Source organism: Streptomyces sp. WAC03905, from assembly GCF_057371075.1.
In genome coordinates this window covers 3,712,609-3,767,961 of sequence record NZ_JBXYDZ010000003.1, presented here as the reverse complement: position 1 = coordinate 3,767,961, position 55,353 = coordinate 3,712,609, and the positions used below count along the sequence as shown (strand labels likewise).

Here is a 55,353-nt window from a genome sequence, read left to right as displayed (position 1 = left end):
CTGGGTACTCTGATCAAGACTTGATCAGTTCGCATTAAAGAACACACAAAAATGGGGGGGCCGGTGCGCAATCGCCGACTCGTAACGACCGCTGCCCTCGTGGCGGCGGGTCTCGGGCTCGTCCCGAGCACGGCCTCGGCCGCCGACGGGCCGACCGCGCCCGTCGTGCGGGGCCCGGCCGGGCCTGCCGGGGCAGAGGGGAAGAAGGCCGAGCGGGCTGCCGTCCAGACCTGGCACAGCCCTGCGGACCGAACCGTCCGCACCGTCCGGGGTGCTGCCGGGGGGAAGGCGGCGGCTCCGCAGGCGGCGCCCGGCGAGGGCAACCCGGACCTCGCCGTCGGCCTCGGCGGCACCAGCCACACCGCGCTCGGGCTCGACCTGAACCCCAGGATCACCAGTGCGGACGTCACCCTGGAGGTCGTCGTCGACTGGGGCGACGGCAAGACCGAGAAGCAGACCGTCAGGGGTTCGGCCGAGCCGGTCTTCTCCCACACCTATGCCGAGGTCGGCGAGTACCAGGTGGCGGTGACGGTGACCGACGCCGTCAACGGCGTCACGGCGGAGAACGGGTTCATGTACCTGACCCCGGGCTCCGACTTCACCCCGCACGCCCCGACCCGGCTGCTGGACACGCGTGACGGAACGGGCGTGAAGGCGGGCAAGGTCCCCGCCCGCGGCAGCACCCGGGTGAAGATCGCGGAGAACGCGAAGATCCCCGCCGACGTCCGGGCGGTCGTGCTCAACGTCACGGTCACCAACACCACCACCGACGGCCACGTCACGGTGTTCCCGGGCAAGGGTTCCACGCAGCCCATCACGTCGAACCTCAACTACACGGCCGGCCAGTCCGTCCCGAACCTGGTCATCGTGCCCGTCGGTACCGACGGCTACGTGGAGCTGTTCAACGGCGGCTGGGGCACGGTCGACCTGATCGCCGACGTCACGGGCTACTTCACCCGGTCCTCGTCCAGCGGCTACACCCCGATGGCTCCGGTCCGCTTCGTCGACACCCGCGCGGGCCTCGGCGCGGCCAAGGGCCAGGTCTCCTCGCGCGGCACGTTCTCCACGCAGGTCAGCGGCCTGAAGGGGGTGCCCGCGAACGCCACGGCGGTCGCGCTGAACGTGACGGTGACCGACCCGAAGCAGGCCGGTCACCTCTCGGTCTACCCGGGTGGCGACCAGCCCCCGACGGCGTCCAGCCTGAACTTCGCCGCCGGGGAGACGGTGGCCAACGCGGTCATCGTGCCGGTCGGCCCCGACGGTCGGATCAGCTTCTTCAACGGTGCCTGGGCCGGCACGGACGTCGTGGTCGACGTCGTCGGCCACTACGCCAAGGACGGCAAGGCGGCCTACCGACCCTACGGCCCGTACCGCGTGCTCGACACGCGGGATCCGAACAGCTGGTGGCCCGGCGGGCGCCTGCCGGCCCGCGGATACATCGCGAAGTGGGGCAGCCCCGAGGCCCGGGGCGGCGAGGCCTACGTGCTGAACACCACGGTGACCAACACGACCGAGGCCGGTTTCCTCTCCGTCGCGCCCAGCCCGTTCCCGTGGTTGCACAACGACCGTCCGGACGCACCCGTGCCGCCCCGTCCGGACGTCTCCACGCTGAACTGGACGGCCGGCAGGACCGTCCCCAACCTCGTTCAGGCGAGCGGCGGCGAGCACGGCATCCTCCACTTCTGGAACCAGGGCTGGAAGGACGCCGACCTGATCGTCGACGTCTTCGGGACCTACGAGGCGTACTGATCCGCCGCCCCGCGGGACACGACGGGGCCCCGTCCGATCTCACGATCGGACGGGGCCCCGCCTCCGCTCCGTCCTGCCCCGCCCCGCGTCCCGGACCCGGTCCCGTCGGACACGGTGATCAGTTCGGGACAGAAATGCGCCAACTCCACCCGATCGCCCGGGTATTGGCGATGGCCGGGCCGGAGATCTATGTACTCTGAAATCCAGACCTGAGCACGTTCAAAAATGGGGGGACCGGTGCGCAGTCGCCGTCTCGTAGTATCCGTCGCCGTCATCGCGGCCACCGTCGGTTTCGTCCCGGGCGTCGCCCGGGCCGCGGAGCCGGCCGTGCCGGGGGTGAGCGCGCCCGCCGTGGACCTGGCCAAGGCCGCGGCACCGAACCTGAGCACCTTCAAGAGCCCCGCGGAACGTTCCGTCCGCAAGGCCCTGCCCGGCGCCAAGGGCGGGGTCTCCGCCCAGCAGGCGGCCGGCAACCCGGACCTGGCCCTCGTCCTGAACGCCGCGGCCACCACGGCCCACGCGTTCGACCTGGAGACCACCGTCGTCAGCGCGGACTCCACGCTGAAGGTCACCGTCGACTGGGGCGACGGCAGCACCGACGGCATGGACGCGTACGGATCGACCGTCCTGAAGAACAGCCACACCTACGCGGAACTCGGCGAGTACACCGTCAAGGTCACCGTCACGGACCCGGCGAACCGGGCCGAGGTCGTCAACGAGTTCCAGCTCATGACCGCCGGCTCGGACTTCGTCCCGTACGCCCCGACCCGTCTGCTCGACACCCGCAACGGCACGGGCGCGGCCCAGGGCAAGGTCGCCCCGTACGGCTCGACCCGGGTGAAGGTCGGCGGCAACGGCGGGATACCGGAGGGGATCACCGCCGTCGCCCTCAACGTGACCGTCACCAACACCACCAGTGCCGGCCACGTCACGGCCTTCGCCGAGGGCACCGAGCGGCCGACCACCTCGAACGTGAACTTCGAGGCGGGCCAGACCGTCCCGAACCTGGTCATCGTGCCGGTCGGCAAGAACGGCTACGTCGAGCTGGCCAACCGGGGCGAGCAGTCGGTCGACCTGATCGCGGACGTCACCGGCTACTTCACCCGGACCGAGGCCGGCGGCTACACCCCCGTCACCCCGGTCCGCTTCGTCGACACCCGCGAGGGCCTCGGCACCAGCCGCGGCCAGGTGCCCGGCCAGAAGACCTTCGGCACCCGGATCAGCGGCCTGCGCGGCGTCCCGGAGGGCATCACGGCCGTGGCGCTCAACGTGACGGTGACCAACCCGAAGGAGGCCGGCCACCTGTCCGTCTTCCCGGGCGGCAGCAGCGCCCCGATCGCGTCCAACCTGAACTTCACCGCGGGCCAGACGGTCGCCAACGCCGTGATCGTGCCCGTCGGCCCCGACGGCACCATCAACGTCCGCAACGGTGCCTGGGCCGGCACGGACGTGATCGTCGACGTCGTCGGCTTCTACAGCCGCGACAGCAAGGCCGCCTACATGCCGATCACGTCGGTCCGGCTCCTCGACACCCGCGATCCCCGCTGGCCGCACGGTCCGATGCAGGGCCGCGGCTACATCTGGCACCCGCTGTCCGTGGGCGAGCCCGGCATCGCCGGCTTCGTGCTGAACACCACGGTCACCAACACCGCCGGCGCGGGGTTCCTGTCGGTCGCCCCGGACCCGAACACGCGGGACCAGTACCGGGACGGCAAGCAGGTCTTCCCGGAGCGTCCGACCGCCTCGACCCTGAACTGGACGGCCGGCAGGACCGTCCCGAACCTGGTCCAGGCCGGTGCCGGGAACAACGGCATCGTCGACTACTGGAACCAGGGCTGGGACAACACCGACCTCGTCGTCGACATCTTCGGCTACTACGAGAGCAACTGACCCACCGCCGAGCGCCCCGGGGGACGGCCTGCCCGGGGCGCTCAGTGCTGTTCGGGGGGTATCGGTCTGCCGCCCGGGGCCAGGTGCTCCACCAGTTCGGCGAGGTCCTCGCAGACCTGCTCGATCCGCAGCCGTACGTTGTTCTGCTCGGTGACGAGCGCGGACAGCAGCAGGCCGGTCAGGGCGGCCGCTCCGTTGAGGGCCTGGAGGTTGACCATGAGCTCCAGCAGGCCGTAGTCGACGAAGGGCCCGACGTGGTCGTTCGCCGCCGAGATCGCGAGGACCGAGATCAGCAGGGCGCACGGCGCGCTCCCGGCGAACTGGAAGCGCACGGCCGCCCAGATCAGCAGCGGGAAGACGAGGAACAGCACCGACAGGTGGCTGCGGGTGGCCACCAGGGTGACGACCACGGACGTGACCGCCAGGGCCGACACCTCGACCAGCCGGTAGTCGTCCCGGGGCAGCCGGGCCCGGCGCAGGACGAGCAGCAGCGGGGTCAGGACGAGCACCCCCATGGCGTCCCCGACCCACCAGGCCGACCACACCGGCCAGAACCCGTTCCACGGCAGATCGCCGGTGAGGACGAGGGTGCAGGTGCCGGCCGTCGCGCTGATCAGCATCGGCAGCAGACCGCCCAGGAAGACCAGCGCCAGCGCGTCCCGCAGCCGGTCCATCTCCAGGCGGAAGTCCACCCGGCGCAGCATCAGGTACGCGCACACCGGCGCGAGGGTGTTACCCGCGAGGATGCCGAGGTCGCTGAGGTCGAAATCGCTGATGCGTTCGATGGCGAGATAGGTGCCCAGGGAGATCCCGGGCCAGACGCGCGGGCCCAGCCAGAGCAGGGCGGTCAGGGCGACACCGGTGGGCAGCCACAGCGGCGTGACCTGGGCCCCGTCGACGGTCACGCTCTGGCGCAGACCGATCCGCCCCCCGAGGTAGTAGGCGACGCCGACGGCGAGGATCAGCACGAGTACTTCGGCCGGCCGCCGCCATCGTCGCCATCCCTCGGTGCGCACTACAGCATCAGACAACAGTCCGCGGGCCGGGTACGGCGTGACACGCGCTAGCGCCGGCTGCTAGCGGGTGTCATGTCGATCGGGCCCCGGGCTCGCGGGGGCGGTGCCCGGGCCGGGTGCGGCCGCGTCGTGGCTGAGGACCAGCACCGCCGCGTCGTCGGCGTGGCCCGTCGAGTCGGCCACCTTCATCACCTCGGCGGCGAGCTCGGCGGGGTCGGTGCCCGCCGCCTCCCGGACGACCTTGAGGACCCGCTCCAGCCCCACCTCCAGCGGAAACCTCGGGCCCTCGACCACGCCGTCGGTCAGCAGGACGATCGATCCCGCCTCGGTCAGCCGCCGCCGGGTCACCGCGTAGGCCGAGCCGGGGACCAGGTTCAGCGGGAGCCCGCCGTTGTCCTCGGCTATGCCGTACTGGCCGTCCACGGTCGCCCACACCGCGGGGACGTGCCCGGCCCGGGCGCTCTCCAGCTCCCAGGTGTCCGGGTCGAAGCGGAGCAGGCTGCAGGTCGCGAAGAGGTCGCGGTTCATCGAGAGCAGCACCTCATTGGCGCGGCTCAGCACCTCGCCGGGATCGACGACCACGGCCGCCACGGCCCGTAGGCAGATCCGGACCTGCCCCATGAAGGCGGCCGCGTCGACGTCGTGCCCCTGCACGTCGCCGATGCAGAAGGCGAGCGCCCCCTCCGGCAGCCGGAACCCGTCGTACCAGTCGCCGCCGATGTCCAGGCCGTGCCGGGCGGGCGAGTACCGGGCCGCGGTCCGCAGGCCGGGCAGGCAGGGCAGTGTGGTGGGCAGCATTTCGCGCTGCAGGGCCTCGGCCAGTTCCACGCGGGCCTGCTGGAGTTCCACGCCCTGCCGTGCCTGCGCGGTCAGCCGACCGAGCATGCTCAGCAGGTCGGCGCTGGCCACCCGAGGGGGACGGCGCCGGCTCATGGAAGGCTCCGACGATGGTGCATCCATCCCTGCTTCCGCCGCCCGAAAGGACGTGCCCATCATATTTCCGCCCACCCGGACCCCGCCCGCCGAGAGACGGTCCGCCGTACGCGGAAGGGGCGGCGCACCGTACGGTGCGCCGCCCCTTCCGTGGCACTGCGGGTGCCGCCTAGAGGAACGAGTTGATCTCGATCGTCTCGGTGCGGCCGGGGCCGACGCCGATCGCGGAGATCGGGGCGCCCGACATCTCCTCCAGGGCCTTGACGTAGGCCTGGGCGTTCGCCGGCAGGTCCTCGAAGGTCTTGGCCTTGGTGATGTCCTCGGACCAGCCGGGGAGGTATTCGTAGATCGGCTTCGCGTGGTGGAAGTCGGTCTGCGAGTAGGGGAGCTCCTCGACGCGCTTGCCGTCGATCTCGTACGCGACGCAGACCGGGATCTGCTCCCAACCGGTCAGCACGTCCAGCTTGGTGAGGAAGAAGTCGGTGAGGCCGTTCACGCGGGTGGCGTACCGTGCGATCGGTGCGTCGAACCAGCCGCAGCGGCGGTCACGGCCGGTGGTCACACCGCGCTCGCCGCCGATGCGGCGCAGGTCCTCGCCGTCCTGGTCGAACAGCTCGGTCGGGAACGGGCCCGCGCCGACGCGGGTCGTGTAGGCCTTGAGGATGCCGATGACGCGGCTGATCTTCGTCGGGCCGACGCCGGTACCGGTGCAGGCGCCGCCCGCGGTCGGGTTCGACGAGGTGACGAAGGGATAGGTGCCGTGGTCGACGTCGAGCAGGGTGCCCTGGCCGCCCTCGAACAGCACGACCTTGTTCTCGTCGAGCGCGTTGTTGAGGATCAGGGTGGTGTCGGCGACGTACGGCTTGATCTGCTCCGCGTACTGGAGCATCTCCTCGACGATCTGGCCGGCCTCGATCGCGCGACGGTTGTAGAGCTTCGCCAGCAGCTGGTTCTTGCCCTCCAGCGCCGCCTCGACCTTCTGGGTCAGGATCGACTCGTCGTAGAGGTCCTGGACGCGGATGCCGACGCGGTTGATCTTGTCCGCGTACGTCGGCCCGATGCCGCGGCCGGTGGTGCCGATCTTGCGCTTGCCGAGGAAGCGCTCGCCGACCTTGTCGAGGGTGACGTTGTACGGCGTGATCAGGTGCGCGTTGCCGCTGATGAGCAGCTTGGAGGTGTCGATGCCGCGCTCGTTGAGGCCGCGCAGCTCGGAGAGCAGGACGGCCGGGTCCACGACGACGCCGTTACCGATGACCGGGGTGCATCCGGGGGAGAGGATGCCGGAAGGGAGAAGGTGCAGCGCGTACTTCTGGTCGCCGACGACGACCGTGTGGCCGGCGTTGTTGCCGCCCTGGTAGCGCACTACATAGTCAACGGATCCACCGAGCAGGTCGGTGGCCTTTCCCTTGCCCTCGTCACCCCACTGAGCTCCGAGCAGCACAAGAGCGGGCACAGGCGTACACCTCTTCCGGATGGGGCATGTCCAAGGTCAGGGGGCGTACGACGATGTACGCGGGCTGAGCCGTCGGACGGGTTGCCCCGGAATAGACGAAGGCCCTGGCGCAATAGCGCAAGGGCCTCTTGCACAAAGATGCTACCCGAGGAAGGACCGAGGTGTCGGCTCCAGAGCCCGCCATGAGCGAAGCGGGCGCGCCGGTAGGCGGTCTGCTGGTGCTCGTCGACCCGGTCGCCCGCCGTCTTGACGGCGAGTCCGTGCGGATCGCGAAAGATGTGTTGTCAGCGGGCGCGGCGGCGAAGATCTGCCTCCCGGATTCGCAGGAGGAATTCGCGCGGGCGCTCGCCCGCCGGGGTCATCGGCAGCCGGTGATCGTGGGTGACGACCGGGCCCTGGCGCGGGCCGTGGGGCTGCTGCACCGGGAGCGGGGGCTGGGCGAGGGCGCGCTGGCGCTGGTGCCGGTGGGACCCGTGGGGTCGCTGGCGCTGGCGAGGTCCCTGGGCGTGCCCGAGTCGGCCGTCGCGGCGGCCCGGGCGGTGCTGGACGGCTCGGTGCGGCTGTGCGACCTGCTGGTCGACGACAGCGACGGAGTGGTGCTCGGCGCGCTGCGGATCCCGCCGCTGCGGGGGCCGGAGCGGGGCGTCCCGGGGCCGGCGGGGCCGTCGGTGTGGAGCGCGTACCGCTCGCTGGTGCGGACGCTGGTACGTCCGGTCGCGGCGGGCGGCGGGCACCACCGGCTGCGGGTGGAGGCCGACGGGGTGCTGCTGGCCGATGTGGACCAGCCCGTGGCGGACGTGTCGGTGCGCACGTGGGGCGACGGCGAACCGGCGGAGGTCGCGGTGCGCACGGGCGGCGGCTTCGGCGGTTCGACGGTGACGGCCCGGGCGAAGACGGTGACGGTGTCCGGCGCGGACTTCCGCTACCGCGCCGACGGAGCGATGGCCGGCCCGGTCCGCCGGCGTACGTGGACGCTGCGCCCCGGGGCATGGACGCTCACCCTGCCCCGGTGACGCGGCCGGCCCCGGCTGCGGCGTTGGCCGGGGTGCCGGCGGGGGCGGAGGTGCCGGCAGGGCCGGAGGTGCCGGCGGGGGCGGTGCGGGAGGCGCTGGGTGACTGGCGGCGGGACGCGCTGCTGCTCTGCCTGCTGCCGGTGTTCTGCTGGCCCGCGGTGGTCGCGGCGGTGCTCACGCGCCCGGTGGCGCTGCCGGTGCTGCTCGCCCCGGTGGTGCTCGGGGTGCGCGAGCTGTGCGCCGGGCGCCGGGTGCGGCGGGTCCTGCGGGACCCGGCGGTGCGCTGGGTCCCGTACGAGGCCGAGGTCGTACGGGTGGGGTGGCGGGCGCCGGTGCTGGTCCTCGGGGAGGGCGCGGGGGTCCTGACCCTGGGGGTGCTGGGCCGTCGGGTCCTGCCGCCGCGCCCGTGGCCCCGCAGGGCGCCGGCCACGTCCGTGCGGGGGGTGCGGCTCGCGGGTGACCCGGCGCGGGGCGGGGTCCTGTGGGTCCCGGACTCGGGCCGGCTGGGTCTGGCCCGGCCGGCGCGGTACGGCCGGCGCGGCCCGTTCCGCGGCGTCGGCCGTCGGGCACGGCGCTTGCCGACCGGCCGAGGCCGACGCCGGTGAGGCGGCCGAGGTCGAGCGCCGGTGAGGCGGCCGAGGCCGGGCGGCCGTGGGCTAGCCGATGCCGGGCGGCGGTGGGTCAGCCGAGGCCGAGCGTCGCCCGGTGGGCGCGCCAGCGGTCCATCAGGCCCAGCATCTCGCCCTGCATGAACTCGAAGAACGCCGCCGTCTCCGCGACCCGCGCTCCGGCGGGCGAATCCTCGCCGAGGCCGGCCGCGCCCTCGCGCAGGGTCTTCTCCCACTGGGTGAGGACCTGGTCGCGCCGGGTGAAGGTCTCGTACCAGAGCTCGTTGTGCAGGACGTACCGGTCCCGTCGCGAGCCCGGTTCGCGTTCGCGGCTGACCATGTTGACCTGCGTCAGGTAGGACACGGCGCCGGAGACCGCCGCCGGACTGATCCGGAGCGCCTCGCCCAGCTCCGCCGAGGTCATCGCGCCCCCGTCGCTGGCGAGCAGCTGCGCGAAGACCCGCGCGGCCATCCGCTGCATCCCGGCCTCGGTCAGCTGGGCCGCGAACCGCTCCACGAACCGGGAGACCGCTCCCTCGTCCCGTGCATCCCGTTCGTCCCGCTCGTCCCGCTCGTCCCGCCCGGTGGCCGCGTCAGCGGTCCCGTCCCCGTCCGTCGTCACCATGTCGTTCGCCACCCTCCTGACTTTACGCGATTCTTGACATTCGTAAGCTTCACAAATTTGTGAAAGCAGCGTACGTTCAGAAACATGACGAAGGCAATCAGCGTCGTCGGCCTCCGCAAGGCCTTCGGCCGCACCCGCGCACTGGACGGGCTCGACCTCTCGGTCACCACCGGCGAGGTCCACTGCTTCCTCGGCCCCAACGGCGCCGGCAAGTCCACGACCATCCGGATCCTGCTCGGCCTGCTGCGCGCCGACTCCGGCGCCGCCCAGCTCCTCGGCGGCGATCCGTGGGCCGACGCGGTCCCGCTCCACCGACGCGTCGCCTACGTGCCCGGCGACGTCACCCTGTGGCGCAACCTCTCCGGCGGTGAGGTCATCGACCTGTACGGGCGGCTGCGCGGCGGCCTCGACCGGGCGCGCCGCGCCGAGCTCGTCGAGCGGTTCGAGCTGGACCCCACCAAGAAGGGGCGTACGTACTCCAAGGGCAACCGGCAGAAGGTCGCTCTCGTCGCCGCCTTCGCCTCCGACGCCGAACTGCTCATCCTCGACGAGCCCACCTCCGGCCTCGACCCGCTGATGGAGGGGGTCTTCCAGAGCTGCGTAGCCGAGGCCCGCGCCGCCGGCCGCACCGTCCTGCTCAGCTCGCACCTCCTCAGCGAGGTCGAGTCCCTATGCGACCGCGTCAGCATCGTCCGCCAGGGCCGCACGGTGGAGACCGGCACCCTCGCCGAACTCCGCCACCTCACCCGTACGTCGATCAGCGCCGAGCTCGCCGGCCCGCCGAACGGCGTGGCGCACCTGCCGGGCGTGCACGACGTCGAGGTGCGCGGGCTGAAGGTCCGTCTCCAGGCCGACACCGACAAGCTGGACGCCGTCCTGCGCTCCCTCACCGCATCGGGCGTGCGCTCGCTGACCGCGACCCCGCCCACCCTCGAAGAACTCTTCCTGCGCCACTACACCGACGGTGAGGCGAACGCGCGATGACGCGACGACCGATGACGCGACGGCCGGCGGCGCGACGGCCGGCGGCGCGCCCGGCAGCGGCGGGGCGGCCGGCGACGGGGAGCCCCGCAGCGCCGGGGCGGCCGGGGGCAGGGCGCACCGGCGCCTTCACGGGCACCGGCGCCCTGCTGCGGCTGGCCCTGCGCCGTGACCGGGTGATGATGCCGGTCTGGGTCCTGGCCACGACGCTCCTGGTGGCGGGCATGCCCGGCTCGCTCGGCAGCGTCTACACCACCGCCGCCGAACGTGCCGAGGTCGCCGCCTCGATGAACGCCAACGGCTCCGTGCGCGCGCTGTACGGCCCGGTCTTCGGTGACACCCTCGGTGGGCTGACCGCTTGGCGCGCCGGGGTCTTCGGCGCGGTCCTCGCGGCTGTCATGAGCCTGATCATCGTGGTCCGGCACACCCGCGAGGAAGAGGAGACGGGACGTCAGGAACTGCTCTCCGCGGCAATGGTGGGCCGTCGCGCTCCGCTGACCGCCGCCGTGCTCGCCGCCCTCGTGGCCAACTCCTGCCTCGCCCTGCTCGTCGCCGGCGGACTCGCCGGGCAGGGAGCGGCGGGCGCCGTCGCGCTCGCGCTGGCCCTCGCCGGAACCGGCATGCTCTTCGCCGGCACGGCCGCCGTCGCCGCCCAGCTGACCGAGAGCGCCCGGGCCGCCAAGGGGCTCACGGCCGCCGTGCTCGGCGCGGCCTTCGTCCTGAAGTCCGCCGGTGACGCCGGAACGCCCGGCGGCCGGTCCGTCCTGACCTGGCTCTCACCGCTCGGCTGGGTGGAGAACGTCCGGGCCTTCGCCGCCGAACGCTGGTGGGTGCTCCTGCTCCTCGCCGCCGCCGTCGGGGCGCAGGTGGGCGCGGGGTACCTGCTGGCCGGGCGCCGCGACGTGGGGATGAGCTTCCTGCCGTCCCGGCCGGGACAGGCCGAGGGGCGGCTGGGTACGGCGGGCGCGCTGGCGTGGCGGCTGCAGCGCGGCTCCCTCGCGGGCTGGAGCGCGGGCTTCCTGGTCGCCGGGACGGTCTTCGGCGCGATGGCGAACGGCGCCGCGGACATCGTCGGCGGCAACGCCAGGACCCGCGAGATCATCGAGCGGATGGGCGGACAGGGCGGGCTCACCGACGCCTTCCTCGCCACCATGGCCGGGCTGTTCGGCATGGTCGCCGCCCTGTACGCGGTATCTGCGGTGCTGCGGCTGAGCGGTGAGGAGTCGGGGCAGCGGGCAGAGCCGCTGCTCGCGAACGCCGTCGGCCGGATCCGCTGGGCCGGCGGCCACCTGGCCGTGGCCTTCGGCGGTTCGGCGCTGCTGCTCCTGCTGGCGGGGCTGGGCCTCGGCCTCGGGCACGGCGGCGAGGCGGGCGCGACGGTCGTGGCCACCCTCGCCCAGCTGCCCGCGGTGTGGGTGATCGCAGCGCTGGCGGCGCTGCTGTACGGTGCGCTCCCCGCGTACACGCCGGCAGCCTGGGCGGTGGCCGGCGGGGCCCTGGCCCTGGGGTGGGTAGGTCCGGCACTGGAGCTGCCCCAAGGGGTGCTGGACCTCTCGCCCTTCGCCCACCTGCCCCGGCTCCCGGGCGCGGATCCCCTCTCCTGGGCCCCGCTGTCGGCCCTGACCGCCCTGGCGGCGGCCCTGACGGCAGCCGGCCTCGCCGCCCTGCGCCACCGCGACCTGACGGCCTAGTGTCGTTCCCCTAGAACTCCACGAGCAGGCGTTCCAGCCCGCGGATGACGTACCCGTCCCGCCACTGCGGCTCCTCCACGAGCCGCAGCGGCGGGATCCCGTCCGCCAGCAGCGCCCCGAAGGACGCCTCCAGCTCCCGCCGGGCCAGCGGCGCCCCCAGGCAGTAGTGGATCCCGGCCCCGAAGGTCAGGTGGGGGTTGTCGGCGCGTGCGAGGTCCAGCACGTCGGGGTCGTCGAAGCGCGCGGGATCCCGGTTCGCCGAGCCGAACAGCAGGGCGACCTCGGCCCCGCGGGGGATCTCGGTGTCTCCGACGCGGATGTCGTCCAGCACCCAGCGCTCGAACATCTGCAGGGGAGTGTCGTACCGCATGAGTTCATCCACAGCTGTGGACAACTTTTCGGGATCGTGGCCGTCGCGGAGCGCGGCGAGCTGAGCGGGGTTGCGGAACAGTGCCCACCACCCGTTGACGGTGGTGTTGACGGTGGCCTCGTGTCCGGCGTTCAGCAGGAGGACGCAGGTGGAGATCATTTCCTGCTCGCTGAGCCGCCCCTCCTCATCGTGGGCGGCGATCAGTCCGGAGATCAGATCCTCCCCCGGGCGGCTGCGCCGCTCGGCGATCAGCTCCCGCAGGTAGGCGCTGAAGTCGATGCCGGCCCGCACCGCACGCCGCGCCGTCTCCTCGTCCGGCCGGAGCTCGAACATTCCGCAGATGTCAGCCGACCAGGGCCGCAACAGCGGCCGGTCCGCCTCCGGCACACCCAGCAGTTCCGCGATCACGGCCACCGGTAACGGCTCGGCGACCGTGGCGAGCAGGTCACCGCCGCCGTCCGCGAGCAGCCGTCCCACCAGTTCCCCGGCCATCCGCTGCACGGCGGGCACGAGCCGCTCCACCGTCCGCGGAGTGAAGGCCTTCGCCACCAGCCTGCGCACCCGCGCGTGTGCGGGATCCTCCAGGTCGAGCAGGCCGTTGCCGTTGAGCACGTGGAACGGCTCGTGCTCCGGCGGCGGAGCCTGTTGCCCGAACTCCTCGTGGGAGAAGCGGTGGAGGTAGGTCCGCCCCAGCCGCCGGTCCCGCAACAGCGCGCTCACATCGGCGTAGTGCGGCACCAGCCACTGCCCGGTGGCCTCGCACCAGATGGCCCGCCCCTGCTCCCTCAACTCCCGGTATGCCGGGTACGGATCGGCGACGAACGCGGCATCCCACGGATCAAAGCCCATCCCCGCAGACTAAGGGCTTCCCACGGCTGACCCTCCGGATCAGGACGGTGTCACGAGACGGGTCTCGTAGGCGAACACCGCCGCCTGCGTCCGGTCCCGCAGGCCCAGCTTGACCAGGATCCGGCTCACATGGGTCTTGATCGTGGATTCCGCGACGATCAGCCGGTCGGCTATCTCCGCGTTGGACAAGCCCTGCGCGATCAGGATCAGCACCTCCGTCTCCCGCTCCGTCAGTTCACCCACCCCCGCCGGATCCGCGAGCTTGCGCGCCTCGGAGATCTTCGAGAACTCCGCGATCAGCCGCTTGGTCACCGAAGGCGCCAGCAGGGCCTCGCCGGCCGCCACCACCCGTACCCCGTCCGCCAGCTGACGGGCCGAAGCGTCCTTCAGCAGGAAGCCGGAGGCTCCCGCCCGCAGCGCCTGGTACACGTACTCGTCGAGGTCGAAGGTCGTCAGGACCAGCACCTTCGCGTCCGTGTCCGCGGCGACGATCTCCCGCGTGGCCTCCAGACCGTTCATCTGCGGCATCCGGATGTCCATCAGGACCACGTCCGGCCGCAGCGCCGCAACCCGCGCGATGGCCTCCCGGCCGTCGACCGCCTCGCCCACCACCTCGATGCCGTCCATGGCGTTCAGCAGAACGGAGAACCCCTCACGGACCATCATCTGGTCGTCGACGATCAGCACCTTGATCGTCATGCCGTCCCTTCCCGCGGCTCCTGCACCTGCTCCGCCCGGTTGCGCACCGGAATGAACACCGCGACCTCGTACCCGCCGGACTCCGTCCCCGCGGCCGTCATCTCCCCCTCCAGCATGGCCACCCGCTCCCGCATCCCGGTGATGCCGTGTCCGGCCCCCGCCGAGGGCCGCACGTCCCCGGTCGGCGCCTCGTTGACGACGCGGATCCCCAGACCGCCCAGCACGTACGAGACCTCCACCCCGGCCGCCGCGCCCGGCGCGTGCCGCAGCGTGTTGCTGAGGGCCTCCTGGATGATCCGGTACGCCGACAACTCCACGCCCTGCGGCAGCTCCCGCACCGCACCCGTGACCGTCTTCTCCACGCTCAGCCCCGCCTCGCGGACATTGGCCAGCAGCCCGTCCAGCGAGGCCAAGGTCGGCTGCGGGGCGTCCGGAGCCTCATAGTCCGCGGAGCGCACCACGCCCAGCACCCGCCGCAGCTCCGTCAGCGCCGCCACCGCGTTCTCCCGGATGGTGACGAACGCCGCCTCCAGCTCCGGAGGCGGGTTCTTCACCCGGTACGGGGCGGCCTCCGCCTGGATCGCCACCACCGACATGTGGTGCGCCACCACGTCGTGCAGCTCCCGCGCGATCGTGGTCCGCTCCTCCAGCAGCGTCCGCTTGTCCCGCTCGACGGCCGTGACCTCCTGCTGCGCGCTCACCTCCGCCCTGGCGTGCCGGCGTATCTGGATGCTGCTCGCGATCACCAGGGCGAACGCCGAGGTCACCGCCATCTCGGGCGCGTTCGACCCCCACTGGCCGTTGAACACCACGGACAGCACCGTGCCGAGGGCGAGAGTCAACGCCCACATCCAGGCCGCCACCCGCGGACCGGTCCGCAGGGTGACCAGAACCATCACCGTGATGTAGGAGACGAAGGCCCCCGGGGTCCAGGGCCAGCTGCTGTCGCCGCCGAGGGCCGCCAGCACCACCGTCATCGCGACGGCCGCCCACCACGCGCCCACCGGCCGCACCAGCGTCATCAAAATGGGAGCCGCGGCTATCAGCCCCATGATGAGCCGGCCCAGATCACCCAGGTAGCTCGACTGCCCCTCCGCCGTGAACAGCACGGCGACGAAGGCCAGCACGCCCACCGCGGCATGCTGCCGCCACGGCGCATACCGGCGTATCCCCCGGGGGAGCCATCGCGTGAAGCGTCCCGGACCGCCCGCCAAGGGCAGCGCCCGGTAGGCGAAGGCATCGGTGACGAGGTCCTGGCGCAGGGTCGCGATCACCTCCGATGCCAGTCGGAATTCAGGCGTCCGGGCTGTCCCCCCGGTGGTCGTCTCGGTCATACACACCACCGTAGGTCTGTACCGCTGTCGTCCGCGTCGCCGCTGAAGGGGATTTCCCGGGGTCCCTCTCAAGTACTACTCGGGTCCGTCAGTAGCCCGCCGGGCGGACCAGGCCGCTCTCGTACGCGAACACCGCCGCCTGCGTCCGGTCCCGCAGCCCCAGCTTCACCAGGATCCGGCTCACATGGGTCTTCACCGTCTGCTCGGCCAGGACCAGGTGCTCGGAGATCTCCGCGTTGGACAGGCCCTGGGCGATCAGCGACAGCACCTCGGTCTCCCGCTCGGTCAGCGCGTCGATCCGGGCCCGCGACGGCGCGCGCGGCGCCCCCAGCCGCGAGAACTCCGCGATCAGCCGCTTCGTGATGTTCGGCGAGAGCAGCGCCTCGCCGGCCGCCACCACCCGGACCGCCTCGGCGAGCTGATCGGCCGAGGCGTCCTTGAGCAGGAAGCCGGAGGCCCCGGCGCGCAGCGCCTCGTACACGTACTCGTCGAGGTCGAAGGTGGTCAGTACGAGCACCTTCACCGCGGCGCCGAGGTCCCGGGTGATCACGGACGTGGCCTCGATGCCTCCCATGCCGGGCATGCGGATGTCCATGAGCACCACGTCCGGGGTCAGTTCGGCGACCTTCGCGACGGCGTCCGCCCCGTCCACCGCCTGCCCCACGACCTCCATGTCGGGCTGGGCGTTGAGCAGCACGGTGAAGCCCTGCCGCACCATCATCTGGTCGTCGGCGATCATCACCTTGATCGGGGTGCTCATGGTGCCTTCTTCGTCTCGGGGCCGTCGCCGGCGGGCGGGCCGGCGGGTGGGTTCCGGGGGTCCATCGGGAGCACTGCGCTGACCTCGTACCCGCCGTCGGGCCGTGGGCCCGCGGCCAGTTCGCCCCCCAGCATGCCCGCCCGCTCCCGCATCCCCAGCAGACCGTGCCCCGCTCCCCGCGAGGGCGCGGCCGGCCGGGTGGGAGCGCTGTTGGCGACACACAGGTGCAGCTCGTGCGGCCCGTACGCGACGCCGACCTCCACCCGGGAACCGGGCGCGTGCCGCAGGCAGTTGCTGAGAGCCTCCTGCACGATCCGGTACGCGGTGAGCTCCACGCCGGGCGCCAGCGGCCGTCGGATGCCCGCGACCGCGGTGGTGACCTCCAGCCCCGCCCCGCGCACGTTGTCCACGAGGCCGTCCAGCTCGGCGAGCGTCGGCTGGGGATGCTGCGGGGCCGCGGGACCGTCGGGCTGCTCGGAGCGCAGCACGCCCAGGACGCGCCGCAACTCCGTGAGGGCCTCCAGCGCGTTCTCCCGAATGCCCGCGAGGTTCTCCTTGAGTTCGTCGGACGGGTCGTCCACGAGGTACGGGGCGACCTGTGCCTGGATGGAGATCACCGACATGTGGTGCGCGACGACGTCGTGCAGTTCACGGGCGATGCGGCTGCGCTCCTCCAGCACGGTGCGCCGGGCCCGCTCCTCCGCGGTGAGGGTCTCCTGCTCGACCAGTTCGCCGCGCGCCAGCCGCAGGGCGCGCAGCGCGTACCCGAGGAGACCGACGAAGCCGAAGAGGACGGTGACCCCCATGGAGGAGATCTGACTCCCGTCCGGACGGAAGGCCAGCTCGGCGGCCCCGGTGAGGGCGACGGAGATGCCGACGACCCATACGGTCACCCGCGGCGTCACCCGGAGGGCGACCAGCAGCAGCACGGGCGCGAACGCGAACGTCCCACCGGGCGTCCAGGGCCAGGTCTGTCCCTGCCCGACGTGATCGTGGATCATCCAGGCGATCCAGCCGGCGGCGAGCAGCGCGAGCCACCAGGCGGCGATCGGGCGGAACATCGCCAGCCAGACGGACAAGGCCGTCAACAGGGCGACGGCCAGCGGCGGGCCGCCCTTGACGTGGTAGTGGTCCATGAGCTGCTCGGTGGTGAGGAATCCGAAGAACACCGCGGCGTAGGCGACCAGTACGTGCGGCAGCCGGGCCAGCCACCGCGGCCGGCCCATCCGGGGCAGCGGATCGCGCCGCAGCGTGAACAGGTCCAGGGCCGACGACAGCCACGGACCTGACCCTTCGGCCGGCGCGGGGTTCCTCGGCCCGGCCGTCGGCACACGTCGATCGTTCACGTCGGTCAGCCTAGGCATGGGTGATCTCCTTGGCGGAAGGGCCGGGGACGCGGCGGCCGGGCCGTTCATGGATGCGGAAGGCCGTCCAGCAGAGTCCCAACGCGGCCGCGAACACCGGCAGCCACAGCAGCCGCGCCGTTGTCCAGCCCAACGAGTCGGGCGCGGTGTGCAGGCCGGGCAGGTCGGCGGAGACCAGCAGCCCGAGGGCCGTGACGGCCATCATGGCGGTCTGGTGCCACAGGAAGATCGTCATGGCGGACAGGTTCAGCAGCGCCACCTTCGCCCAGGCCGCCGGCCTCCGCATGAGCCGGGCCAGCCGGTCGCGGAACAGCAGGGCCAGCCCGCACTGAGCCAGTCCGAACGCGACCGCGGCAAGTGTCGGCGGGTTCAGGTTCGAGACGGCCGCTCCCGGCACGCCCACCATGGACGCCGGATACCCGCCCCACAGGACCAGCGCGGCGGCCCCCGCGGCGCCGGCGGCGACGAGCAGCCGGAGACGGCCGCGCCGGGCGAGAACCCCGCGCGCCCACGCGGCCCCCAGGGTGAAGGGCACCAGCCAGCCCGCGGCGACATTGACCCAGCCGATCCACTCGGGCCCGCCCGCTCCGAAGCGCCACAGGTCGACACCGGCCACCACCGCGGCCGGCCAGACCGGGCTGATCCGGGCCACGAGCGGGGTCGCGGCGGTGAGAGCGGCGAACACCAGCAGGAACCACAGCGGCGACAGGACCAGCTTCACCAGCGTCCGCACGGTGTCCGGCTCCGCGCCGCCGACGAGCATGCCGCCCGCCACGACCGTCCACAGCACGAGCACCGCGGCGACCGGCCGGAACAGCCGGCCCAGCCGCTGCCCGACCCAGGCCCCGTACGAGACGCCCCGCTCGCGCGCCGAGGCGTACCCGAGGGCGGCGACATGGCCGCCGACCAGGAAGAAGACGGCCAGCGTCTGGAACACCCAGGACAACGGCGCCAGCCAGGGCAGGTACGTCAGGGGGCTGGTGCCGCGCAGACCGCCGTCGACGGCGGTCAGAGAAGTGACCAGCCAGTGGCCGAGCACCACCCCGAGGATCGCGAGGGCCCGGAGCCCGTCCACGGCCCGGTCCCGGCCGGCCGGTGTGGCCGCGTCGATGCCCGCCGCCAGAGCGGCCCAGCGGGCGCGGAGCTCAGGCACGGGGAGCCTCCTGCGAGGCAGCGGTACCGAGGACGATGGAGGCCAGGGCGTCGAGCGAACGGGTGCCCGGCTTGAGGTAGTCGCTGTGGCCCCCGCCCCCGGCGGGCCCGCGCCCCGAAGGCGGGATCGACCGGGTCGGTGCCGAAGCCGATCCCCCCGAGCCGGACATGCGGTACGCCGGATATCCAGTCGGCTCCGCCCCGGCCGGCCCAGATCCGGGCGGCGGTCGGCAACTCCGTGGCGGATCCGGCCCCCGTGCCCGGGCTGCCGTAGAAGACCATGTCACCGACCGCGGGGCCCGTCCGGGTCCGGGCGCAGACGACGGAGCCGTAGGAGTGGCACAGCAGCGACAGACGGGAGCCGGGTGCCGCCAGGTCCCGCAACCGGTCGAGGAAGGGAGCCAGTTCCGCAGCGGCCTGGTCGGCCCGGTCCGCGGTCAGCACGGTCGTGCTGACCGTGCCCGGAGTGTCGTACCCGAGCCAGGCGACCACGGCGGAGCGCGGATGCCCGGCCCGGAGCCGCTGCTGGAGGGCCACCGCGCCGGACCGGAACCGCTCGTACGTGTCGAGGGTCGTGTCGGAGCCGGGCACCAGGACGGCGATCCGGTCGGCCGTCTCCAGCTCCCCGAACACCTCCACGGCCCGGCCCCGCCCGCGGCCGTCGAAGGCGAGGAACTGCGCCGCGCCGCCCGCCGCCATGGCCCGCAGCCGGCCGGCCCGGCCGGAGCGGCCGGCGTCCTCGGCCCTCCGGACCGCCTCGGAGAGGTTGTCGCGGTTGGCGGCGTAACGGCTCCGGGGCGGTGCGTCCTGCGCGAACACGGCGGGCGCCGGGGCGGGGACCTGCGCGGAGGCGGCGGCGGACACGGGGACGATCACGGCCGCGGCGACCAGCGATGCCAGCAGCGTCCGGCGCAGCCGCCCACCCGCCCCCACGGCCCGAGCGCCCCCCGCGGCCCGCACCGCACTCCCGCCCGTGCCCGCACCCCCACCCGCACCTGCGCCCGTATCCCCACCCGCGGCTGCATCCGCACCCGCGCCCGTGCCCGCACCTGCGTCCGTGCCCGCACCTGCGTCCGTGCCCGCACCTGCGTCCGTATCCGTCGCCGGTGCCGTCCCCGTGGTCATGATGTGTTCCTCCGGTCGCCGGGAAGGGCCGTCAGCGCCCCTCTCCACCACCGAAGTTAGAAATGCCCGCCCCTCGTCGGCGTCCCGCCGCAGAGCTCTGTTGCTACGTAGCTCTCAGGTATGACAGGGGATACTTCCGAGGCACACCGCCCGCGCCACACACACCCGTACGGAGCTGACCGGTGAACGTCGACGACTTCCGCAGCGACCGCATCGGCAGCGCGCACCGCGGTACCAACCCCACCGTCCTGCGCCGCCTCACCGCAAGCTTCGCGGTCATCGGGGACCGGCAGTTCCTCCCCGGCTACTCGGTCCTGCTGACCGACGACCCGGCCGTGACCCGGCTCTCCGACCTGCCCCGGCCGCGCAGGGCCGCGTACCTCGCGGACACCGACCGGCTGGCCGAGGCCGTCGAGCGGGCCTGCGCACGGCTCGACCCCGCCTTCCGCCGGGTCAACATCGAGATCCTCGGCAACACCGACCCCTACCTCCACGCCCACGTCTGGCCCCGCTACGACTGGGAGCCCGACGACCGCGTCCGGCGACCCGTATGGCTCTACGGGGACGAGTACTGGCACGGCGCGGAGCATGCGCTGGGTCCGCGCCACGACGTCCTGCGCGCGGCGATCACCGAGGAGTTGGACCGGCTCGGCGATGGCGTCGGCCTGATGGCCTGAACCGCTGCGCCCGGCCCCTCACGTCGTCGCGACCCGCACCCCGAAGCCGACGAGGACGACCCCCGTCACCCGGTCCAGCCCCCGCCGCACGCGCGGACGCCGAGCAGGCGGCTCAGTCTGCCGCCAGGGGTTCGACGTAACCCGCCCGCCAGCTGGGGGCGGGGTCCTGGCCGGGGCTGGTCCAGTACTCCCGCGCCTCCACGACCTCCCCGTCGCGCACCGTCCACAGGGAGACGGCCCGGTAGACGACGTGGTCCTGGGGCATCTCCACCTCGGTGACGACGTGGTCCCCGTCGGCCAGGATGCGGAGCACGCGCACCGGCTTCTCGTCGGAGTAGCCGTCGTCGCTGTTCCCGGCGATGAAGTTGGCGCGACCGACGATGCGCTCACCGCTCACGGGCCATTCGATGACGGCGTCCTCGGCGATGAGCCCGGCCACACCGTCCCAGTCGCGTGCTTCGATCCGCTCCCACAGTCGTGCCACTACCCTCAACGGCTCCATGTGCCGCAGTGTCCGGCAGCCCGGCCGCGGGCAACAACCTTTACTTGCAGGCTTATTGACCTCGACACAAACCAACGGTGCCGGTCACTGCCTGCGGTAGTCGAGCGGGGGGCCGTCGCTGCCCGCGAGCTCCCTGCGCAGGGCCCCGTCGGGCAGCAGCCGGAGCCGGCTCCGGCCGCCCGCGGTGCAGGTCGGCGGGGCGCCCGAGGTGACGGTGGAGGCGTCCAGCTCCACGGGATCGGACCCGCTCTGCAGGGGCGCGGTCCAGGCGCAGGCGAATCCGGGGTCCTGGACGGACAGGGACATGACCGGGTCTCCGGTGCCGCCGGGCGCGAGGGTGAGCCGCCAGGTCTGGCTGCCGCGGACGGCCTGCCAGGTGCCCACGTACGCCTCCGGCAGGCCGCCGCCCACCGGGGCCGGAGACGGCGCGGATCCCATGGCGGAGGCAGAGGCGGAACCCGATACGGAACCCGATGCGGAACCCGATGCGGAACCCGGTACGGAACCCGATACGGAACCCGGAGCCGGGGCCGTCCCCGAGCCCGTGGTCGAAGGCGTACGGGAGCTCGTGACGGGCGGCCGGGGATCCTCGGCCCCGCTCATGACCGCGTACACGGTGCCGGCCGACAGGCCCGCGACGACCGCGGCGACCGCGAGGAGCAGCGCCGTCGAGGCGGTCCGGGGCCGGGCTGGACGTGCCGGTTCCGGGGCGGGGTGCGCGGAGTACGAGGGCGGCAGCGGCGGCGGCGCGGGCACCGCGCGGTCCGGCCCGGCGTCCTCACGGTCCAGCAGCTGTACGGCGTGCCGCCCGAGCCGGGCCACCAGTGGGGCCGGCAGCCAGGGTTCCAGGGCCCTCCCGTCGGCCACGGTGCCGTCGGCGCCCACCCGGCCCAGCAGCTCCGCGGGCCCGGGCCGCGCGCCGGGATCCGGGTGCAGGCAGTCCCGTACGAGGCCGAGCAGCTCGGCCGGTACGCCCGCCAGGTCGGGTTCCGCCCCGGTGCTGCGCAACAGGAGCGTCGCGAGGCCGCCGGGCTGTTCCGCGTCCCCGAAGGGCAGCCGCCCGGTGGCCGCGTACGCCAGGACCGCGCCGAGGCAGAAGACGTCGCACGCGGCGGTCACCGGTTCGCCGCGGAGCTGCTCGGGAGCCATGAAGCCGGGGGAGCCGACGACTTCGCCGGCCCGGGTCGGGCCGGTGTCGTACCCGGAGGGGACGCGGGCGATGCCGAAGTCGATGACGCGCGGCCCGTCGAGGGTGATCAGCACGTTCGAGGGCTTCAGGCCGCGGTGGACGATGCCGGCGCGGTGGATGTCCTGGAGGGCGTGCGCGAGGCCCGCGGCGAGGATCCGCACGGAGCGGTCCGGCAGCGGGCCGAAGTCGTGGGCCACGACCCGGCGCAGGCTCGGCCCGGCGACGTAGTCGGTGGCGAACCAGGGGGTCGGTGCCTCGGTGTCGGCGTCGAGGACCGGGGCGGTCCACTCGCCGCCGACCCGACGGGCCGCGGCGACCTCCTGGCGGAACCGGATGCGGAACTCTTCGAGGGAGTCCGTGCCGGGGTGGACGAGCTTGACCGCGACGGTCCGGCCGCGGTCGGAGCGGGCGAGGTAGACCTGGGCCATGCCGCCCGCGCCGAGACGGGAGAGCAGACGGTACGGGCCGATGCGGTGCGGGTCGTGCGGATGCAGTTGTTCCATGGCCGGGTGGTCCTCCCCCTGCGGGCCGAACAGCTCCGCCGGGAAAGACGGTTGGGGGCGCTCGCCGGTTGCCTGCCGGGGTCCCCCGCACGGGTTGTCCTCCGCCCTCGAACCCCAGTGCGCGAACCCCCGCCGCTCGGGCCCCCAGTGCGCGAACCCCCCGGCGCTCGAACCCCAGTGCGCGGGCCCCGGCTCCCCGGACCGCCGGGCCCCGAAGGCCTCAGATCTCGTCCGGCTCTCCCGGCCCTCCCGGCCCTCCCGGACCGTCCGGATCCGACGGATCGCGCGGTGCGGGCAGTGTGTCCAGGGCCGCGGCGAGCCGCTCCAGGACCCGCACCGTCTCCGCGAAGGCCGTGTCACCCAGCTCCGCCGCCAGGCGGGCGGCCATCGCCGAGTGGCCCGGGGTGATCCGGTCCACCGCCACGCGGCCCTCCGCCGTCGGCCGCAGCAGCTTCGCCCGCCGGTGCGCGGGGTTCGGCGCGTACTCCGCGAGCCCCTTGGCGACGAGCAGGTCCGCGATGCGCTGGACGCTCTGCCGGGTGATCCCCATGCTCCGGGCGATCCCCGCGACCGGCAGCGGCTCCCGCAGCACCGCGCCCAGCACCTGCCACCAGGCGGCGGTCAGTCCGGCGGGCCGTGCCAGCTCCTCGGAGAGGGAGAGGAACTGGCCGTTCAGCCGGAACACCCCGAGCGCGGTGCGGCTCAGCAGGTCCTGCCGGGTGCGGGTCGACCCGGCCGCGGGCGACAGCGGATCAAGCATCGCCGGCCGCCGATGCCGCCATCAGGACCGGGTACGCGCTCTCGTCCGAGTGGTGGAAGAGGCCGTACCAGGCGTCCAGGACGTCCGGCTTGTAGACGTCCAGGCGGGCGAAGACCTCGCGTGCGAACGCGACCGGCTCCGTCGGACCGGCCGTGATCAGGTCCCCGTCGGTCACGGCGTCGGCGTCGACGTACTTCTCGGCGCCCCCGTAGCCGGGCTGCTCCGCCAGGTAGAAGGAGACCGCGCTGGTGTGCGCCCGGTCGTCCAGCAGGCCTTCGCGGGCGAGACCGGCGGTGGCTCCGCAGATCGCCGCGACCGGCACTCCGGCGGCCAGGAACTCCCGGGCCTTCACGGCGAAGGGGGCCAGGTCGTCGCTGGTGTCCCACAGCGAGGCGCCGGTGAGGATCAGCAGCGAGGAGTCCTCCGGTCGCAGATCGGCGAGCCCCAGGTCAGGCTGGATGCGGACGCCGCCCATCGTGGTGACCGGCGTCCCGGCGGCGAAGCCGACCGTCCGGACGACGTGGCCCCGCTGGGTGAGGTGTGCGGTGGTGTGGCCGGTCTCCCAGTCCGCGTACGTGTCGTAGACCGCGAGGTGGACGGGCTTGCGTGCGGCGGTCTCGCTCATGATGTGTCGCCTCCGGCGTCGGGTGGTGCCTGGTGCGTGGTGCGTGGTGCGGGGTGCGTGGTGCCTGGTGTGCGTGGTGCCTGCGGCGCCCGCGGGAACGTCCACGAAAAGCGCCTATGACAAGAGACTGTCATAACGACAGGATGCTGTCAACATGGCAGGTGGGTGCTCCGGCGGCGCAGACAGACTGCCGAGACCGGCCCGCCACCCCCATACAGTCCGCCGATATCCCTCCCCACCTGCGCACTTCTAGCGTGGCGCCATGACCCCTCATGTCACCCCGCACACCCTTGCCGCCGTGAAGGACGCAGACCGGAAGCACGTCTTCCATTCCTGGTCCGCCCAGGCCCTGATCGACCCGCTCGCGGTCGCGGGGGCCGAGGGCTCCTACTTCTGGGACTACGAGGGCAAGCGCTACCTCGACTTCTCCTCCCAGCTGGTGAACACCAACATCGGCCACCAGCACCCCAAGGTCGTCGCCGCGATCCAGGAACAGGCCGCGCGCCTGTGCACCCTCGCGCCCGGCTTCGCCGTCGACGTCCGCTCCGAGGCCGCACGCCTCATCGCCGAGCGGACCCCCGGCGACCTGGACAAGATCTTCTTCACCAACGGCGGCGCCGAGGCCGTCGAGAACGCCGTCCGCATGGCCCGTCTGCACACGGGCCGCGCCAAGGTGCTCTCCACCTACCGCTCGTACCACGGCGCCACCGCCGCCGCGATCAACCTGACCGGCGACCCGCGCCGCTGGCCGTCCGACACGGCCGCCGCCGGCGTCGTGCACTTCTGGGGCCCGTACCTCTACCGCTCCGCCTTCCACGCGACGACCGAGGCCGAGGAGTGCGAGCGCGCCCTCGCCCACCTCGCCGACACCATCGCCTTCGAGGGGCCGCAGTCGATCGCGGCGATCATCCTGGAGAGCGTCCCCGGCACCGCCGGCATCATGGTCCCGCCCCCCGGTTACCTCGCGGGCGTCCGCGAGCTCTGCGACCGCCACGGCATCGTCTTCGTCCTCGACGAGGTCATGGCCGGCTTCGGCCGCACCGGCACGTGGTTCGCCGCCGACCACTGGGACGTCACCCCCGACCTGATCACCTTCGCCAAGGGCGTCAACAGCGGCTACGTGCCGCTCGGCGGCGTCGCCATCTCGGCCGCCGTCGCCGAGACCTTCGCCACCCGCCCCTACCCCGGCGGACTGACGTACTCCGGCCACCCCCTGGCCTGCGCCGCCGCCGTCGCGACGATCACCACCATGGAGGAGGAGGGCGTCGTCGAGCACGCCGCCCACCTGGGTGAGAACGTGATCGGCCCGGCGCTCGCCGAGCTCGCCGAGCGCCACCCCTGCGTCGGAGAGGTCCGCGGCCTCGGCGCCTTCTGGGCCCTGGAACTCGTACGCGACAAGGAGACGCGCGAGCCGCTCGTCCCGTACAACGCGGCCGGTGCGGACAACGCCCCCATGGCCGAGTTCGCGGCGGCCTGCAAGGCCTCCGGCCTGTGGCCCTTCGTCAACATGAACCGCACGCACGTGGTCCCCGCCTGCACCATCACCGAGGCGGAGGCGAAGGAGGGCCTGGCCCTGCTCGACGACGCGCTGACGGTCGCCGACCGCCACACCACCGCCTAACGGGCGGGCCGGACGGCGCGGCCGGAAGCGGTGGTGCGCGTGGCCGGACGGCGGTGGTGCGGCGTGGCCGGTTCGAGCCGGTGTGATTCTCGTCTTCACAGCGGGTCGGATCCGCACATAACCACCACCAACCGTCCGGTTTCGGCCTCGGTGCCTGGCCTATGGTGTCCGGAGCTCTACGACAGGAGACGGACCCCTATGCCAGGCAGCGGCGCTGTCACCCGCACCACACTTCGCCAGCAGATAGCGGACGCGCTGCGTGACGAGGTGCTCGCGGGACGCCTGCCTCCGGGGACCGAGTTCACCGTCAAGCAGATAGCCGAGCAGTACGAGGTCTCCGCGACCCCGGTGCGCGAGGCGCTCGTGGACCTCTCGGCCCAGGGGCTGCTCGAACTGGTCCAGCACCGCGGCTTCCGGGTGCGGGTCTTCACGGTCGACGACTTCCGCGGCATGATCGAGGCGCGTGCGCTGGTCGTGGACGGCATCTTCCGCCGGCTCGCGGAACGGGGCACGGCCCCCGGCTCCGGCGAGATGCTGGTGTCGGTGCGCCGCCGCGGCGAGGAGGCGCGCAGGGCGGCCGAGAGCGGCTCCCTGGAAGTACTGATCGGCTACGACCTGCGCTTCTGGCGGGAACTGAGCGGGCTCGTGGCCAACACCTACATCACCGAGTTCCTGCACCGCATCCGCGTGCAGTGCTGGGTCTTCGCCGTCCCCCACCTCCAGCGCGAGGAGCAGCTGCGCGAAGCGCTCTGGGACGGACACAGCGCTCTGGTCGACGCCGTGACGCTGGCGGACGCCGACGCGGTGCGCCGCATCGTGCGGGGCTACAACGAGCACGCCCTGGCCTGGGCCGCCCGGCTCTGACTCCCGGGGGCCTCCCGCGCCCGTAGTTCTGCGCACCCCTTCGCGGAGGGTGTCCGGCACACTACGCTGGCGGCATCGGCGACAACGACTGATCGGAGGCCGAGTGGCCTGTGACCTGTGGCTGGTCCCCCTTGTCGACGTGCTGTGCCACAGCCCCGACAACCCCTTCGCGGAAGAGATCGCCTCGTACGACAAGGCGCTGGGTGAGGCCGGACTCCCGTCCGTGCCCGTGTTCGCGTACATGCCGGGTCTGAGCGGGGACGTCGCCCCGGTCGCCGGTTTCGACTACGACGCCCTCCATTTCCTGAGACGGGCCTATCTGCTCCAGCTCTGCGGACTGCCGGTGACCCCGGTGGACGAGCTGGGCGGGGACTACGAGCAGCTGCTGGAGATGTTCGAGCCCACCGCGCAGCAGTCGCACCTGGTGTGGCACTACGACCACGCGGGCGCCTACGTGCCCGTCGACTTCCCGGCGCCGCTGGCGAACGAGGAGCTGCTGGCCGGCGGCGGACCGCTGGGGTCCGCACAGGGACTGCTGCGGGAGCTGCTGTTCGTCGCCCCCGCCATCGGGATAGACCCGGGGAACCCGCCTGCGGCGCCGGCGCCGCCGGGGCGGCCCACGTCCCTGGAGGAGCCCGCGGGACCGATCCCCTACGACGGCAGCCCCTTCGCCCGCGAGCGGCACGTCTGGCTGGGACTGCACGCGGCGGCGACGCGCAGTCTCGGACAGGGCTCGATGATCATCTTCAGCTGACCGGGGGCGGGGCGGCCCTGCCCCGCCGCCGCGGCCGGATCAGCGCGGCTGCTCCGGCGGCCGCTGGCGCGGCATGTTGGGGCGGGTGCCCGGCGGCAGCGGGAAGCGGGCCGGCGGGACGTACGCGTCCGCGCGCGCCCCGGGGCCCCCCAGCGACTGCATCACCAGCGGCGCCGGTCCGGACCGGAACTCCACCATCCAGTCCGCCGTCTCCGACCGGACCAGCTCCGTGATGTCCTCGGAGAAGCGGCGCAGCACGGTCAGGCACCGCTCGGCGGCCTCGCTGGCGGTGCCCTCGGTGGGACCGAGCACCTCGCGGACGTTCTCGGACGCCCAGTCGAACTGGAGGGTCTGGAGCCTGCGCTGCACCGCCTGGGCGGTGGCCACGTCCCGCATCCACCCCGACGTCAGCCCGAAGAACCGGTCGCAGGCCAGCGCGGCCGCGCCCAGCAGCAGGGCCAGGTACCCGTACGTCGATCCGCCCGGCGCCGACCCCGTCAGTTCCAGAACCGGCATCGCGGCGCCGGTGACGGCCCCCAGGGCCGCGCCGACACGCAGGACGCGCGCCCCGCGGCGCTTCCACGCGCGGTCGGAGAGGTACCACTCGGCCGTGCGCAGCGCGTCGGCCTCGACCCGCCGGTAGAGCTCGTCGAGCCGCTCGGCGGGCTCCCCCCAGTCCCCGAGGGGGAAGGGCCGTCCGGTCAGATCGCCCGCCGGCATCGGCCCGCCGCCTTCCTCCCGGGGATCCCGGGGTGGCCCCTCGGGCTGCATCTCGGGCTGGCTCACCCGGCACTCCCTCTGCCTGCGCTGACGTGTGGTGGTGCGCGTGTGCGCAATGATGCGCATGCTCTTCCTACCTTCGAATGGCGGGCGATGGACAACGAATCCCGCGATTTCCGCTCGCAAGGAGGGCTCCATCAGGTACGCGCACGCCCCGACTCTCACTCGAAAGAGTTGGTCCTCACGGCGTAGGGCGCGGCGCGCGGGGAGCACGTAGGCTCGGATTGACCAAGCGTTCCGAAGGTCTCGGGGCCGCGAAGGTCCCGACGGTACCGACGTACGGAAGTGAGTGCCCTGTGATTCCCGGTGGTGGCCAGCCCAACATGCAGCAGCTGCTCCAGCAGGCCCAGAAGATGCAGCAGGACCTCGCCGCGGCCCAGGAGGAGCTGGCGCGGACCGAGGTGGAGGGCCAGGCCGGCGGCGGCCTGGTCAAGGCGACCGTCACGGGCTCCGGCGAGCTGCGCGCGCTGGTGATCGACCCGAAGGCGGTGGACCCGCAGGACACGGAGACGCTCGCCGACCTCGTGGTCGCGGCGGTCCAGGCCGCCAACGAGAACGCCCAGGCGCTCCAGCAGCAGAAGCTGGGCCCCCTCGCGCAGGGACTGGGCGGCGTCAGCGGGATTCCCGGGCTGCCGTTCTAGCAGTACCCTCCAGCGTTCCCGTTCCCGTTCCCGTTCCCGTTCCACCCGCATCCGCTCCATCCGACGAAAGAAGGCAGTCCGTTGTACGAAGGCGTGGTCCAGGACCTGATCGACGAACTGGGCAGACTGCCCGGCGTCGGGCCCAAGAGCGCGCAGCGGATCGCCTTCCACATCCTGCAGGCCGAGCCCACCGACGTCCGCCGCCTCGCGCACGCGCTGCTGGAGGTCAAGGACAAGGTCCGCTTCTGTGCCGTGTGCGGGAACGTGGCGCAGGAGGAGCGGTGCGGCATCTGCCGCGACCCGCGCCGGGACGCGACGGTCATCTGTGTCGTCGAGGAGCCGAAGGACGTGGTCGCGATCGAGCGGACCCGCGAGTTCCGGGGCAAGTACCACGTCCTCGGCGGCGCGATCAGCCCGATCGAGGGCGTCGGCCCGGACGACCTGCGCATCCGCGAGCTGCTGGCGCGCCTGGCGGACGGTGAGGTGACCGAGCTGATCCTCGCCACCGACCCGAACCTGGAGGGCGAGGCGACCGCCACCTACCTCGCCCGCATGATCAAGCCCATGGGCCTGAAGGTCACCCGCCTGGCCAGCGGGCTCCCCGTCGGGGGAGACCTGGAGTACGCGGACGAGGTCACGCTGGGGCGGGCCTTTGAAGGAAGGCGACTTCTCGATGTCTGACGCAACGCTGCACGCACTCGGCCAGGACCCGGACGACTTCGCCGCCTCGATCGCCGACCAGATCGAGTCGTTCATCGTCGCGGTCACCGAGGTGGCCAAGGGTGAGGACCCGGACAGCGCGGTGCCCTTCCTCCTCCTGGAGGTGTCGCAGCTGCTGCTCGCGGGCGGCCGGCTGGGCGCGTACCAGGACGTGCTGCCCGACGAGCGCTACGAGCCCGACCTCGGCCCGGAGCCGGACGTCGACGAGCTGCGCGAGCGCTTCGCGCACATGCTGGAGCCCGTCGACGTGTACTCGGAGGTCTTCGACCCCTACGAGCCGCGCAAGGCGCCGGTCGCGCACCGGATCTCCGACGACCTGGCGGACGTCGTCGCCGACCTGCGACACGGCCTCATCCACCACCAGGCCGGCCGGATCACCGAGGCGCTGTGGTGGTGGCAGTTCTCGTACTTCACCAACTGGGGCCCGACGGCCTCGGCGACCCTGCGCGCCCTTCAGTCGCTGATCGCGCACGTGCGCCTCGACCAGCCCCTCGCCGCCCTGGACGGCCTCGACACCGACGAGGACCTGACCGAGGACGACCTCGCCGAACAGGCAGGCCAGGTCATGGCGGAGGAACTCGGCGGCCTGGGCCGCAGGTGACCGCTGCGGCGCGGGAACCCGGACTTTGATCTTTTCGTCTCATGATGTGGTACGAGGCGGTCGGATCGCGGTCGCTCGTTAGACTGCACCAGCAATGAGACGGACTGAGCGAGGAGCGCACGTGGGCCTTGTCGTGCAGAAGTACGGAGGCTCCTCCGTAGCCGATGCCGAGGGCATCAAGCGCGTCGCCAAGAGGATCGTGGACGCCAAGAAGAACGGCCACCAAGTGGTCGTGGTGGTCTCCGCGATGGGCGACACGACGGACGAGCTGATCGATCTCGCCGAGCAGGTTTCACCCATGCCTGCCGGGCGCGAATTCGACATGCTGCTGACCGCCGGAGAGCGGATCTCCATGGCCCTGCTGGCCATGGCGATCAAAAACCTGGGCCACGAGGCCCAGTCGTTCACCGGCAGCCAGGCAGGCGTCATCACCGACTCGGTCCACAACAAAGCGCGCATCATCGATGTCACGCCGGGCCGTATCCGCACCGCGCTGGACGAGGGCAACATCGCCATCGTCGCCGGCTTCCAGGGCGTGTCCGCGGACTCCAAGGACATCACCACCCTCGGCCGGGGCGGTTCAGACACCACGGCCGTGGCGCTCGCCGCGGCGCTGGACGCCGAGGTCTGCGAGATCTACACCGACGTCGACGGCGTCTTCACCGCGGACCCCCGCGTCGTGAAGAAGGCCAGGAAGATCGACTGGATCTCCTCCGAGGACATGCTGGAGCTCGCGGCCTCCGGTTCCAAGGTGCTCCTGCACCGCTGCGTCGAGTACGCCCGCCGCTACAACATCCCGATCCACGTCCGCTCGTCCTTCTCCGGACTGCCGGGCACCTGGGTCAGCAACGAGAATCCGCAAGGGGACGCGCAGGTGGAGCACGCCATCATCTCCGGAGTCGCTCACGACGTCTCCGAAGCCAAGATCACGGTCGTCGGCGTCCCGGACAAGCCGGGCGAGGCCGCGGCGATCTTCCGCGCCATCGCGGACGCCGAGATCAACATCGACATGATCGTGCAGAACGTCTCCGCGGCCTCCACGGGCCTCACCGACATCTCCTTCACGCTCCCCAAGGCCGAGGGCCACAAGGCCATCGACGCCCTGGAAAAGGCGAAGGCCGCGATCGGCTTCGACTCCCTGCGCTACGACGACCAGATCGGCAAGATCTCCCTGGTCGGCGCCGGCATGAAGACCAACCCGGGCGTCACCGCCTCGTTCTTCCAGGCGCTGTCCGACGCGGGCGTCAACATCGAGCTGATCTCCACCTCGGAGATCCGCATCTCGGTCGTGACCCGCCAGGACGACGTCAACGAGGCCGTCCGCGCCGTGCACACGGCCTTCGGCCTCGACTCCGACAGCGACGAGGCGGTCGTCTACGGAGGCACCGGACGATGACTGCCCCCCGGTCGACCCCGGCTCCGGCACTCGCCGTCGTCGGGGCGACCGGAGCGGTCGGCTCGGTCCTGCTCCGGATGCTGTCCCAGCGGGCGGACGTCTGGGGCGACATACGCCTGATCGCCTCCGTGCGCTCGGCCGGCCGCATGCTGTCCGTCCGCGGGCAGGAGTGCGAGGTGCTCGCCCTCACCGAGGACGCCTTCGACGGCCTCGGCCCGGGCGACGTCGCCGTCTTCCTGACCCCGGCCGACATCTCGGCCCGGTGGGCCCCCGTCGTCACCACGCGCGGCGCGGTCGTCGTCGACCAGTCCGCCGCCTTCCGGGACGATCCGGAGGTGCCGCTCGTCGTACCCGAGGTCAACGCCCACACGGCGCGGATCCGGCCGCGCGGGATCGTCGCCGCTCCGGACACCGTCACCGCCGCGATGATCGCCTCCCTGGGCGCGCTGCACGCCGAGTACGGCCTGACCGAGCTGGCGGTCTCCACGTACCAGGCGGCGAGCGCCGCCAGCCGGGCCGGCGCCGAGACGCTGCGCCGCCAGCTGTCGCTGGTCGCCGGCACCTCCCTGGGCGAGCAGCCCGGCGACGTGCGCCGTGCCGTCGGCGAGGACACGGGCCCCTTCGCGGCGCCCGTGGCCCTCAACGTCGTCCCGTGGTGCGGCGATCTGGACGAGGACGGCTGGTCCTCGCACGAGCTGGCCGTACGGGCGCAGACCCGCCGGATCCTCCAGCTTGAGGCGCTGCCGGTGTCGGTGACGTGCGTCCGGGTGCCGGTGCTGACCGGGGACTCGCTGACGGTGCGGGCCGGTTTCCAGAACGAGGTGAAGGCCGCGCAGGCCCGGGAGATCCTGGAGGCCGCGCCCGGCGTGGTGCTCGTGGACGACCCCGCGGCGGGGGAGTTCCCCACGCCCGTGGACGCCGCCGGGACGGATCCTGCCTGGGTGGGGCGGGTGCGGGCCTCGCTCGACGACCCCTACGCCCTGGAGTTCTTCGTCTGCGCCGACAATCTCCGTCAGGGGGCGGCGCTGAATGCCACACGGATCGCGGAACTGATCGCAGGTGAATTTGCGTAATTCGCTTTGTAGGATCGGTGCCGATCCCTTGATCAAGGTGATGGCCCGACTGCCGTTTCGCTGGACGGGGCAATCGGGAAGAGCGGGTACGCATGAGCGCAATACGGATTTCTCTGCCGAGGGTTCCACGCGCGTACAACCCTGACGGGCGGACGCGTGTCCTACAGGCGTGGCAGAGGCACTGCTCGAACTGGCCGTCCCACCGGCACGCACGGGGATCCTCCCGCCGCGCCGGGGCTTCCGCACGCCCGGCGGCGGTCTTCCCGTGATCGTTCCCGTCCCGCCGACGGGGACCCCCGAGGCCCCCGCACGGACCGCGGCACCCCTTCCGGGCGGCCTCGTGCCCACGCAGCGCGACAGAGCCGAGGACGACGGTAGCGGCACGGACGACGCGGCCGAAGCCGTTGTGACCGACCGGCCCGCGACGGACGGGCCCGCCACGGACGGGCCCGCCACGGACGGGCCCGCGACCGACGGGGCCGCGACGGCCGGGCCCGCGACCGAAGCGGTCGCCGACGTGGTGGCCGGAACGACCGTCGACCACCTCACGGCGACCTACCAGGCGCACTACCGCTCCCTCCTCGGCCTCGCCGCGCTGCTCCTCGACGACACCGCCTCCTGCGAGGACGTCGTGCAGGAGGCGTTCATCCGGGTGCACTCGGCCCGCAACCGGGTCCGCGACCGCGAGAAGACCCTGGCGTACCTGCGCCAGACCGTCGTGAACCTCTCCCGTTCCGCCCTGCGCCGGCGCATCCTCGGCCTCAAGCTGCTGTCGAAGCCCATGCCGGACATGGCGAGCGCCGAGGAGGGCGCCTACGACCAGCTGGAACGGGACGACCTGATCAAGGCGATGCGGGGGCTCCAGCGCCGCCAGCGCGAGGTGCTGGTGCTGCGCTACTTCGCGGACATGACGGAGTCCCAGGTCGCCGAGACCCTCGGAATATCGCTCGGCTCGGTCAAGGCGTACGGATCGCGGGGGATTGCCGCGCTGCGGGTGGCGATGGAGGCTGCGCAGTCATGATGGACGACCACACGGCGCCCGGCGGCGCGAGCGGCGAAGAGGAACTGCGCATCCTCCTGCGCGGCGCCGTGGAGGGCCTGCAGCCCTCCGAGGACGCGCTGGAGCGGCTGCGGTGCGCCGTCCCGGCGCGCCGGGCGCGCAGGCGCCGGGCCGTCGTCGGCGCGGCCGCGGCCGCGCTGCTCGCCGGGACCGCGATCCCGGCCGCCCTGCACCTGAGCGGCGACGGCGGTACGTCCGCGGACCGCCAGGCCATGGCCGGGCACGAGGCGCAGTCCGGTGCCAAGCAGGACGGCGCGTCCGACCCGCACCAGAACGGATACGGGTCCTACCCGAAGGCCGGCGGCTCCGTCGGCGGCTCCCCCGACACGGGCGGCGCCACCGGGCAGCCGGACCCCTCGCAGGGCGGTGTCCCGACGGGCGGCCTGACGTCGGGCCCGGCGGGCACCGGCGCCTCGGGCGGGCCCGCCGGCTCCGCGGCCGGCACGGGAGCGGGGCCGGGCCCCATGCCGCCGGTGGCCGCGCCGGGCGTGCCCGGGTGCGGTGCCGAACAGCTGGGCGTCGTGGGCTTCGTGCGCAATCCGGAGGGCGACGGCCGGGTTGCGGGCGGTTTCCGGGTCACCAACGTCTCGTCCCAGGGCTGCGCGGTCACCGGCCGGGACACCGTGACCGCGGCTTCCGCGTCGGTCGCGTCGGTCGGCCCGGGCTCCGGGGTCGCCGTGGTCGGCCACACCGCGGGCGGCCCAGGCAGCGGCCTGCTGCCCGACCCGTCGGCGGAGGCGTCGGTGGTGGTGCTCCCGCCGAACAAGTCCTACGAGGTCCGCTTCGCGTGGGTGCCGCCGGGCCAGCCCTGTACGGCGAGCGCCTCGGACGGGTCCGGCAAGCCCCCGCAGACCGGCACGGCCGGCACCTCGGCGGGCGCGGGCAGCGGCGCGGCGTCGGAGCCCCGGACGGGCACGGCACCGAGCGTCGTCGAGGTGTCCCACACCCCGCCGGCGAGCGGCGCGCCGACGACGCGGACGTCCATCCCCGACGCCTGCGGCGGAACGGTCTACCGGACGGGCGCGATCCCGATCGACGACTGACCCTCCGCGCCGCCGGCGTCGGCCCCAGTGCCGGCGCCGGCGTCCGCGGCGCGGGAGGACGGGTCGAGCAGGCCCGCCTCAGCGTCGCGGAGGGTCTCCACCTCGCGGCGGTAGAGCCGGAACCACATGAAGAGCACGAAGCCGACGAAGACGAACCATTCGCCGGTGTAGCCGAGGTTCTGGAAGGCCTTCAGGTCGAGACCGGTGTTGGTCGGAGCCTGCGCGGGCACCGGAAGCATCCCGTCCATCGGCGTCTGAACGGTCAGCCAGGCGTCGTACAGGTCGTGCGGGACGAGGTTGACCAGCGTGGCCGCCGCGATCACACCGAGCTGCCCGGCGGGCAGACCGCCCTGCGCGTGGACCCCCTTCGTGCCCGCGTTTTCCGAGGCCTGCAGGGCGCCCGTCACCTCGACCCGGCCGGTCGGCGCGGCCGGTGCCCTGGCGGGGTCGGCCACCCCCGGCAGCCAGCCCCGGACCACCGGGACGGCCTTGCCGGAGTCGGTCTTCAGCAGGGTCAGGACGTAGAAACCGGACGCGCCGTCCAGCCGCCGCTCGGGCACCAGCATCTGTTCGCCGTACTCACCGGACGCGGAAGCCAGCCGTCCGGAGGTCTGCGTGTCGACCGGGAGCAGCGAGTCCAGCGGGGCGGCCACCTGGTCCACGGGCCGTTCGGCGGTCGCTTCCCGGTGGCTGTCGACGCGTGCCTCGAACCGGCCGAGCTGCCAGGTCCCCATGAACAGGCAGAAGGGGACCGCGAGCGCGACGAAGACGTTGATCCCCCACCACCGCGGGGTCAGGAGAAACCGGTGCACCCCACCACGGTACGGGGGGTGCACCGGACACCCGCCCTCAGGGTCGGGCGGGCAGGTGCTTCAGCGCGAACTCCAGCTCCATCCGGACCTGCTTGATCCGCTCCTCCACGACCAGCGAGCCGTGCCCCGCGTCGTAGCGGTACACCTCGTGCACCGCCCCGCGCGCCACGAGCCGGTCCACGTAGTGGTCGATCTGCCGGATCGGGCAGCGCGGATCGTTGACGCCGGCCGCGATGTACACGGGGGCCGTCACCCGGTCCACGTACGTCAGCGGCGAGGACGCCTCGAAGCGGTCCGGGACCTCCTCGGGCGTGCCGCCGAAGAGCGTGCGGTCCAGGGCCTTCAGCGCCTCCATCTCGTCGTGGTAGGCCGTCACGTAGTCCGCGACCGGTACGGCGGCCAGCCCGACCGCCCACGCCCCGGGCTGCGTGCCCAGGCCGAGCAGCGTCAGGTACCCGCCCCAGGAGCCGCCCGACAGGACCAGGCGCGCCGGGTCCGCGAGGCCGGAGGAGACCGCCCACGCGCGGACCGCCTCGATGTCCTCCAGCTCGATCAGGCCGACCCGGTGCTTGAGGGCGTCGGTCCACGCGCGGCCGTAGCCCGTCGAGCCCCGGTAGTTGACCCGGACCACCGCGAAGCCGTGGTCCAGCCAGGCCGCCGGCGCCGCGGCGAAGGCGTCGCTGTCGTGCCAGGCCGGACCGCCGTGGATCTCGAAGACCGTGGGGAAGGGGCCCTCGCCGCGGCCCGCGGGACGCTGCACGAGCGCGTGGATCCGGCCCCCCGGACCCTCCACCCAGGCGTCCTCCACCGGCAGGGAGCCCGGCGGCCGGAAGCCCGGCGGGTCCAGGACGACACCCCCCGCGGTGGACCGTACCGCCGAGGGCTCGGCGGCCGAGGACCACAGGTACTCCACCGTCCCGTCGGGCCGCGCGGTGGCGTCGCTCACCGTCCCCGGCGGCGTGTCCACGCGTACGAGGTCCCCCGCGGCCAGGTCGTAGCGCCACAGCTCGCTGCGCGCCTCGAAACCGTGCGCGATCAGCAGCGCGGAGCCGTCCGGATACCACTCGGCGCTGACGTCGCCCGGCAGGTCGATCGCGAGGTCCTGCTCGGTGCCGGCCACCACGTCCCACACCAGCGGCTCCCAGCGGCCGCGCCGCTGGTGGCCGATGAGCAGCCGCGTGTCACCGGCGACGGGGGCGAAGCCGAGCACCTCCAGGCCGAGCTCCTCCGTCCCCCCGCACGAGTCGTCCAGCTCGGCGACCGTGGCCCCGTCCACGGTGAGGACCCGCAGCGCCGAGTGCATGGCGTCGCCGTGCTCGGTGTGCTCGATCGCCACGAGCGTGCCGTCGTAGGACAGGTCGCCGACGCCGGCGGACTCGCGGTGCCGGTAGATCACCGAGGGGGCGGAACCGTCCGGGCGGACCACGTGGACCGTCGATCCGTCCTCGTCCGTGGAGCGCCCCACGACCGCGGTGCCGTCGCGCCCGATGGCCAGCCCCGCAGGGTAGGAGGGCTCCAGGCCGGGGGTGGCCGGTTCGTCCGGGCCGCCCGCGAAGGGCTGGCGCACCCACGTGCCGAACTCGTCGCCGTCGGTGTCGGAGAACCACCAGATCCACTCGCCGTCGGGGGACAGGGTCCCGTCGGTGGTGCCGTTGGGGCGGTCGGTGGCCTGCCGCTGCTCGCCGGTCGCACGGTCCCAGGCGTAGAGCTCGAACGTGCCGGTCGCGTTGGAGACGAAGAGCGAACGGTCCGGTGCGTCCTCGGCCCATTCGGGCAGCCCGACGCGCGGCGCCCGGAACCGCTTCTCCCAGTCGGGCATCTCGGGGGTGATCTCGCTGTCGCTGGTCATGCGCCCATTGTTGCCGCACCGCCCTCCGGGATGCCGACTGCTCCGAACGGGCGCAGAGTGGAACCCGTATTCAAGGAGGAACGACCATGGCCAAGAAGGCCCGCACCGGCCACCACATGCACCAGGACTCCGAGCGCGCGCTGGCGAAGAACACGGCGGCGGAGGCCCGTGCGAAGGCCGCGGTCAGGGACGCGCACTCCACGGCGGCCAAGACGCGCGGCATGCAGCAGAAGGCCCAGGCCAAGCGCGGCTGAGCGGCTTCGTCCGTACGCTGGCGCCATGCGGATGATCGTCCGGGGCGCCCGGCTGCTGCACACATCAGGCCTGTCCGACGTCGAGGTCGGGGAGGACGGCCGCATCGCGCGGGTGATCCCCCATGACGACCAGAAGGAACCGCCGGCCACCGGCCTCCTCGTCGAGGCGCACGGCGGCCTGCTCAGCGCGCCCTTCGTCGAACCCCACATCCACCTCGACACGGTGCTGACCGCCGGTGAGCCGCGCCCCAACGCCTCCGGAACCCTGTGGGAGGGCATCGCCTGCTGGAGCGAGCGCAAGCGCACCCTCACCCGCGAGGACGTCGTCGCCCGGGCCACGGAGGTGCTGCGCTGGCAGGCGGCGCACGGCGTGCTGCACGTCCGTACGCACTGCGACGTCACCGACCCGTCCCTCACCGCGCTCGACGCGCTGCTGGAGGTCCGCGACCGGGTGCGGGACGTGATGACCCTGCAGATCGTCGCCTTCCCCCAGGAGGGCATCGTCTCCTTCCCCGACGGCGAGGCCCTGCTCCGCGAGGCCGTCGCGCGCGGCGCGGACGTGGTCGGCGCGATCCCGCACTTCGAGGACACCCGCGAGGACGGTGTCGCCTCGCTGCACACCGCGTTCGCCCTGGCGGAGGAGCACGGTCTGCGCGTGGACGCCCACTGCGACGAGATCGACGACGAGCAGTCCCGCTTCGTCGAGGTCCTGGCCATGCTCGCCCTGCGCTCGGGCCTGCGCGAGCGCGCCACCGCCTCCCACACCACGGCGATGGGCTCCTACAACGGCGCCTACGGCTTCAAACTCCAGCGGCTCCTGTCCCGTTCGGGCATCAACCTGGTCGCCAACCCCTTCGCCAACCTCAACCTCCAGGGCCGCTTCGACGGCTACCCCAAGCGGCGCGGCCTCACCCAGGTCCGGGAGATGCTCGCGGCCGGGGTCAACGTGGCCTTCGGGCACGACGACGTGATGGATCCGTGGAACCCCCTCGGCACCGCCAACCCCCTCCAGACGGCCCTCGTCGGCCTGTACGCCGCCCAGCTCACCGGCGCGGACGACCTCCCGGTGGCCTTCTCGATGGTGACGGACCGTGCGGCGCGGGTCCTCGGCCTCGACGCCGACGAGTACGGCATCACCGAGGGCGCCCCCGCCTCCTTCGTGCTGCTTCCCGCGCCCACCCCCGAGGAGGCGCTCCGCCGCCAGGTGCGCCCCCGGTACGTGGTCTCACGCGGCTGCGTCCTCGCCGAGACCCGGCCCGCGCCGGCCCGGCTGTCCTGGCCGGGGGAGCCCCCGTCGGACGTCGACTTCACCCGCCGCCTACGCTGACGTGCCATGACCTGGACGCTTGACACCCCTTCAGCCCGGGCCGCCCTGGACATCGCGTCCGAGTACGCGGACACGGCGCTCCTGAACCACTCCGTGCGCTCCTACGCCTTCGGGGCGCGGTACGCCGCCGACCACGGCCTCGACCACGACGCGGAGCTCTTCTACGTCGCCGCCCTCCTGCACGACCTGGGCCTGACCGCGCCGTTCGACAGCCACACGCTGCCGTTCGAGGAGGCGGGCGGTCACGTGGCCCGCGTCCTGACGGCGGGCCTGGGCTGGCCGGCGGCCCGCCGCGCCCGGGCCGAGGAGATCATCGTCCTGCACATGCGGGACGACGTGAGCGCGGCCGAGGACGTCGAGAGCCACCTCCTGCAGGTGGGCACGAGCGCCGACGTCTCCGGCCTGCGCGTCGCCGAGTTCGACCCCTCCTTCACCGCCCGCCTCCTCACCGCCCACCCCCGGGCGGGCTTCGGCCCCGCCTTCACCGCCCTCGTCGAGGACCAGGCCCGGCGCAAGCCCGACTGCGCGGCCGCCGCCTACGTCGCCGGCGGCGCGGCCGCCCGCATCGCGTCCAACCCCCTGGACGCGTGACGCGGCTCCGGCGGCCGCGGCACCGGCGCAGGGTCACGGGGATCCGGCGCCGCTTCGGATAGCGTGCCCGCATGTCGTGGGACGAGGACGGAACACCGCACCCGCTCGCACAGCGCCGCACCGGCCGCAGCGAACTGGATGCGGACCGGCTGCCCGAGATGCGGGAGCTGGAGGTGCTCGGCTGGGAGCCGGCCCCGGAGGACCTGCGCTGGGTCTTCCTGCCGTACGTCTGGCCGCCGGCGGCCCGCACCTGGATCCCCGACCGCTCCACCCACTGGGCGGTGGACACCGCCCTCGACGGGCACGGCCACATCACCGGAGTGGAGTGCGCCCCGCTGTCCGAACCCGACCTGCGCGACCTCGACCGGGAGGCCGACGAGGCGCTCGCCGCCCTCGGCCTCCCGCCGCGCCCCCGCGGCCGCATCTGGCTGCTCCGCCCGGTCGGTCCCTTCACCACGGTCGCGGCGGTCCTCGCCCACCTCGCCCCGGTCCTTTCCGCGGCGGCCGGCTCGGCGACCCTGCCGGCCCTCGCCCGCACCGAACTGGCCGCGCTCCACGAGAGCTCCTAGCCGCCGTTGGCTACGCTGGGATGCGGGGGCAGCGGCGGGAGGCGGTCTCATGAGGCGGCGGCATCACTTCCACATCGACCACGCGGGGCACTCGGTCAGCGCCACGGTCCAGACCGGCCGCACCGCGGTCGTCGAGGTCCTGGTCGACGGCAAGGAGACGGGTCACGCGACGACCCACCACGACCACCCCGTGACCGTCCGCATCGAGCTGCCGACGGACCCACCGACGAAGGTCTCCGTCCGCGCCACCCCGGGCCCGGGCATCCCCCGCTGCGTCTTCGAGGCCCCGGCGATCGAGCCCCACATCATGTCGCCCCGCCCCTACTGACGCACCCCCACACACGCCACAAACGCAGGAAGGGCCTGATCCGATTTCCCGGATCAGGCCCTTGACCTGGTCTTGCTCTGTCGGGGTGGCGGGATTTGAACCCACGACCTCTTCGTCCCGAACGAAGCGCGCTGCCAAGCTGCGCTACACCCCGATCGTCGCCCTGAAGTGTTGCTGTCCTGGCGACATCGATTACTTTAGCGGACCTCTCGCCGGAGACGAAATCCGGTTTTCGCGGAGTGGGCGCGCGGTCGCTACTCCTTCGGGGTCAGCGTCAGGAGCGTCGCCTCGGGCGGGCACGCGAAGCGGACCGGGGTGAAGCGGTTGGTGCCGCAGCCCGCCGAGACGTGCAGGTAGGAGCGGTGGCCGGCCGCCTCGTGCGTGGACAGCCCCTTCACCCGGTCGGTGTCCAGGTCGCAGTTGGTGACCAGGGCCCCGTAGAAGGGGATGCACAGCTGCCCGCCGTGGGTGTGGCCCGCGAGGATCAGCGGGTACCGGTCGGCCGTGAAGGACTCCAGGACCCGCAGGTACGGGGCGTGCACCACGGCCAGCGAGAAGTCGGCGTCCGCCTCGGGGCCGCCGGCCACGCTCTCGTACCGGTCCCGCTTGATGTGCGGGTCGTCGAGCCCGGTGAAGGCCAGCTCCAGGCCTTCGAGCTTCATCCGGGCCCGGGTGTTGGTGAGGTTCAGCCAGCCCGCCGCGTCGAAGGCGTCCCGCATCTCCTCCCACGGGTTGTGCACGGCGCCGACGACGGGCTTGTTGCCGTTCAGGCCGTGCCGGCCCTGGACCTTCTCGACCAGGTAGCGCGCGGGGTTGCGCAGCCGCGGCCCGTAGTAGTCGTTCGACCCGAAGACGTACACGCCCGGGAACGACATCAGCGGGCCCAGCGCGTCGAGGACCTCGGGGACGCCCTCGGTGTCGGAGAGGTTGTCACCGGTGTTCACGACGAAGTCGGGGCGCAGGCCGGCCAGCGACTGCAGCCAGGCGCGCTTCTTGCGCTGCCCGCCGACCATGTGGATGTCCGAGACCTGGAGCACGCGCAGCGGGCGCATCCCCCGGGGAAGCACGGGCACCGTGATCCGGCGCAGTCGGAAGGACCGCGCCTCGAAACCGGCGGCATAGGCCACACCCGCGGCCCCCACCGCAGCGATTCCGGCAGCCGCTTTCAGGGGTACTCCGTAACGCGCACGCATGGACCCATCGTCGCAGACCGGAAAACAGGTGGGCGCCATCGTCCCGGCACCTGGCACACTCACCTGCATGACCACGCTCAAGGCCCAGCTCCAGGAAGACCTCACGACCGCCATCAGGGCGCGCGACGAGCTGCACTCGTCCACGCTCCGCCTGACCCTCGCCGCCATCACCAAGGAGGAGGTCGCGGGCAAGGAGGCCCGTGTGCTCTCCGACGAGGAAGTCCTCAAGGTGATCGCCAAGGAGGCGAAGAAGCGCCGCGAGGCCGCGGACGCCTTCGCCCAGGGCGGTCGTCCCGAGCAGGCCGCGCGCGAGACCGCCGAGGGCGAGTTCCTGGACACCTACCTGCCCAAGCAGCTCTCCGACGAGGAGCTCGCCGGGATCGTGGCGGAGGCCGTCGAGGAGGCCCGGTCGGCGGGTGCCGAGGGGCCGAGGGCCATGGGGGCCGTCATGAAGATCGTGACCCCGAAGGTCGCCGGGCTGGCGGAGGGCGGGCGGGTCGCCGCCGCCGTGAAGAAGGCGCTCTCGTAGAACCCGCAGGAGCTGCAGGACGCGCACATCGAAAGCGAAGGGAGGGCCCCCGCCGGATCCGGCGGGGGCCCTCCCTCGTGTCATGACGCCCCGTGCTCGACGCCTCGCGGCGGCCGCTACGGGCCGTCGGTGCCGCCGATCACGGTGCCCGGGTCGATCGTGATCCCGGGGAAGGGGTTGTCCGGATTGCCGCCGCCGCCCGTGGCGCCGCCGCCCGGGCCACCCGTCTGGCCCGCGTTCTGGCCGCCGGGACGCCCGCCGGGCTTGCCGTCACCGCCCGGCTTGCCGGGGCGGTTCGGGTTGGCGGACGGCTTGTTCCCGCGGGAGCCGCCGGAGGGGACGCTCGGTTCGGCGATGTGGACCGTGGTGAAGCGCAGGGCCTCACGGCCGGACAGTGCGCCCGTGATCGCGTCCTTCCAGATCGGACCGGGCAGGCCACCGCCGAAGACCTTCTCGAAGGACCTGCCGCCGATCACGATGTTCTCCATCGTGATCTTCTTCGCGCCGCCCGAGCCGACCCACACCGCGCCGGAGATGTTCGGGGTGTAGCCCACGAACCAGGCGTTGTAGCGGGAGTCCGTGGTACCGGTCTTGCCCGCGCTGTCGCGGTCGGTCAGACCGGCCCGCTCACCGGTACCGGAGTCGACCACACCGCTCAGCAGGGTGTTGATGGTGTCGGCGGTGTTCTGCGACATCGCCCGCTCGCACTTGGTCTTCGGCACGGCGAGCGCCTTGCCGTGCGCGTCGGTGATCGACTCGATGGCGACCGGGGTGCAGTAGACGCCGCGGTTGGCGAAGGTCGCGTAGGCGTTGGCCATCGTCAGCGGGGACATCTCCTCGGAGCCGAGCGCGATGGCGGGGCCGTCGGCCAGCTTGGCGCCGCTCGCCGGGACGACGCCGAGCTTCTGCGCCATCTCCGACACCGGGCACAGGCCGATCTCGGAGATCATCTCGACGAAGTAGGTGTTGATGGACTTCTCCATCGCCGTGCGCAGCGCGTACGGGCCGACCTCGTCCTCGGTCTCGTTCTCCGCGGATTCCTTCCGCGTGTTGACGTACTGCGAGCCGTCGCACCGGGAGATCGGGCTCGGGTAGTCCATCTTGTTGGGGGCGCCGTAGACCTTCGTCGGCGGCATGCCCCGCTCCAGGGCGGCGGCGGCGATGAACGGCTTGAAGGTCGAGCCGACCTGGAAGCCGAAGTTCGAGCCGCCCATCCGCTTGTCCACGGAGTAGTTGATCGTGGTCTCGTTCTTCTCGAAGCCGTACGGCTTGGACTGGCCCATCGCCAGCACCCGTCCGGTGCCCGGCTGGACCATGGTCACGGCCGTCGCGATCGAGTCCTCCTTGTAGACGTGGTCCTTGATCGACTCGTTGGCCGCGTCCTGCGACTGCGGGTCCAGGGTCGTGCGTACGGTCAGGCCGCCCTTGTTCCAGAGCTTCGCCCGCTCCTCGCGCGTCTTGCCGAAGACGGGGTCGGTCAGGAAGGAGTTGCGGACGTAGTCGCAGAAGAAGCCCGCGCCCTTGACCGCCGTGATGCAGCCGTTCTTGGGCCGGGTGACCTTCAGGGTGACCGGCTTGGCCTTCGCCGCGTCGGCCTCCGCCTGCGAGACGTCCTTGGTGTCGGCCATCCGCTGGAGGACGATGTTGCGGCGCTTGGTCGCCTCCTGGTTGTCGTTCACAGGGTCGTAGCGGCTCGGCGACTGCACGACGCCCGCCAGCAGCGCGGACTCGTCCAGGGTGAGGTCCTTGGCCGGCTTGCTGAAGTAGCGCTGGGCCGCGGATTCGATGCCGTAGGCCTGCTGACCGAAGTACGTGATGTTGAGGTAGTTCTCGAGGATCTTCTTCTTCCCGAGCTCCTCCTCGACCTGGATCGAGTACTTCAGCTCGCGGATCTTGCGGCCGAGGCTCTTCTCCTGGGCCTCGCGCACCTTGGTCTCGTCGTCGCCCGCCTCCTCGACGAAGACGTTCTTCACGTACTGCTGGGTGAGCGTGGACGCGCCCTGCGCCGCGCCGCCCTCCTGCGCGTTGCGGTTGACCGCGCGCAGGATGCCCTTGAGGTCGACCGCGCCGTGCTCGTAGAAACGCGAGTCCTCGATCGCGACGATCGCCTTCTGCATGTACGGGGAGATCGACGTGAGCGGGACCACCTGCCGGTCGCGCGAATAGACCGTGGCGATCAAGCCACCCTCGGAGTCCAGGATCGTGGTCCGCTGACTCAGAGGTGGCGTCTTGAGATTGGCCGGGATCTCGTCGAATCCCTCGACCGTGCCCTTGGCGGCCAGTCCCAGGGCGCCTGCAGCCGGAATCGCCATGCCCGCCAGCACGACTCCGGAGAGAACCGACACCCCGAGGAACTTGGCGGCCTGCTGGCTCCCGGTGAGCCCGCCGCCCGAGCGCTTCTTTCCCATGGAGGGCAGCCTACGTTCTGATTCGCCGGACACACGCGAATGCCTTGGCCTAAGCTGGCCCCAACTGTCACAGCTGTCCGGTGCGACATCAACCCCTCGGCTTGATTTTCACCCTTCCCGAATGGGGTGGACTGATGTCCGAATCCCGTTGCCCCGGTGATCCCGATCCGCCGATTGGACCCGAATCGTCGGAATGGTCGGGCATGTCGCCGGATCACTCCGTCGGGTGATCTGCCGCTTACCCATAGTCCGTTCGGACCATTCAAGATTGGGCCCGTCGGGGGTGTTGCACTGTGCCCGCCTTCCGTAACGTCCTCAACTGGCAGCGGTGAATATGCCGCTACCGCCGTGGGGGAGCCTCGATTCGGGAGAGGACGGCGCCGGGATGGGCTGGGTTACCGACTGGAGTGCGCAGGCAGCCTGCCGCACTACCGATCCGGATGAACTGTTCGTTCAAGGAGCGGCACAGAACAGGGCCAAGGCGGTGTGCACCGGATGTCCGGTGCGGACCGAATGCCTGGCCGATGCGCTCGACAATCGCGTCGAGTTCGGCGTGTGGGGCGGAATGACCGAGCGGGAACGACGTGCGCTGCTGCGCCGGCGTCCCACCGTCACCTCGTGGCGACGGCTGCTCGAAACCGCCCGTACGGAGTACGAGCGCAGCACGGGCATCCTCACCATGGATGCAGACGCGGAGATCGACGTTGCGTACGAGACGTACGCGGCAGCCGGGTAGATCACGCGGCCGCCACACTCGTACGAACGCCTACGCTCCGGCCGGCACCCCGGCCGCGAGTCGTTCTCCGATGGCCCGCAGCCCGGCGAGGTCGTGCACATCGCCGGGCAGGGCGGCCACTTCGGCCACCGCCACCTCGGGGTGAAGCGAGGTGAAGCGATCACGCGTGCGCTGCTCACGCGCGATCACCTGCATCCGTTCGGCGTGCAGGCGCAGCAGTCCTGCCGTGATCCGGTCGACGGCCGTGGTGTCGTCATCGGCGCCGGGGGGTTCGGCGGCCGTGTCACGAAGTCCAGCTTTCCCGGACTCCTGATCGACAATGCCGCCTTCTTCAAGATTCTCTGCGGCGGCCAACGCCCTTTCGGCGGACAGCTGGTCAGCGCCGCTGCCGTGCACCCGGTTGAGCACCAGACCGGCCAGCGGCATGCGTTCCGCGGCCAGTCGCTCGACGAAGTACGCCGCCTCGCGCAGGGCGTCCGGTTCGGGCGCGGCGACGACCAGGAAGGCCGTACCGGGTGCCTGGAGCAGCCGGAAGGTCGCGTCGGCGCGCGTGCGAAAGCCGCCGAACATCGTGTCCATCGCCGCCACGAAGGTCTGCACGTCCTTCAGCAGCGATGCGCCCATCAGCTTGCTGAGGGTGCCGGTCATCATCGACATGCCGACATTCAGGAACTTCATCCCGGCGCGGCCGCCGACCTTCGCCGGCGCCATCAGCACCCGGATGAACTTCCCGTCCAGGAAGGATCCGAGACGCTTCGGCGCGTCCAGGAAGTCCAGCGCCGACCGGCTCGGCGGGGTGTCCACGATGATCAGGTCCCAGTCGTCCCGGGCCCGCAGCTGGCCGAGCTTCTCCATGGCCATGTACTCCTGCGTCCCCGCGAAGCCGGCCGACAGCGACTGGTAGAAGGGGTTCGCGAGGATGGCCCGGGCGCGCTCGGCGTCCGCGTGCGCCTCGACGATCTCGTCGAAGGTGCGCTTCATGTCCAGCATCATGGCGTGCAGTTCGCCGCCGTCCGCGGCCTCTTCGCTCCCGTCCCCACCGTCGCCCCCGCCGGCGGTCGCCACCTTGCGCGGGGTGTTGTCCAGCGAGTCGATCCCCATCGACTGCGCGAGCCGCCGCGCCGGGTCGATGGTCAGCACGACCGCCTTCCGCCCGCGCGCCGCCGCCCGTACGCCCAGGGCCGCGGCCGTCGTGGTCTTGCCGACGCCGCCCGCGCCGCAGCACACGATGATGCGGGTCTCCCGGTCGTCCAGCAGCCGGTCGACGGCCAGCCGCGGCGGAGTGTCCAGGCCCACCGTGTCCACTCCCTCGCGTCGTTCCTCGCGCCGTCCCTCGTGCCCCTCGCGTACCGCGCTCATTCGTCCACCGACTGCTTCCGGAGTTCCTTGGCCAGCTCGTACAGCCCCGCCAGGTCCATCCCCGCCCCGAGCAGGGGCAGTTCGTACGTCGGCAGGTCCAGGTCCGCCAGTACGGCGCGCTGCGCGCGTTCCAGCTCCACGCGGCCCGCGTGCTCGGCGGCCTGCGCGAGCAGTGGGTCGACCAGCCGCTCGGCGAGCCCGCCGCGGCGCGCGCCGCCCAGGCCGGCCCGGGACAGCGCCTTGGCGACCCCGGTGCGGTGGTCCTCGGCAGCACTGCGCAGGGTGTCCTCGTCGAGATGGTGCGGCCGGACCATGTTGACCACGACCCGCCCCACCGGCAGCCCCGCCCCGCGCAGTTCAGCGATGCCGTCCGCGGTCTCCTGGACCGGCATCTCCTCCAGCAGGGTGACCAGGTGCACCGCCGTCTCGGGGGACTTGAGCACCTTCATGACAGCCTGCGCCTGGTTGTGGATCGGGCCGAACCGGGCCAGGCCCGCCACCTCGTCGTTGACGTTCAGGAACCGGGTGATCCGCCCGGTCGGCGGCGCGTCCATGATCACGTGGTCGTAGACGTACCGCCCGGCCTTGTCCTTGCGGCGCACCGCCTCGCACGCCTTGCCGGTCAGCAGCACGTCGCGCAGGCCAGGGGCGATGGTCGTGGCGAAGTCGATGGCGCCGAGCTTCTTGAGCGCGCGGCCGGCCGAGCCGAGCTTGTAGAACATCTGGAGGTAGTCCAGCAGCGCCCGTTCGGCGTCGATGGCGAGCGCGAACACCTCGCCCCCGCCGGGCGCCACCGCGATCTTCCGCTCCTCGTAGGGGAGTGCCTCGGCGCCGAAGAGCTGCGCGAGCCCCTGCCTGCCCTCGACCTCCACCAGAAGAGTCCGTCTGCCCTCGCGCGCGAGGGCAAGCGCGAGTGCTGCGGCGACCGTGGTCTTGCCGGTGCCGCCCTTGCCGCTGACCACCTGGAGCCTGCTCACACCGCCCGAGCCTAACCACTCGGGTCCCGGGGCGCGCATGAGCCCCGCATCTCAGGCACTACCCTCGCTCCCATGACCAAGAAGTTCGAATACGCGACGGTCCCGCTGCTGGTCCACGCCACCAAGCAGATCCTGGACACCTGGGGCGAGGACGGCTGGGAGCTCGTCCAGGTCGTGCCCGGCCCGAACAACCCCGAGCAGCTCGTGGCCTACCTCAAGCGGGAGAAGGCATGAGCGGCGTCGTCGACGCGAAGCTGGCCGAGCTCGGCCTGACCCTGCCCGAGGTCGTCCCGCCGCTGGCCACCTACCAGCCGGCCGTGCGGTCGGGCGCCTACGTCTACACCGCGGGCCAGCTCCCGATGGTCAAGGGCAGCATGCCGGTCACCGGCAAGGTCGGCGCCGAGGTCTCGCCGGAGCAGGCCAAGGAACTGGCCGCGACCTGCGCGCTGAACGCCCTGGCCGCCGTCAAGTCGGTCGTCGGTGACCTCGACCGGATCGCGCGTGTCGTCAAGGTCGTCGGCTTCGTCGCCTCGGCCCCCGACTTCACGGGTCAGCCGGGTGTGCTGAACGGTGCGAGCGAGCTGCTGGGCGCCGTCCTCGGCGACAAGGGCGTGCACGCCCGCAGCGCGGTCGGCGTGGCGGTCCTGCCGCTCGACGCGCCCGTCGAGGTCGAGATCCAGGTCGAGCTGGTCCCCGGAGCCTGACCCCTGCGGGCAGCCGCCCGTACCGGGGCGCGGTGCCGTCCACCGCCCCGCGCCCCGAACCGGCCCCTCAGGCGCGCCCGGGGCCCGCTCTCCCGGGCCCGCCCGCCCCCTGGCTCCGCGTCGTGGCGCCCCGTTCGTCCTCGGCGGCGCGCCGAGGCGCCGGGGAGGGGGCCCTCGAACATCGGGCCGGATGGCCGTAGCATCCGGCCATGCCGAATGGTCAGCAGCAGCCCCCCGCCGGGGGCCAGTGGTACCCGCCCGAATGGCCCGACCGGATCCGCGCGCTCGCGGACGGCGCGCTCACCCCGGTGCCACCGCGGCTCGCCGCCACCGTGATGCTCCTGCGCGACACCCCGGACGGCGGCCCCGTCGTCCACATGCTGCGCAGGCGGGCCTCCATGGCCTTCGCCGGCGGCGCGTACGCCTATCCGGGCGGCGGGGTGGACCCCCGCGACGAGGAGCACCACGTCGGCTGGGCGGGACCCTCCCAGGAGGACTGGGCGGCCAGGCTCGGGACCGATCCCCGCACCGCGCAGGCCATCGTGTGCGGCGCCGTGCGGGAGACCTTCGAGGAGGCGGGCGTCCTGCTCGCCGGCCCGGCCCCGGACACGGTCGTCGGCGACACCACCGGCGACGACTGGGAGGCGGACCGGCAGGCCCTCGTGGCGCGGGAGCTGTCCTTCGCGGACTTCCTCCGGCGCCGCGGTCTGTGGCTGCGCTCCGACCTGCTGGGGGCGTGGGCGCGCTGGATCACCCCGGAGTTCGAGCCGCGCCGCTACGACACCTGGTTCTTCGTCGCCGCCCTCCCCGAGGGCCAGCGCACCCGCAACGCCTCCACCGAGGCCGACCGGACCGTCTGGATCCGTCCCGCCGACGCGGCCGACGGCTACGACAAGGGCGAGCTGCTGATGATGCCGCCCACCATCTCGACGCTGCGCTCCCTGGAGCCGTACGGGAGGGCCGCGGACGCGCTCACCGCGGCGGCCGCCCAGGACCTCGCCCCGGTGCTGGCACGGGCCGCGTTGGAGGGCGGCGAGGTGGTGCTCAGCTGGCCGGGCCACGACGAATTCACCAAGCGCGTCCGCCTCGGACGCCCCGGAGGCCCGGGAGAGCCCGCATGAGCGACGCCGCCGCACTGCCGGGACAGCCCCGCGGATCCGTCACCTCAGGGCCGGCGACCGCCCGCGCCGTGAACGTCCTGGCGCCCAACGCCTCCGCCATGACCCTGGACGGCACCAACACCTGGCTGGTCTCCGAGCCCGGCTCGGACCTCGCCGTCGTCATCGACCCCGGCCCGCTGGACGAGGCGCACCTGCGGGCGGTCGTCGCCACCGCCGAGGCGGCCGGCAAGCGGGTCGCGCTCACCCTCCTCACCCACGGCCATCCGGACCACGCGGAGGGCGCCGGCCGTTTCGCGGAGCTGACCGGCACCAAGGTCCGCGCGCTGGACCCGGCCCTGCGCCTGGGCGACGAGGGCCTGGCGGCCGGCGACGTGATCCGCACCGGCGGCCTGGAGCTGCGCGTCGTGCCGACGCCCGGGCACACCAGCGACTCGCTCTGCTTCCACCTGCCGGCCGACCGGGCGGTCCTGACCGGCGACACCGTCCTCGGCCGCGGCACCACGGTCGTCGCGCACCCCGACGGCCGTCTCGGCGACTACCTGGACTCCCTGCGCCGCCTGCGCTCGCTCACCGTGGACGACGGGGTGCACACGGTCCTGCCGGGGCACGGGCCGGTCCTGGAGGACGCGCAGGGCGCCGTCGAGTACTACCTCGCCCACCGCGCGCACCGGCTGGCGCAGGTCGAGACGGCCGTCGAGAACGGCTTCACCACCCCGGAGGCGGTCGTCGCCCAGGTGTACGCGGACGTGGACCGCTCCCTGTGGTCGGCGGCGCAGTGGTCCGTGCGGGCTCAGCTCGAGTACCTTCAAGATCACGGACTGATCCCCGGGGGGCCCGAATGAACACCGTCTTCCTACTCGTGATGCTCATAGGCACGGCCGGGTGGATCACCTCGACGGTGTCGCTGCGCGTGAAGGGCCTCCAGATGCAGGCGGACCGGGCGGAGCGCCGCCTGGCGCTGCTGATGGACCATCTGGGCATCGAGGAGCCGGAGCCGGCGGGCATGGACGGGGTGCGGGCCCTGATCCGGGAGGACCGGCTGATCTCGGCGATCAAGAGCTACCGCCGTATCACCGGGGCGGGACTGGCGGAGGCCAAGCTGGCCGTCGAGGCCCTCGCCGTCACCGAGCAGCAGGACCAGGCAGCGTCCGGGAAGTAGCGCCGGCCCCCTACCGGGCCGGGGGCTCCTGCCCGCGGTGGACGGGCCCGTTCCGTACCCGACCCGGAGGTCACTCCCCGGCTGCCGCCGCGGGACGCCCGGTGCGCGTCTTCGTGCCGTGCCGCGCCGTGTACTCGTCCGCGAGCCACGGCCCGAGGTCCTCGACGAACGCGCGGGCCACGGCCGGGTCCCCGACCGGGTCCAGTGCCACCGCGGCAGCGGCCCGCATCTGGGCGGCGCGCTCCGGGTAGTAGGCGCCGAAGACCTCCGCGGACTCGGTCAGATCGCTGGTCCAGCCGCCCCACCGCGGCATGACCAGGGTGAATCCCGTGCGCACCAGGCGCCGGGCGAACAGGCTGCTCAGCCGCCGGTACTCCTCGGGGGAGGAGGCCTCCCGCAGCCGGGAGCGCCACTGGGGCAGGAGCGCGGCGAGGTCGCCGTTGGTCTCCCGGGCGAGCAGGCTGTCCGGCCGGTAGCGCGGCAGGTGCTCGGCCAGGTCCGCGCCGAGCAGCGGGGTGCACAGGCAGGCGAGGAACCAGCCCAGGTCGAATCGTTCCTCCTCGCTCAGCACGGTGCCCTTGTCGTGGAGCAGGACGCGGACCCCGTCGATCTGCCCGAAGTCCTCGTCGAGGCCGCGCGCGAGGACCTCGGCGGTGTCGCGGTCCTCGTCCGAGGGGGCGCGATGCAGGACGACCAGCAGGTCGAGGTCGGAGCGCCCGGGCAGGGCGTTCCCGCGCGGCACGGACCCGTAGAGGTACGCGCTGTGCAGCCGGCGTCCGTACGCCTCGGCGGTGCGCTCGCGGGCGGCGGCCACGACCTCGCGGAACGCGCCCTGCACCTGTCCGAGGGAGCCCTCCCGCTCGAAGTACCCGTACGCGTCCAGACCCCTGTGCTCCATGCTTCCACTGTGCACACGTCGGCCCCTCCGGCGTACGAGGCGCGGGGGACCCGGGGACGCGGCCCCGCGAACGGAGCTGCGGCGGGTGCGCGGAAGGGCCCTGCCCGGTGCGGACAGGGCCCTTCCGAAGAGGTGCCGAGGCGTCAGCGGGAACGCTTCGCGAGGCGCTCCACGTCCAGCAGGATCACGGCGCGCGCCTCCAGGCGGAGCCAGCCGCGGCCCGCGAAGTCGGCCAGGGCCTTGTTCACGGTCTCGCGCGAGGCGCCGACGAGCTGCGCGAGCTCCTCCTGCGTGAGGTCGTGCACCACGTGGATGCCCTCCTCCGACTGCACGCCGAAGCGGCGCGACAGGTCGAGGAGCGCGCGGGCCACGCGGCCGGGAACGTCGGAGAAGACCAGGTCGGACATCTGGTCGTTGGTCTTGCGCAGGCGCCGGGCGACGGCGCGCAGCAGCGCGGTCGCGACCTCGGGCCGGGCGTTGAGCCAGGGCTGGAGGTCGCCGTGGCCGAGGCCGAGCAGTTTGACCTCGGTCAGCGCGGTGGCGGTGGCGGTGCGCGGGCCGGGGTCGAAGAGCGACAGCTCGCCGATCAACTCGCCGGGGCCGAGGACGGCCAGCATGTTCTCGCGGCCGTCGGGGGAGGTGCGGTGCAGCTTCACCTTGCCCTCGGTCACGACATACAGCCGGTCGCCGGGGTCGCCCTCGTGGAACAGGGCGTCACCGCGTGCGAGGGTCACCTCGCCCATGGAGGCGCGGAGCTCCGCGGCCTGCTCGTCATCGAGCGCCGCGAACAGCGGGGCGCGCCGCAGAACGTCGTCCACGAGTCTCTCTCCTATGTCGACCTGCTCAGGGGACCGCTCCCCATTTTGCCGGACGGCTCAAACAGTGCGATCAATCACAAGGATGCCGGACGGACGGGCGTGCTGTGCGGCGAGAGGCCAATCGGAGTGGTGTTACCTGAGGTCCGGGCGGGTGTCAGCGGCCGGCCTTAGGCTGGCCGGGTGTCCAATAAGCCGGTGAGAGCACAGGCCAAGGGGTCCTCAGGAGTGACGGACGCCAAAAATTCAGCTGTGGGCGAACAGCCGCCTTCGGAGGTGCCCCCGAAGGCAGTGACTGCCCCTCAGGGCAAAGTTTCGGCCAAGAAACCGAAGCAGGCCAAGCCGGAATCCCGCCTGGCCATGGTGCGCAGGGCGCGCCGCATCAACCGCGAGCTGGCCGAGACCTATCCGTACGCCCATCCGGAGCTCGACTTCCGCAACCCCTTCGAGCTGCTCGTCGCGACGGTGCTGTCGGCGCAGACCACCGACCTGCGGGTGAACCAGACGACGCCGGCCCTCTTCGCCGCCTACCCGACCCCCGAGGACATGGCGGCGGCAGTCCCCGAGGAGCTGGAGGAGCTCATCCGCCCGACCGGGTTCTTCCGGATGAAGGCCAAGTCGCTGATGGGCCTGTCGCAGGCGCTGCGGGACGACCACGGCGGAGAGGTGCCGGGCCGGCTGGAGGACCTGGTCAAGCTGCCGGGCGTCGGCCGCAAGACCGCCAACGTGGTCCTCGGCAACGCGTTCGGGGTGCCCGGGATCACCGTCGACACCCACTTCGGCCGGCTGGTGCGCCGCTGGAAGTGGACCGAGCAGGAGGACCCGGAGAAGGTCGAGGCGGAGATCTGCGCGATCTTCCCGAAGAGCGAGTGGACGATGCTCTCGCACCGGGTCGTCTTCCACGGCCGCCGGATCTGCCACGCCCGCAGGCCCGCCTGCGGTGCCTGTCCGATCGCCCCGCTCTGCCCGGCGTACGGCGAGGGCGAAACCGACCCCGAGAAGGCGAAGAAGCTGCTGAAGTACGAGAAGGGCGGCCAGCCGGGGCAGCGGCTGAGCCCGCCGCCGGACTATCCGGGCCTGCCGGCCCCGCCGTTGGGCGCGGGGGCCGTGCAGGAGGCGCAGGAGGCCTAGGCGCACGTCCTAGGAACGATTCGGTACCCGGACCGCGTTTGCGGTGTGGGAGACGCTGTTGACAGTAGAACGCGGACAGAGGTGCCTATGACGCGCGGTACACGGGACGAGGCCGGGGTCACTGCGGGAGTGCGCGAAGGAGGCGGCCCGGCCGTCACCACCGTCGGGCTGCCCGACTGGCTCGATCCCGTCGTCAAGGCCGTCCGGACCGTGGAGCCGCGGCAGCTGAGCCGCTTCCTGCCGCCCGAGGACGGCCGGGGCCGTCAATCGGCCGTCCTCGTCCTCTTCGGCGAGGGGGCCCGGGGCCCGGAGCTGCTGCTGATGGAGCGCGCCGGCACCCTCCGCTCGCACGCGGGCCAGCCGTCCTTCCCCGGCGGTGCGCTGGACCCGGAGGACGGGGACCCGCAGACCACCGGCCCGCTGCGGGCCGCGCTGCGCGAGGCCGAGGAAGAAACCGGACTCGATCCTTCCGGGGTGCAGCTCTTCGGGGTGCTGCCCCGGCTCTACATCCCGGTCAGCGAGTTCGTCGTGACGCCGGTCCTCGGCTGGTGGCACACCCCGAGCCCCGTCGGCGCCGTGGACCCGGCCGAGACCGCCCGGGTCTTCACGGTCCCGGTGGCCGATCTCACCGACCCCGAGCACCGGGTGACGACGGTCCACCCGCGCGGTCACCTGGGGCCCGGATTCACCGTCGAGTCGGCCCTCGTCTGGGGCTTCACGGCCGGGGTGATCGACCGGATCCTGCACTTCGCCGGCTGGGAACGTCCGTGGGACCGATCACGTCAGGTCCCGCTCGACTGGCACGCGTGAGACGGTGGCCCACGTGAACGTGCTGGACATCCTGTTGCTGCTCGCCGCCGTGTGGTTCGCGATCGTCGGCTACCGCCAGGGGTTCGTCGTCGGCATCCTGTCGGTGATCGGCTTCCTGGGCGGTGGCCTCGTCGCCGTTGCCCTGCTCCCGCTGATCTGGGACCGGGTGACGGACAACGGCACCCAGGTGTCCACCACGGTCGTCGTCATCGCCGTCGTGGCGATCATCATCTGCGCCTCCGTCGGGCAGGCGCTGACCACCCATCTCGGCGGCAAACTCCGCCGCCAGATCACCACGACGCCCGCGCGCGTGCTCGACGCCACCGGCGGGGCCCTGGTCAACGTGGTCGCGATGCTGCTGGTGGCCTGGCTGATCGGTTCGGCGCTCGCCGGGACCTCCCTGCCCACGCTGGGCAAGGAGGTCCGCAACTCCAAGGTCCTCCTGGGCGTTTCGCGCGTGCTGCCCGACCAGGCGAACAACTGGTTCTCGGACTTCAGCTCCACGCTCGCGCGCAACGGCTTCCCGCAGGTGTTCAGCCCGTTCTCCAACGAGCCGATCACCGAGGTGCGGGCGCCCGACCCGGCGCTCGCCACCAGCCCCGTCGCGGAGGTGGCCAAGCGTTCCATCGTGAAGGTCGTCGGTACGGCGCCCGGCTGCAGCAAGGTGCTGGAGGGCACGGGCTTCGTCTTCGCGCCCGGCAAGGTCATGACCAACGCGCACGTCGTCGGCGGCGTCGGCGAGCCGACCGTCCAGATCGGCGGCGAGGGCAAGCTGTACGACGGCAAGGTCGTGCTCTACGACTGGGAGCGCGACATCGCGGTCCTGGACGTGCCCAAGCTGAAGGCGCCCCCGCTGGAGTTCACCGACAAGGACGCGGCGAGCGGAAGCGACGCGATCGTCGCCGGCTTCCCGGAGAACGGCGCGTACGACGTCCGCGCGGCCCGCGTCCGCGGCCGGATCAATGCCAACGGACCGGACATCTACCACCGCGGTACTGTCCGACGGGACGTCTACTCGCTGTTCGCGACGGTCCGCCAGGGCAACTCCGGCGGCCCGCTGCTCACCCCCGACGGCAAGGTGTACGGGGTGGTGTTCGCCAAGTCCCTCGACGACCCGAACACCGGCTACGCGCTGACCGTGGACGAGATCCGCGACGACATCCAGAACGGCCGGACCGCCGAGCGCCGGGTCGACAGCCAGGGCTGCGCCCTCTGACACGGCGCCCCGCCCTCTGACACGGCGCCCCGACGGGCCCCGGGCCGTGTCTTGCGGATCAGGCCGGGTCGCGGCCTGATCCGCAAGACACGGCCTAGCTCCGTGGGTGCCGCAGACGTGCGGACATCCAGCGGGCCCGGCGGCGC

56 protein-coding genes and 1 tRNA gene are annotated in these 55,353 nt (G+C 72.6%); 32 read left to right on the top strand and 25 right to left on the bottom strand.

Features of this window, described 5'->3' with window-relative positions; translation table 11 throughout:
* The first annotated feature begins 63 nt into the window (after positions 1-63).
* Both AC2RP6_RS19450 and AC2RP6_RS19445 read left to right on the top strand, forming a co-directional pair.
* Positions 64-1,749, top strand: coding sequence for a PKD domain-containing protein (locus tag AC2RP6_RS19450; RefSeq protein WP_486447344.1), 1,686 nt, complete (start codon positions 64-66; stop codon positions 1,747-1,749).
* 237 nt (positions 1,750-1,986) lie between these two features.
* Positions 1,987-3,639, top strand: a complete 1,653-nt coding sequence (locus AC2RP6_RS19445) for a PKD domain-containing protein (RefSeq protein ID WP_486447343.1) — start codon at positions 1,987-1,989, stop codon at positions 3,637-3,639.
* A gap of 41 nt (positions 3,640-3,680) precedes the next feature.
* On the opposite strand, the gene AC2RP6_RS19440 is transcribed toward AC2RP6_RS19445, so the two are convergent.
* The 3 genes from AC2RP6_RS19440 to AC2RP6_RS19430 all read right to left on the bottom strand — a co-directional run bounded on the left by AC2RP6_RS19440 (position 3,681) and on the right by AC2RP6_RS19430 (position 7,041).
* Positions 3,681-4,655 carry an MASE1 domain-containing protein gene (locus AC2RP6_RS19440; RefSeq protein WP_486447342.1) on the bottom strand — a complete coding sequence of 325 codons (975 nt, stop codon included), beginning with the start codon at positions 4,653-4,655 and terminating at the stop codon, positions 3,681-3,683.
* Between the two features lie 60 nt (positions 4,656-4,715).
* Complete coding sequence (locus AC2RP6_RS19435; RefSeq protein WP_486447341.1) at positions 4,716-5,588, bottom strand: PP2C family protein-serine/threonine phosphatase; 873 nt, start codon at positions 5,586-5,588, stop codon at positions 4,716-4,718.
* A gap of 169 nt (positions 5,589-5,757) precedes the next feature.
* Positions 5,758-7,041, bottom strand: coding sequence for an adenylosuccinate synthase (locus AC2RP6_RS19430; protein WP_486447340.1), 1,284 nt, complete (start codon positions 7,039-7,041; stop codon positions 5,758-5,760).
* Positions 7,042-7,223: 182 nt separating this feature from the next.
* Here AC2RP6_RS19430 and AC2RP6_RS19425 point away from each other — a divergent pair, with 182 nt between their 5' ends.
* Together AC2RP6_RS19425 and AC2RP6_RS19420 are read left to right on the top strand one after the other, a co-directional pair.
* The gene (locus tag AC2RP6_RS19425; RefSeq protein WP_486450382.1) at positions 7,224-8,054 is read left to right on the top strand and encodes a diacylglycerol kinase family protein; all 831 of its coding nucleotides are present in this window, start codon (positions 7,224-7,226) and stop codon (positions 8,052-8,054) included.
* Positions 8,051-8,659, top strand: coding sequence for a hypothetical protein (locus tag AC2RP6_RS19420; RefSeq protein ID WP_486447339.1), 609 nt, complete (start codon positions 8,051-8,053; stop codon positions 8,657-8,659). Before AC2RP6_RS19425 ends, AC2RP6_RS19420 begins: the two co-directional genes overlap by 4 nt.
* 76 nt (positions 8,660-8,735) lie before the next feature.
* On the opposite strand, the gene AC2RP6_RS19415 is transcribed toward AC2RP6_RS19420, so the two are convergent.
* Positions 8,736-9,299: a GbsR/MarR family transcriptional regulator gene (locus AC2RP6_RS19415; protein ID WP_486447338.1), complete on the bottom strand. Its 564-nt coding sequence runs from the start codon at positions 9,297-9,299 to the stop codon at positions 8,736-8,738.
* 72 nt (positions 9,300-9,371) lie between these two features.
* On the opposite strand from AC2RP6_RS19415, the gene AC2RP6_RS19410 reads away from it, so the two are divergent.
* Both AC2RP6_RS19410 and AC2RP6_RS19405 read left to right on the top strand, forming a co-directional pair.
* Positions 9,372-10,271 carry an ABC transporter ATP-binding protein gene (locus AC2RP6_RS19410; protein WP_486447337.1) on the top strand — a complete coding sequence of 300 codons (900 nt, stop codon included), beginning with the start codon at positions 9,372-9,374 and terminating at the stop codon, positions 10,269-10,271.
* Positions 10,268-11,959, top strand: coding sequence for an ABC transporter permease (locus AC2RP6_RS19405; RefSeq protein ID WP_486447336.1), 1,692 nt, complete (start codon positions 10,268-10,270; stop codon positions 11,957-11,959). Before AC2RP6_RS19410 ends, AC2RP6_RS19405 begins: the two co-directional genes overlap by 4 nt.
* A 10-nt stretch (positions 11,960-11,969) precedes the next feature.
* On the opposite strand, the gene AC2RP6_RS19400 is transcribed toward AC2RP6_RS19405, so the two are convergent.
* The 7 genes from AC2RP6_RS19400 to AC2RP6_RS19370 form a co-directional block, all read right to left on the bottom strand.
* The gene (locus tag AC2RP6_RS19400) at positions 11,970-13,178 is read right to left on the bottom strand and encodes a cytochrome P450 (RefSeq protein WP_486447335.1); all 1,209 of its coding nucleotides are present in this window, start codon (positions 13,176-13,178) and stop codon (positions 11,970-11,972) included.
* Between the two features lie 39 nt (positions 13,179-13,217).
* Positions 13,218-13,877, bottom strand: a complete 660-nt coding sequence (locus AC2RP6_RS19395) for a response regulator (protein ID WP_486447334.1) — start codon at positions 13,875-13,877, stop codon at positions 13,218-13,220.
* The gene (locus AC2RP6_RS19390) at positions 13,874-15,211 is read right to left on the bottom strand and encodes a sensor histidine kinase (protein ID WP_486447333.1); all 1,338 of its coding nucleotides are present in this window, start codon (positions 15,209-15,211) and stop codon (positions 13,874-13,876) included. Before AC2RP6_RS19390 ends, AC2RP6_RS19395 begins: the two co-directional genes overlap by 4 nt.
* A gap of 88 nt (positions 15,212-15,299) precedes the next feature.
* Positions 15,300-15,971: a response regulator gene (locus AC2RP6_RS19385; RefSeq protein WP_486447332.1), complete on the bottom strand. Its 672-nt coding sequence runs from the start codon at positions 15,969-15,971 to the stop codon at positions 15,300-15,302.
* Complete coding sequence (locus tag AC2RP6_RS19380; RefSeq protein WP_486447331.1) at positions 15,968-17,317, bottom strand: sensor histidine kinase; 1,350 nt, start codon at positions 17,315-17,317, stop codon at positions 15,968-15,970. The genes AC2RP6_RS19385 and AC2RP6_RS19380 overlap by 4 nt, the downstream gene beginning before the upstream one ends.
* A 10-nt stretch (positions 17,318-17,327) precedes the next feature.
* Entirely contained in the window at positions 17,328-18,458 is a 1,131-nt protein-coding gene (locus AC2RP6_RS19375) for an acyltransferase family protein (RefSeq protein ID WP_486450381.1), read from the bottom strand.
* Complete coding sequence (locus AC2RP6_RS19370) at positions 18,344-19,420, bottom strand: alpha/beta hydrolase (protein ID WP_486447330.1); 1,077 nt, start codon at positions 19,418-19,420, stop codon at positions 18,344-18,346. The genes AC2RP6_RS19375 and AC2RP6_RS19370 overlap by 115 nt, the downstream gene beginning before the upstream one ends.
* A gap of 374 nt (positions 19,421-19,794) precedes the next feature.
* Between AC2RP6_RS19370 and AC2RP6_RS19365 the strand changes: the two genes are divergently transcribed.
* Positions 19,795-20,289, top strand: a complete 495-nt coding sequence (locus AC2RP6_RS19365) for an HIT family protein (protein WP_486447329.1) — start codon at positions 19,795-19,797, stop codon at positions 20,287-20,289.
* A gap of 112 nt (positions 20,290-20,401) precedes the next feature.
* On the opposite strand, the gene AC2RP6_RS19360 is transcribed toward AC2RP6_RS19365, so the two are convergent.
* From AC2RP6_RS19360 to AC2RP6_RS19345, 4 genes are all read right to left on the bottom strand, one after another.
* Entirely contained in the window at positions 20,402-20,773 is a 372-nt protein-coding gene (locus tag AC2RP6_RS19360) for a nuclear transport factor 2 family protein (protein WP_486447328.1), read from the bottom strand.
* A 102-nt stretch (positions 20,774-20,875) separates the two neighbouring features.
* A complete protein-coding gene (locus tag AC2RP6_RS19355) occupies positions 20,876-22,483 on the bottom strand; it encodes a serine/threonine-protein kinase (protein WP_486447327.1) in 1,608 nt (535 codons plus the stop codon).
* Positions 22,484-22,703: 220 nt separating this feature from the next.
* Entirely contained in the window at positions 22,704-23,243 is a 540-nt protein-coding gene (locus AC2RP6_RS19350; protein ID WP_486447326.1) for a MarR family winged helix-turn-helix transcriptional regulator, read from the bottom strand.
* Positions 23,236-23,868, bottom strand: a complete 633-nt coding sequence (locus tag AC2RP6_RS19345; protein ID WP_486447325.1) for a DJ-1/PfpI family protein — start codon at positions 23,866-23,868, stop codon at positions 23,236-23,238. Before AC2RP6_RS19345 ends, AC2RP6_RS19350 begins: the two co-directional genes overlap by 8 nt.
* Before the next feature lie 262 nt (positions 23,869-24,130).
* Here AC2RP6_RS19345 and AC2RP6_RS19340 point away from each other — a divergent pair, with 262 nt between their 5' ends.
* From AC2RP6_RS19340 to AC2RP6_RS19330, 3 genes are all read left to right on the top strand, one after another.
* Entirely contained in the window at positions 24,131-25,489 is a 1,359-nt protein-coding gene (locus AC2RP6_RS19340) for an aminotransferase class III-fold pyridoxal phosphate-dependent enzyme (RefSeq protein WP_486447324.1), read from the top strand.
* A 198-nt stretch (positions 25,490-25,687) separates the two neighbouring features.
* Positions 25,688-26,353, top strand: coding sequence for a GntR family transcriptional regulator (locus tag AC2RP6_RS19335; RefSeq protein WP_486447323.1), 666 nt, complete (start codon positions 25,688-25,690; stop codon positions 26,351-26,353).
* A gap of 103 nt (positions 26,354-26,456) precedes the next feature.
* Positions 26,457-27,107, top strand: a complete 651-nt coding sequence (locus AC2RP6_RS19330; protein ID WP_030838749.1) for a hypothetical protein — start codon at positions 26,457-26,459, stop codon at positions 27,105-27,107.
* A gap of 39 nt (positions 27,108-27,146) precedes the next feature.
* Here AC2RP6_RS19330 and AC2RP6_RS19325 read toward each other — a convergent pair whose 3' ends face one another.
* Positions 27,147-27,893, bottom strand: coding sequence for an SLATT domain-containing protein (locus AC2RP6_RS19325; protein WP_486447322.1), 747 nt, complete (start codon positions 27,891-27,893; stop codon positions 27,147-27,149).
* A 290-nt stretch (positions 27,894-28,183) separates the two neighbouring features.
* Here AC2RP6_RS19325 and AC2RP6_RS19320 point away from each other — a divergent pair, with 290 nt between their 5' ends.
* The 7 genes from AC2RP6_RS19320 (at position 28,184) to AC2RP6_RS19290 (ending at position 34,421) form a co-directional block, all read left to right on the top strand.
* Positions 28,184-28,528, top strand: coding sequence for a YbaB/EbfC family nucleoid-associated protein (locus AC2RP6_RS19320; RefSeq protein WP_486447321.1), 345 nt, complete (start codon positions 28,184-28,186; stop codon positions 28,526-28,528).
* Positions 28,529-28,609: 81 nt separating this feature from the next.
* Positions 28,610-29,209 carry a recombination mediator RecR gene (recR, locus tag AC2RP6_RS19315; protein ID WP_030648057.1) on the top strand — a complete coding sequence of 200 codons (600 nt, stop codon included), beginning with the start codon at positions 28,610-28,612 and terminating at the stop codon, positions 29,207-29,209.
* A complete protein-coding gene (locus AC2RP6_RS19310) occupies positions 29,202-29,849 on the top strand; it encodes a DUF5063 domain-containing protein (protein ID WP_486447320.1) in 648 nt (215 codons plus the stop codon). Before recR ends, AC2RP6_RS19310 begins: the two co-directional genes overlap by 8 nt.
* A 121-nt stretch (positions 29,850-29,970) precedes the next feature.
* On the top strand, positions 29,971-31,245 hold the full coding sequence (locus AC2RP6_RS19305) for an aspartate kinase (protein WP_486447319.1): 1,275 nt from the start codon (positions 29,971-29,973) through the stop codon (positions 31,243-31,245).
* Positions 31,242-32,318 carry an aspartate-semialdehyde dehydrogenase gene (locus AC2RP6_RS19300; protein WP_486447318.1) on the top strand — a complete coding sequence of 359 codons (1,077 nt, stop codon included), beginning with the start codon at positions 31,242-31,244 and terminating at the stop codon, positions 32,316-32,318. The genes AC2RP6_RS19305 and AC2RP6_RS19300 overlap by 4 nt, the downstream gene beginning before the upstream one ends.
* A gap of 340 nt (positions 32,319-32,658) precedes the next feature.
* Positions 32,659-33,339, top strand: a complete 681-nt coding sequence (locus AC2RP6_RS19295; protein WP_486450380.1) for a SigE family RNA polymerase sigma factor — start codon at positions 32,659-32,661, stop codon at positions 33,337-33,339.
* Positions 33,336-34,421: a hypothetical protein gene (locus AC2RP6_RS19290; RefSeq protein ID WP_486447317.1), complete on the top strand. Its 1,086-nt coding sequence runs from the start codon at positions 33,336-33,338 to the stop codon at positions 34,419-34,421. Before AC2RP6_RS19295 ends, AC2RP6_RS19290 begins: the two co-directional genes overlap by 4 nt.
* Here the strand turns inward: AC2RP6_RS19290 and AC2RP6_RS19285 are convergent.
* Positions 34,388-35,233 carry an SURF1 family protein gene (locus AC2RP6_RS19285; protein WP_486447316.1) on the bottom strand — a complete coding sequence of 282 codons (846 nt, stop codon included), beginning with the start codon at positions 35,231-35,233 and terminating at the stop codon, positions 34,388-34,390. The genes AC2RP6_RS19290 and AC2RP6_RS19285 overlap by 34 nt on opposite strands.
* A 37-nt stretch (positions 35,234-35,270) precedes the next feature.
* Positions 35,271-37,082 (bottom strand): S9 family peptidase, encoded by a 1,812-nt coding sequence (locus AC2RP6_RS19280; RefSeq protein WP_486447315.1) that lies wholly within the window; start codon positions 37,080-37,082, stop codon positions 35,271-35,273.
* Positions 37,083-37,168: 86 nt separating this feature from the next.
* On the opposite strand from AC2RP6_RS19280, the gene AC2RP6_RS19275 reads away from it, so the two are divergent.
* The 5 genes from AC2RP6_RS19275 (at position 37,169) to AC2RP6_RS19255 (ending at position 40,151) form a co-directional block, all read left to right on the top strand.
* Entirely contained in the window at positions 37,169-37,336 is a 168-nt protein-coding gene (locus tag AC2RP6_RS19275) for a hypothetical protein (RefSeq protein WP_486447314.1), read from the top strand.
* A 25-nt stretch (positions 37,337-37,361) separates the two neighbouring features.
* The gene (codA, locus tag AC2RP6_RS19270; RefSeq protein ID WP_486447313.1) at positions 37,362-38,663 is read left to right on the top strand and encodes a cytosine deaminase; all 1,302 of its coding nucleotides are present in this window, start codon (positions 37,362-37,364) and stop codon (positions 38,661-38,663) included.
* A 6-nt stretch (positions 38,664-38,669) separates the two neighbouring features.
* Positions 38,670-39,254, top strand: a complete 585-nt coding sequence (locus AC2RP6_RS19265; protein ID WP_486447312.1) for an HD domain-containing protein — start codon at positions 38,670-38,672, stop codon at positions 39,252-39,254.
* Between the two features lie 71 nt (positions 39,255-39,325).
* Positions 39,326-39,823 (top strand): DUF5956 family protein, encoded by a 498-nt coding sequence (locus tag AC2RP6_RS19260; RefSeq protein ID WP_486447311.1) that lies wholly within the window; start codon positions 39,326-39,328, stop codon positions 39,821-39,823.
* A gap of 49 nt (positions 39,824-39,872) precedes the next feature.
* The gene (locus tag AC2RP6_RS19255) at positions 39,873-40,151 is read left to right on the top strand and encodes a hypothetical protein (RefSeq protein ID WP_030817479.1); all 279 of its coding nucleotides are present in this window, start codon (positions 39,873-39,875) and stop codon (positions 40,149-40,151) included.
* An 80-nt stretch (positions 40,152-40,231) separates the two neighbouring features.
* On the opposite strand, the gene AC2RP6_RS19250 is transcribed toward AC2RP6_RS19255, so the two are convergent.
* Together AC2RP6_RS19250 and AC2RP6_RS19245 are read right to left on the bottom strand one after the other, a co-directional pair.
* Positions 40,232-40,305: transfer RNA gene (locus AC2RP6_RS19250), tRNA-Pro, on the bottom strand.
* Positions 40,306-40,405: 100 nt separating this feature from the next.
* Entirely contained in the window at positions 40,406-41,344 is a 939-nt protein-coding gene (locus AC2RP6_RS19245) for a metallophosphoesterase (RefSeq protein WP_486447310.1), read from the bottom strand.
* Positions 41,345-41,411: 67 nt separating this feature from the next.
* Between AC2RP6_RS19245 and AC2RP6_RS19240 the strand changes: the two genes are divergently transcribed.
* Entirely contained in the window at positions 41,412-41,873 is a 462-nt protein-coding gene (locus AC2RP6_RS19240) for a GatB/YqeY domain-containing protein (RefSeq protein WP_486447309.1), read from the top strand.
* A gap of 116 nt (positions 41,874-41,989) precedes the next feature.
* Here AC2RP6_RS19240 and AC2RP6_RS19235 read toward each other — a convergent pair whose 3' ends face one another.
* The gene (locus tag AC2RP6_RS19235) at positions 41,990-44,281 is read right to left on the bottom strand and encodes a transglycosylase domain-containing protein (protein WP_486447308.1); all 2,292 of its coding nucleotides are present in this window, start codon (positions 44,279-44,281) and stop codon (positions 41,990-41,992) included.
* A gap of 385 nt (positions 44,282-44,666) precedes the next feature.
* Here AC2RP6_RS19235 and AC2RP6_RS19230 point away from each other — a divergent pair, with 385 nt between their 5' ends.
* Complete coding sequence (locus AC2RP6_RS19230; RefSeq protein ID WP_181382488.1) at positions 44,667-45,017, top strand: WhiB family transcriptional regulator; 351 nt, start codon at positions 44,667-44,669, stop codon at positions 45,015-45,017.
* A 30-nt stretch (positions 45,018-45,047) separates the two neighbouring features.
* Here AC2RP6_RS19230 and bagB read toward each other — a convergent pair whose 3' ends face one another.
* Entirely contained in the window at positions 45,048-46,376 is a 1,329-nt protein-coding gene (bagB, locus tag AC2RP6_RS19225) for an ATPase BagB (RefSeq protein WP_486447307.1), read from the bottom strand.
* Positions 46,373-47,353 (bottom strand): ATPase BagA, encoded by a 981-nt coding sequence (gene bagA, locus AC2RP6_RS19220; protein ID WP_486447306.1) that lies wholly within the window; start codon positions 47,351-47,353, stop codon positions 46,373-46,375. Before bagA ends, bagB begins: the two co-directional genes overlap by 4 nt.
* A gap of 72 nt (positions 47,354-47,425) precedes the next feature.
* On the opposite strand from bagA, the gene sp36 reads away from it, so the two are divergent.
* From sp36 to AC2RP6_RS19195, 5 genes are all read left to right on the top strand, one after another.
* A complete protein-coding gene (gene sp36 / locus AC2RP6_RS19215; protein ID WP_007264966.1) occupies positions 47,426-47,587 on the top strand; it encodes a Sp36 family protein in 162 nt (53 codons plus the stop codon).
* Complete coding sequence (locus tag AC2RP6_RS19210; RefSeq protein WP_045320853.1) at positions 47,584-48,057, top strand: RidA family protein; 474 nt, start codon at positions 47,584-47,586, stop codon at positions 48,055-48,057. Before sp36 ends, AC2RP6_RS19210 begins: the two co-directional genes overlap by 4 nt.
* A 209-nt stretch (positions 48,058-48,266) precedes the next feature.
* Complete coding sequence (locus AC2RP6_RS19205; RefSeq protein ID WP_486447305.1) at positions 48,267-49,178, top strand: NUDIX hydrolase; 912 nt, start codon at positions 48,267-48,269, stop codon at positions 49,176-49,178.
* Complete coding sequence (locus AC2RP6_RS19200) at positions 49,175-50,020, top strand: MBL fold metallo-hydrolase (RefSeq protein WP_486447304.1); 846 nt, start codon at positions 49,175-49,177, stop codon at positions 50,018-50,020. Before AC2RP6_RS19205 ends, AC2RP6_RS19200 begins: the two co-directional genes overlap by 4 nt.
* Entirely contained in the window at positions 50,017-50,337 is a 321-nt protein-coding gene (locus AC2RP6_RS19195; RefSeq protein WP_486447303.1) for a hypothetical protein, read from the top strand. The genes AC2RP6_RS19200 and AC2RP6_RS19195 overlap by 4 nt, the downstream gene beginning before the upstream one ends.
* Before the next feature lie 70 nt (positions 50,338-50,407).
* On the opposite strand, the gene AC2RP6_RS19190 is transcribed toward AC2RP6_RS19195, so the two are convergent.
* On the bottom strand, positions 50,408-51,235 hold the full coding sequence (locus AC2RP6_RS19190) for a nucleotidyltransferase domain-containing protein (RefSeq protein WP_486447302.1): 828 nt from the start codon (positions 51,233-51,235) through the stop codon (positions 50,408-50,410).
* A gap of 143 nt (positions 51,236-51,378) precedes the next feature.
* Positions 51,379-52,053 carry a Crp/Fnr family transcriptional regulator gene (locus tag AC2RP6_RS19185; RefSeq protein ID WP_003981529.1) on the bottom strand — a complete coding sequence of 225 codons (675 nt, stop codon included), beginning with the start codon at positions 52,051-52,053 and terminating at the stop codon, positions 51,379-51,381.
* A gap of 288 nt (positions 52,054-52,341) precedes the next feature.
* On the opposite strand from AC2RP6_RS19185, the gene nth reads away from it, so the two are divergent.
* The 3 genes from nth to AC2RP6_RS19170 all read left to right on the top strand — a co-directional run bounded on the left by nth (position 52,342) and on the right by AC2RP6_RS19170 (position 55,207).
* On the top strand, positions 52,342-53,181 hold the full coding sequence (gene nth / locus AC2RP6_RS19180) for an endonuclease III (protein ID WP_486447301.1): 840 nt from the start codon (positions 52,342-52,344) through the stop codon (positions 53,179-53,181).
* A gap of 87 nt (positions 53,182-53,268) precedes the next feature.
* Positions 53,269-53,991, top strand: coding sequence for an NUDIX hydrolase (locus AC2RP6_RS19175; protein ID WP_486447300.1), 723 nt, complete (start codon positions 53,269-53,271; stop codon positions 53,989-53,991).
* A gap of 13 nt (positions 53,992-54,004) precedes the next feature.
* A complete protein-coding gene (locus AC2RP6_RS19170; protein ID WP_486447299.1) occupies positions 54,005-55,207 on the top strand; it encodes a MarP family serine protease in 1,203 nt (400 codons plus the stop codon).
* The last annotated feature ends 146 nt before the right edge of the window (positions 55,208-55,353 follow it).

Excerpts from the sequence above, each read along its gene's own strand:
- AC2RP6_RS19435 (WP_486447341.1), bottom strand. The coding sequence starts at position 5,588 with ATGAGCCGGCGCCGTCCCCCTCGGGTGGCCAGCGCCGACCTGCTGAGC.
- AC2RP6_RS19425 (WP_486450382.1), top strand. The coding sequence starts at position 7,224 with ATGAGCGAAGCGGGCGCGCCGGTAGGCGGTCTGCTGGTGCTCGTCGAC.
- AC2RP6_RS19410 (WP_486447337.1), top strand. The coding sequence starts at position 9,372 with ATGACGAAGGCAATCAGCGTCGTCGGCCTCCGCAAGGCCTTCGGCCGC.
- AC2RP6_RS19405 (WP_486447336.1), top strand. The coding sequence starts at position 10,268 with ATGACGCGACGACCGATGACGCGACGGCCGGCGGCGCGACGGCCGGCG.
- AC2RP6_RS19400 (WP_486447335.1), bottom strand. The coding sequence starts at position 13,178 with ATGGGCTTTGATCCGTGGGATGCCGCGTTCGTCGCCGATCCGTACCCG.
- AC2RP6_RS19395 (WP_486447334.1), bottom strand. The coding sequence starts at position 13,877 with ATGACGATCAAGGTGCTGATCGTCGACGACCAGATGATGGTCCGTGAG.
- AC2RP6_RS19390 (WP_486447333.1), bottom strand. The coding sequence starts at position 15,211 with ATGACCGAGACGACCACCGGGGGGACAGCCCGGACGCCTGAATTCCGA.
- AC2RP6_RS19385 (WP_486447332.1), bottom strand. The coding sequence starts at position 15,971 with ATGAGCACCCCGATCAAGGTGATGATCGCCGACGACCAGATGATGGTG.
- AC2RP6_RS19355 (WP_486447327.1), bottom strand. The coding sequence starts at position 22,483 with ATGGAACAACTGCATCCGCACGACCCGCACCGCATCGGCCCGTACCGT.
- AC2RP6_RS19350 (WP_486447326.1), bottom strand. The coding sequence starts at position 23,243 with ATGCTTGATCCGCTGTCGCCCGCGGCCGGGTCGACCCGCACCCGGCAG.
- AC2RP6_RS19345 (WP_486447325.1), bottom strand. The coding sequence starts at position 23,868 with ATGAGCGAGACCGCCGCACGCAAGCCCGTCCACCTCGCGGTCTACGAC.
- AC2RP6_RS19340 (WP_486447324.1), top strand. The coding sequence starts at position 24,131 with ATGACCCCTCATGTCACCCCGCACACCCTTGCCGCCGTGAAGGACGCA.
- AC2RP6_RS19335 (WP_486447323.1), top strand. The coding sequence starts at position 25,688 with ATGCCAGGCAGCGGCGCTGTCACCCGCACCACACTTCGCCAGCAGATA.
- AC2RP6_RS19310 (WP_486447320.1), top strand. The coding sequence starts at position 29,202 with ATGTCTGACGCAACGCTGCACGCACTCGGCCAGGACCCGGACGACTTC.
- AC2RP6_RS19300 (WP_486447318.1), top strand. The coding sequence starts at position 31,242 with ATGACTGCCCCCCGGTCGACCCCGGCTCCGGCACTCGCCGTCGTCGGG.
- AC2RP6_RS19290 (WP_486447317.1), top strand. The coding sequence starts at position 33,336 with ATGATGGACGACCACACGGCGCCCGGCGGCGCGAGCGGCGAAGAGGAA.
- AC2RP6_RS19280 (WP_486447315.1), bottom strand. The coding sequence starts at position 37,082 with ATGACCAGCGACAGCGAGATCACCCCCGAGATGCCCGACTGGGAGAAG.
- AC2RP6_RS19275 (WP_486447314.1), top strand. The coding sequence starts at position 37,169 with ATGGCCAAGAAGGCCCGCACCGGCCACCACATGCACCAGGACTCCGAG.
- codA (WP_486447313.1), top strand. The coding sequence starts at position 37,362 with ATGCGGATGATCGTCCGGGGCGCCCGGCTGCTGCACACATCAGGCCTG.
- AC2RP6_RS19265 (WP_486447312.1), top strand. The coding sequence starts at position 38,670 with ATGACCTGGACGCTTGACACCCCTTCAGCCCGGGCCGCCCTGGACATC.
- AC2RP6_RS19260 (WP_486447311.1), top strand. The coding sequence starts at position 39,326 with ATGTCGTGGGACGAGGACGGAACACCGCACCCGCTCGCACAGCGCCGC.
- AC2RP6_RS19255 (WP_030817479.1), top strand. The coding sequence starts at position 39,873 with ATGAGGCGGCGGCATCACTTCCACATCGACCACGCGGGGCACTCGGTC.
- AC2RP6_RS19245 (WP_486447310.1), bottom strand. The coding sequence starts at position 41,344 with ATGCGTGCGCGTTACGGAGTACCCCTGAAAGCGGCTGCCGGAATCGCT.
- AC2RP6_RS19240 (WP_486447309.1), top strand. The coding sequence starts at position 41,412 with ATGACCACGCTCAAGGCCCAGCTCCAGGAAGACCTCACGACCGCCATC.
- AC2RP6_RS19235 (WP_486447308.1), bottom strand. The coding sequence starts at position 44,281 with ATGGGAAAGAAGCGCTCGGGCGGCGGGCTCACCGGGAGCCAGCAGGCC.
- AC2RP6_RS19230 (WP_181382488.1), top strand. The coding sequence starts at position 44,667 with ATGGGCTGGGTTACCGACTGGAGTGCGCAGGCAGCCTGCCGCACTACC.
- bagB (WP_486447307.1), bottom strand. The coding sequence starts at position 46,376 with ATGAGCGCGGTACGCGAGGGGCACGAGGGACGGCGCGAGGAACGACGC.
- sp36 (WP_007264966.1), top strand. The coding sequence starts at position 47,426 with ATGACCAAGAAGTTCGAATACGCGACGGTCCCGCTGCTGGTCCACGCC.
- AC2RP6_RS19210 (WP_045320853.1), top strand. The coding sequence starts at position 47,584 with ATGAGCGGCGTCGTCGACGCGAAGCTGGCCGAGCTCGGCCTGACCCTG.
- AC2RP6_RS19205 (WP_486447305.1), top strand. The coding sequence starts at position 48,267 with ATGCCGAATGGTCAGCAGCAGCCCCCCGCCGGGGGCCAGTGGTACCCG.
- AC2RP6_RS19200 (WP_486447304.1), top strand. The coding sequence starts at position 49,175 with ATGAGCGACGCCGCCGCACTGCCGGGACAGCCCCGCGGATCCGTCACC.
- AC2RP6_RS19195 (WP_486447303.1), top strand. The coding sequence starts at position 50,017 with ATGAACACCGTCTTCCTACTCGTGATGCTCATAGGCACGGCCGGGTGG.
- AC2RP6_RS19190 (WP_486447302.1), bottom strand. The coding sequence starts at position 51,235 with ATGGAGCACAGGGGTCTGGACGCGTACGGGTACTTCGAGCGGGAGGGC.
- AC2RP6_RS19175 (WP_486447300.1), top strand. The coding sequence starts at position 53,269 with ATGACGCGCGGTACACGGGACGAGGCCGGGGTCACTGCGGGAGTGCGC.